Origin of the sequence: Streptomyces sp. NPDC088354 (assembly GCF_044753585.1) — a bacterium.
Taxonomy (GTDB): Bacteria; Actinomycetota; Actinomycetes; order Streptomycetales; family Streptomycetaceae; genus Actinacidiphila.
Map to the genome: position 1 here is coordinate 1 of NZ_JBIVNJ010000048.1, position 45,973 is coordinate 45,973.

The following is a 45,973-nucleotide window of genomic DNA, read 5'->3' on the forward strand; positions in this document are numbered from 1 at the left end:
CCACCCCCCAGATCATGCGGACTACAGGGGGGAACAGTCATGCCGTCCCAGAGGCCGGGCACCCCATTGCGGGGCTGATCAACAAGGTAATGGGGACTCCGGTCACTTCGCTTTGCCGACCTTTTACAATACGATACGGTCCCGTATCGAAATTCAGGTCTAGCGTGGAACCATGTCCGCCGACGTGCCGCAGATCCGGCCCCTCAGCGTCCCGGAGGCGGTCCATCGCCGCCGCTGGGCCATCCTCAGCGTCCTGTTGCTCAGCCTCCTCGTGGTGGTGCTGGACAACTCGATCCTCAACGTGGCGATGAAGACGATCGCCGAGCCCGCCCCCACCGGCCTGGGTGCCACCCAGAGCCAGCTGGAATGGGCGATCAACTCCTACACCCTGGTCTTCGCCGGCCTGCTCTTCACCGCCGGCCTGCTCGGCGACCGGCTCGGCCGCAAGAAGGTGCTGCTCTTCGGCATGGTCGTGTTCGGCATCGGATCGGTGCTGTCGGCCTTCGCCGGCTCCTCCGGGGAGCTGATCGGCTTCCGCGCCGTCATGGGCTTCGGCGGCGCCTTCGTCATGCCGGCCACCCTCGCCATCATCATCAACGTCTTCGAACGCGAGGAGCAGCCCAAGGCGATCGGTATATGGACCGGCGCCGTCGGCCTGGCCATCGCGATCGGCCCGGTCACCGGCGGCCTGCTGCTGCAGCACTTCTGGTGGGGCTCGGTCTTCCTGGTCAACGTGCCGATCATCCTGGTCGCGCTGGTGGCGATGGTGCTGCTCGTCCCCGACTCCCGCGACCCGCGGCCGGGCCGGCTCGACCCGATCGGCGTGCTGCTGTCCATCGTCGGCCTCGTGCTGCTGGTGTACGGCATCATCAAGGGCGGCCAACTGGCCGACTTCGGCGCCCCGGAGGCCTGGACGACCATCGTCGGCGGTCTGCTGATCCTCGGCGCGTTCGTCTGGTTCGAGGCGCGCAGCACACACCCCGCCTTCGACGTGGCGTACTTCCGCAACCCGACCTTCTCGGCCTCGGTCTCCGCGATCGGCCTGGTCTTCTTCGCGCTCATGGGCGTGACGTTCTTCATGGTCTTCTACATGCAGAGCGTGCGCGGGTACAGCGCGCTGGAGTCCGGGCTGCTGCTGCTCCCGCTGGCCGTCGCCCAGCTGATCTTCGCGCCGCGGGCCCGGCTCGTCGTCGACCGCATCGGCGCCCGGGCCACCTGCGGCGCCGGCCTCGGGCTGATCGCGCTGTCCTTCCTCGGCTTCCAGCTGCTGGACGGGGACAGCCCGATCTGGATCCTGGAGCTGCTGTTCTTCCTGATGGGCACGGCCATGGCGCACGTCATGCCGCCCGCCACGGTCGCGATCATGTCCTCGCTGCCGCGCGAGAAGGCGGGCTCGGGCTCCGCCGTCAACAACACCTTCCGGCAGGTCGGCGGCGCCCTCGGCGTGGCAGTCCTCGGCTCCGTGATGTCCACGGTCTACCGTGACGGCATCAAGGACCATCTGACCGGCCTCCCCGCCGGTGTACAGCACCAGGCCGGCGAGTCCATCGAGGCCACCCGTGCCGTCGCCGAGCACATGGGCCCCGCGGGCAAGGCGCTCATCGGCCCCGCCACCGACGCGTTCATCCACGCCATCCACGTCACCGCCTGGGCCTCGACCGCCGTCGCCCTGCTCGGGATGGTCGTCGTGCTGCTCTTCCTGCCGCGCAAGAACGCGGGGACGCGCCCCGCGGGCGGCGAGGAGCGTGAGGCCCGTCCGGTCGAGGTAGGCCGATGACGGTGCCGGTGCCGGTACCTGCGACGCCCGCGCGGGAGCACTCCGAGGCCGGACGGCCCCGGTGCCCGCGCGGGCGTCCGCGCAGCGCCGAGGCCGACTCGGCGATCGTCGAGGCCGTGCTCCGGCTCATCGAGGAGGGCGCCACCATCGGCGGGCTGTCCATGGAGGGCATCGCCCGCGCCGCGGGCGTCGGCAAGTCCACCGTCTACCGGCGCTGGCCCGGCAAGGACGCCCTCATGCTCGACGTCCTGCGGTCCCTGGACGAGACCGCGCCCGAGCTGGCCGGGGTCTCGGTCCGGGACGACCTGGTGACCTGTGTGGAGTTCATACGGCGCCGCGCCCTGGTGAAGCGGTCGTCCGCGCTCATGCGCAACGTCCTCGCCCAGTTCCAGAACGTTCCCGAGCTGTGGGCGGCCTACCACGACACGGTCATCGTCACCCGCCGCCGGCAGGTCGCCGAGGTCCTGGCCCGCGGTATCCGCGAGGGCGAACTCCGCGACGACATCGACCTGGAACTCCTCAGCGACCTCTTCGTCGGCCCTATGCTCTCGCGCGTGATGCTGCGCCCCGAGGCGTCGCTGCCGGACGGACTGTCCGAGCAGATCGTGGACTCGGTGCTGCGCGGCGTGCGGGCGGTGCGCTGAAGGGGGGCGTAACGGGCGGAATGTGCCCGTTGTGTCACAGGCGCCCACGTGCCGCCCCTCGCGGGAACCCGCCGCCCGGCGCGCCCCGTCCTTCACGTGTCGATCCCCTATGGTCGACTGAGCACTTCGCAAGACAGTGAGGACTTCCCTTATGGCGCAGGCGTACGACGCGGATGTGACCACCGAAGGCGGCGGGGAGCCGCGACGCGGGTCCGGCGCGGCGGGACGATTCCGGCGTTGGGTCAAGAAGTTCAGGGACGGCATGTGGCGGCGCGGCATCATCACCGCCGTACTGGCCGTCCTCACAGCTGTGGTGATGGGCTTTCACGGGGCGCTGCCCAACCGGATCGGCAACGTGGGCAGCCTGCTGGAGACCTTCCTTCCGTGGGTCGGGCTGGCGATCCCGGTACTGCTCGTGGTGGCTCTGCTCCGGCGCTCGGCGACCGCGCTGATCGCGCTCCTGCTGCCGGTGCTGGTCTGGGTCAACTTCTTCGGCGGTCTGCTGTCCGACAAGCACACCGGTGGCGGCGATCTGACCGTGCTCACGCACAACGTCAACGCCGACAACCCCGACCCCGCCGGCACCGCCCGCGACCTCATCGCCTCCGGCGCCGACGTGATCGCCCTGGAGGAGATCGCGGCCGGCCAGGCACCGTCGTACGAGAAGGGACTGAAGGGCACTTACCGCTATCACTCCGTGCAGGGCACGGTCGGGCTGTGGAGCAAGTACCCGCTCACCGGCGTGCGCCCGGTCGACATCGGGCTCGGCTGGGTCCGCGCCATGCGGGCCGCGATCACCACGCCGGACGGGAAGGCCGCGGTCTACGTCGCCCATCTGCCCTCGGTGCGCGTCAAGTTCAACGCGGGCTTCACGGCGGGGGAGCGGGACCACAGCGCCGACGACCTCGGCGAGGCCATCGCCGGCGAGAAGGTGCCCGACGTGATCCTCATGGGCGACCTCAACGGCACCATGAACGACCGCGCCCTCGCCAACATCACCTCGCAGATGCGCTCCACGCAGGGCGCCGCCGGCCACGGGTTCGGCTTCAGCTGGCCCGCCGACTTCCCGATGGCGCGGATCGACCAGATCCTCGTGAGGGGCGCGGAGCCCACCGACTCCTGGGTGCTGCCGCCGACCGACAGCGACCACCGGCCGGTCGCCGCCAAAGTGGCACTTTCGTAGCAAGAGGGCTTAACACGCCGTTCGTCTGTGGGTGACACCACGGGAAGAATGGTCGGGGAGAGTTTGTTCCGCAGATAAACTTATAGGGCTCCCCGCCCCCCACCTCCCCGGAAGGGTCGCTCATGCCTCTCGCCCTGCTCGCACTGGCGATCAGCGCATTCGGCATCGGTACGACGGAGTTCGTGATGATGGGCCTGCTGCCCAACGTCGCCGACGACCTGCACACCTCCATCCCGACCGCCGGCTACCTCGTCTCCGGCTATGCCCTCGGTGTCGTCATCGGCGCGCCCCTGCTGGCCGCCCTCACCACGCGCATGCCGCGCAAGGCCCTGCTCATCATGCTCATGGGCCTGTTCACGGTCGGCAACACCCTGTCCGCGCTCGCCCCCGGCTTCGGCTGGCTGCTGGCCGGACGCATCCTCGCCGGGCTGCCGCACGGAGCCTTCTTCGGCGCCGGCGCGGTCGTGGCGGCCGGCATGGTCGACCCGGCGCGCAGGGCCCGCGCGGTCTCGCTCATGATCGCCGGGCTCACCGTCGCCAACATCGTGGGCGTCCCCGCGGCCACGCTCATGGGCCAGCACCTGGGATGGCGGGCCACCTTCCTCACCGTCGGCGTGATCGGTCTCGTCGCCATGGCCAGCATCGCGCTCCTCGTCCCGCGCATGCCCGTGGCGCCGGGCGGCGGACTGCGGCACGAACTGTCGGCCTTCCGCAACGCACAGGTCTGGCTGGCGCTGGCCACCACGATCTTCGGCTTCGCCGCGGTCTTCACGGTCTACAGCTACGTCACGCCGCTGCTCACCGAGGTCGCCGGGTTCGGCGACGGCAGCGTCACGATCGTGCTGGCGCTCTTCGGCGTCGGCGCCACCATCGGCAACCTGCTCGGCGGGCGCCTCGCCGACCGGGCGCTGCGGCCCGCCCTGCTCGGCAGCCTCGCGGCGCTCGCGGTGGTCCTGCTGCTGTTCACGGTCACCTCGCACGCGCGGTGGAGCGCGGCGCTGAGCGTCGTCCTCCTCGGGATCGCCGCGTTCGCCGCGGGCTCGCCCCTGATGATGCTCGTCATGGACAAGGCCCGGCACGCCCCCGGGCTGGCCTCCGCCGCGAACCAGGCGGCGTTCAACCTGGCCAACGCGGGGGGTGCGTGGCTCGGCGGGTTCGTCATCGCGAGCGGGCTCGGCTACGTCGCGCCCGCGGTCGCGGGCGCGGGGCTCGCGGTGAGCGGAGTCGTGATAGCGGGGGCGGCGGTGCTGCTCGAGCGCCGTTCCGGGGGGTCCGCGTCGCGGGTGGTGGCGGCGGGGGCGGTGCGGGGGGCGCCCGAGCGCGTCGGCTAGCGCCGGGCTGTCCGGGTAGGTTTTTTCCCCGCCCTCCCGCCCGTGTGCCCTGTGAGGTCTGGGCGCCCCGGCGCGCGTTTTGTGGGGTGCCGGGTGCGGGGCCTCCGGGGCTGGGCATTCTGGACAGCACATTTAGGTGCCTCCGGCACCCTCAACTGATCACCCCGGGTCATGCACCCAAATATGCTCCACAGTCCAGAACGCCCACCCCTACGACCCCGCCCCCTCCGTTTCGTCATGCGCCTGATCCCCGGTGGGGGGTAGTGGCGGCACCGTGCCCGGGGCCGCCCGTTGGCGCAGCGCCGTCCGAGGGGGCCAGCCCTCTCGCGGCAAGCCGAAGGGGCGGAGTCAGGCAACCACAATCACCCGGACCGCCCCCACCCCCCTCCGGCGCGGTCCGCGGGGCCAGCGCTCGCGCGGCAGGCCGCCGGGGCAGAGTCAGGCAACCGCGGTCACCCGGACCGCCCCCACCCCCCTCCGGCGCGGTCCGAGGGGGCCAGCGCTCGCGCGGCAGGCCGCCGGGGCAGAGTGAGGCGACCGGGGTCACCCGGACCGCCCCCACCCCCTCCGGCGCGGTCCGCGGGGCCAGCGCTCGCGCGGCAGGCCGCCGGGGCGGAGTCAGGCAACCGCGGTCACCCGAACCGCCCCCACACCCCCACCGGGGATCAGGCGCATATGGAGACGGAGGGGGCGGGGTCGGAGGGGTGGATGTTCTGGACGGTGCGGGATATTTGTGCGCGCCATCCGGGCAGGGACGGGATGAGCAGGTGCTGGAAACGCGCGTAAATATCCCAGTCCAGGACGTGCAGCCCCGGAGGCCCCGCACCCGGCCCACCCCGTACGCGCGTCGGGGCGCCCAGACTTCACGGGGCACACGGGCGGGCGGGCGGGGAACAAGCCTCCCCGGTCCGGACGCGAAGCGTCAGGCGTGTTCGCGCCAGCGATTCGTGATCGGAAGCCGCCGGTCCTTCCCGAACCCCTTCGCCGAGATCTTCGTCCCCGGCGGATACTGCCGCCGCTTGTACTCCGCCGTGTCCACCATCCGCAGCACCTTCGAGACGAGCTCCGCGTCGAACCCGGCGGCGACGATCGCGTCGCGCCCCTGGTCCTGGTCGACGTACATCGCCAGCATCCGGTCCAGCACGTCGTAGTCCGGCAGGGAGTCCGTGTCGACCTGACCGGGCCGCAGTTCCGCGCTCGGCGGCTTGGTGAGGGAGTTCTCCGGGATCGGCGGGGTCTGGCCGCGCTCGCCTGCCGCCTCGTTCCGCCAGCGTGCGAGGCGGAAGACGGTGGTCTTGTAGACGTCCTTGATCGGCCCGTACGCGCCGACGGAGTCGCCGTACAGGGTGGAGTAGCCCACCGCGAGCTCGCTCTTGTTGCCCGGGGCGAGGACGATGTGCCCCTCCTGGTTGGAGATGGCCATGAGCATCGTGCCGCGGAGCCGGGACTGCAGGTTCTCCTCGGCGAGGCCGGTGAGCCCGAGGGCGCCCATGTAGGCGTCGAACATCGGGGCGATGGGGACGGTGCGGAAGTTGAGCCCGGTGCGCCGGGCGAGCTCGGCGGCGTCGTCCTTGGAGTGGTCCGAGGAGTACCGCGACGGCATGGAGACGCCGTACACGTTGGCCGCCCCGACCGCGTCGCAGGCGATGGCCGCGACGAGGGCCGAGTCGATGCCGCCGGACAGCCCGATGAGCACCGAGCGGAAGCCGTTCTTGGCGACGTAGGCACGCAGGCCGACCACGAGCGCGGTGTAGATCTCCTCGTCGTCGCCGAGCCGGGGCGCCTCCTCGCCGCGGACCTCCGGCTCGTAGGCCGGGAGCGGCTCGGCGGAGAGCGTGACGTGCTCGATCTCCAGACCGTCGTCCGCGATGCCGCCCGGCACCTTGGCGGGGTCGGCGGCCGGCAGGTCGAGGTCGAGCAGGACGCAGCCCTCCTCGAACTGCGGGGCGCGCCCGATCACGTCGCCCTCGGCGGAGACGACGATCGAGTCGCCGTCGAAGACCAGCTCGTCCTGGCCGCCGATCATCGCGCCGTAGGCGAGGGTGCAGCCGGCCTCCTGGGCCCGCTTGCGCACCAGCTCCAGCCGGGTGTCGTCCTTGGCGACCTCGTACGGGGAGGCGTTGATCGCGACCAGCAGACCGGCCCCCGCGGTGCGGGCGGCGGGCACACGGCCGCCGTCCTGCCAGAGGTCCTCGCAGATGGCGAGGGCGACGTCGACCCCGTGCACCCGGATCACCGGCAGGGTGTCACCGGGCACGAAGTAGCGGAACTCGTCGAAGACGCCGTAGTTGGGGAGGTGGTGCTTGGCGAACTTCAGCACGACCTTCCCGCCGTGCAGCACGGCGCCCGCGTTGCGGGGCGAGCCGGCCGGCTGGCCGTAACGCGGCTGGGCCTTCTCACTGCGGTCGAGGTAGCCGACGATCACCGGCAGGTCCCCGAAGCCCTCCGCGGCCAGGCGGGCCGCGAGCTGCTCCAGGGCGGTCCGGCTGGCTTCGACGAAGGAGGAGCGCAGCACGAGATCCTCGACGGGGTACCCGGTCAGCACCATCTCGGGGAACGCCACGAGGTGGGCTCCCTGTTCGGCGGCGTGCCGGGTCCAGCGCACCACCGACTCCGCGTTGCCGGCGAGGTCGCCCACGGTGGAGTCGATCTGATTCAGAGCGAGGCGTAGTTGAGGCACGGCGCCCAGTGTAATCGTCAGACCGACGCGATGTCCGGCTGCGCGCTGTGTGGCGCGGCCCACGTCTTGTCGTTCCGACTGTCGGAGCGGCGCGACGGATGCGTAATCTGGTCGAAACCGCGGCGGGTGATACTGGCGTGCCCCGCCATGCCTATTGGCTGTGGTGCACAGGTGGTATGACCTGCAAGGATGTAGCTATGGACAAGCAGCAGGAGTTCGTTCTCCGCACCCTTGAGGAGCGGGACATCCGCTTTGTGCGGCTTTGGTTCACGGACGTGCTGGGCTATCTGAAGTCCGTGGCGGTCGCGCCGGCCGAGCTGGAGCAGGCCTTCGACGAGGGCATCGGCTTCGACGGCTCGGCGATCGAGGGCTTCGCCCGGGTGTACGAGTCCGACATGATCGCCAAGCCGGACCCCGGCAGCTTCCAGATCCTGCCCTGGCGCGCCGAGGCGCCCGGCACCGCCCGGATGTTCTGCGACATCCTCATGCCGGACGGCTCCCCGTCGTACGCGGACCCGCGCTTCGTCCTCAAGCGGTCCCTGGCCAAGGCCTCCGACCTGGGGTTCACCTTCTACACGCACCCCGAGATCGAGTTCTTCCTGCTGAGGAACCTGCCGCTGGACGGCACCGTCCCGGTCCCGGCCGACAACTCCGGCTACTTCGACCACACGCCGCAGAACGTGGGCCAGGACTTCCGCCGGCAGGCGATCACGATGCTGGAGTCGATGGGCATCTCGGTGGAGTTCTCCCACCACGAGGGCGCCCCCGGCCAGCAGGAGATCGACCTGCGCTACGCGGACGCGCTGTCCACCGCCGACAACATCATGACCTTCCGGCTGGTCATGAAGCAGGTCGCGCTGGAGCAGGGCGTGAACGCCACCTTCATGCCCAAGCCCTTCAGCCAGCACCCCGGCTCCGGCATGCACACCCACCTGTCCCTCTTCGAGGGCGACCGCAACGCCTTCCACGAGTCCGGCGCCGAGTACCAGCTCTCCAAGGTCGGCCGCTCCTTCATCGCCGGGCTGCTGAAGTACGCCGGCGAGATCTCCGCGGTCACCAACCAGTGGGTCAACTCCTACAAGCGCATCTGGGGCGGCGCCAACCGTCCCGCGGGCGCCGGCGGCGAGGCCCCCTCGTACATCTGCTGGGGCCACAACAACCGCTCCGCGCTGATCCGCGTCCCGATGTACAAGCCCGGCAAGACCGGCTCCACCCGCGTCGAGGTCCGCTCCCTCGACTCAGGCGCCAACCCCTACCTCGCCTACGCCGTACTCCTCGCGGCCGGCCTCAAGGGCATCGAGCAGGGCGCCGAGCTCCCCCCGGGTGCCGACGACGACGTCTGGGCCCTGTCCGACGCCGAGCGCCGCGCTCTCGGCATCGAGCCCCTGCCGCAGAACCTCGGCGAGGCCATCCACCTCATGGAGCGCAGCGAACTGGTCGCCGAGACGCTCGGCGAGCACGTCTTCGACTTCTTCCTCCGCAACAAGAAGCAGGAGTGGGAGGAGTACCGCTCCGAGGTCACGGCGTTCGAGCTCCGCAAGAACCTCCCGAACCTCTAGCCCGTCCGGTCCGGGCCGACGGCGTGAAGCCGCCGGCCCGGCGCCGCGTCGCGCACCCTGGGCCGTACCGTGCTGGAGTGGCCACGTCCGAAGAGGAGTCTCATGGCCGGACGCAGTACGAGCCGCTCCCCGACCGGTGCGCTCACCTACGCCGCTGTCGGGGCGACGCGCCCCGCGCAGGAGCCGTGGTCGCCGGAGGGCGCGGGCCTGCGCCCCTTTTCCCGCACCGTCGTCATCGGCCACGGGGACGCGGACTGGCGCGCCGCGGCGGACGCCGTGCTGCGCTGGGGCGTCAAGCGGCGCAGCGGCTTCACCGTGACGGGCTGTGACGGCGCCGGTGAGCGGGTCGCCGCGGGAGCCGAGTACTGGATCACCGCGGGCCTCGGCCCGTTCGCCGTGCGGGAGCCCGTGCGGGTGGTGGCGGTGGTGGACGCACCTGAGCGATGCGGCTTCGCCTACGGGACGCTGCCCGGGCACCCCGTCTCCGGCGAGGAGGCCTTCGTGGTCCACCGCTCCCCGGACGGCGCGGTCTCACTGACGATCCGCTCCCTGACCCGCGCCGCTCCGCACGGTCCGTGGCGGGTCCTGTTCCCGGTGCTGCTCCTGGCGCAGCGGTTCTTCCGGCGGCGTTACCTACGGGCCCTGACGGCGTGCACCTGAAGGGGGCTACGCGTCACCCTCGGACGTCCAGCAGTCGCTCGTGCTGGCGGCGCGCGACGGCCTCGGGCACCGCCACCGGATCGCCCTCACCCTGCGGCAGCAGGAACTGCGACAAGGTGCCGCCGGTGCGGACGACGGACTCCACATTGCCCTTGCCACCGGGCGCGGACGCGTTCGTGATCAGGTAGGACACCGCCTCGTCGCCGGCCTCGACGGGTGCCACGTCCTTGACCGTGAAACCGTACTCCCAGCCCGCGGCGGACCTGGCCCTGAAGCCGCCGCACTCGGGCACCGCCTCCTTGAGCTCCGCCACCCAGGCCCGCGCCTCGGCCTCGGTGTGGCTGCTCAGCGCCAGGCTCCCCGACGTCGTCCCGCCGGCGCCGCGCACGCCGTCCAGCGTCTCCCACACCAGCGCCTTTCGCGCGTGGCGCGGACGCGCACTCATCATGTCGGCCAGCGGCTGGCACCTGGGCGGCGACGCGGTCACCACATCGTCCGGGTCGAACAGCGGCATCCCCGGCCCGACGTCGGCACTGAGCCCCGGAACGTCCGAGTCCCGGAGCAGGGCCCTCGTCAGCTCTCCCTTGCCCAGCGACCTGTCTTCGGTTGCCTTCGCCGCCCCCGGACGGCTGCCGCAGCCGGCGCACATCGCCGCGACGGCCACGAGGACAGCACAACGCATCAGACTCCGCACAGCAGGTCCCCCCACCAACCCCGGGGGCATGCCCCCCGTACCCCGATCTCGGCGGTGACCCTGGCAGCCGGCCGGTGCGACCAGGCTCTGCCGCTTCGGAATGGCGGAGTCACCCGCCCGGCTGGGCGGCCAGGAACACGGCCGCCACCGAAGGGCGGACCGCGTACGTCGCGCCGATGCTGCCCTCCGGAGCCTGCCACCAGTGGAAGGGAAGGCGCCGCCCGCTGTTGCCGTGTGCCTTGCTCATCCCGGACAGCACACCCGCCACGTGGTGCGCGGGGTTGCCCTCGTTCGGCCCGCCCATGACCTCGTCCACCAATTCCGTGCAGTGGATGCTCCGCCCGGGGTTGCGCAGCAGGTACTGGAACACCCGCAGGGTCTGTGCGGGGAGTTCGGCCAGGAACACCGCGGCGCGCTCCAGGTCCTCCGGGCCCCATTCCGGGGCGCCGTAGTGCCCCTCCTCACCGGAGTGCTGCGCCCACCGCGCGTCGGTCTCGATCAGGAACAGTGTCACGTCGGCCCCCCAGGCTGGTGATCGGCCCCGCCATTCTGCCCGGCACGAGCACATCGCGAGCACGCATTGGCACGGCTGTGTTCCCACCGGACCGGGTCACGAGGCCCGCGGGGGCTGGATCCAGCCGACGGAGCGTTCGACGGCGCGCTTCCAGCTGTCGTACTCGGTCTCCCGCCGCGCGGGCTCCATCGCGGGCAGCCACTGGGCGGCGCGGTGCCAGTTGCGGCGCAGGACCTTCAGGTCCGGCCAGTAACCGGCGGCCAGGCCGGCGGCGTAGGCGGCGCCGAGGGAGACGGTCTCGGCGACCATGGGGCGGACGACGGGGACGTCGAGCACGTCGGCGAGGAACTGCATGAGGAGGTTGTCGGCCGTCATGCCGCCGTCGACCTTGAGCTCCTTCAGGGCGATCGAGGAGTCGGCGTTCATCGCGTCGACGACCTCGCGGGTCTGCCAGCCCGTGGCCTCCAGGACGGCGCGGGCCAGGTGGCCCTTGGTGATGTACGAGGTGAGGCCGACGATGACCCCGCGGGCGTCGCTGCGCCAGTGCGGGGCGAACAGCCCGGAGAAGGCGGGGACGATGTAGCAGCCGCCGTTGTCCTCGACCGTGCGCGCCAGGGTCTCGATCTCCGGGGCGCTGTTGATCAGGCCGAGCCGGTCGCGGAACCACTGGACGAGGGAGCCGGTGACGGCGATCGGGCCCTCCAGCGCGTACACCGCGGGCTGCCCGTCGATCTTGTACGCGATGGTGGTGATCAGCCCGTGCGTCGAGCGCACGAGGCGGTCGCCGGTGTTGAGCAGCAGGAAGCTGCCGGTGCCGTAGGTGCACTTCGCCTCGCCGGGGGAGAAGCAGGTCTGCCCGAACAGCGCGGCCTGCTGGTCGCCGAGGGCGGCGGCGAGACGGACTCCGGGGAGCACGACCTTGGCCTCCCCGTAGACCTCGGCCGAGGCGCGGATCTCCGGGAGCATCGCGCGGGGCACGCCGAAGAAGTCCAGCAGCTCGTCGTCCCAGGCCAGCGAGCGGATGCTCATCAGCATGGTGCGGCTGGCGTTGGTGACGTCGGTGATGTGCAGACCGCCGTCGGGTCCGCCGGTGAGGTTCCACAGCAGCCAGGTCTCCATGGTGCCGAAGAGCACGTCGCCGTCCGCGGCGCGTTCCCGCAGGCCCGGGGAGTTCTCGAAGCTCCAGCGAAGGCGGGGCGCGGAGAAGTAGGTGGAGGGCGGCAGGCCGCAGCGTTCCATGAAGAACTCCGAGCCCGGCTCCAGCGACAGCTCGTCGACCTGGCGCGCGGTGCGGGTGTCCTGCCAGACGATGGCCCGCCCCAGGGGGGTGCCGGTGGCGCGGTCCCACAGCACGGTGGTCTCCCGCTGGTTCGCGATCCCGATGGCGGCGACCTCCTCGGGGGTGATGTCCGCCTCGGACAGGGCCTGCGGCACGATGCGCTGGAGGTTGCGCCAGATCTCCAGGGCGTCGTGCTCCACCCATCCCGGCTTGGGGAAGTGCTGCTGGTGCTCGCGCTGTGCGACCGACACCAGGCGCCCGCGGTGGTCGAACAGGATGCATCGGGTGGAGGTGGTGCCCTGGTCGATGGACAACACATACCGTTCAACCATGTCGGGGGCCTGCCTTCCGATGCGTTCGGGGCCAGCTGCGGGACCTGCTACCAGCGGGCCGCTCCCAGGTCTCTGGAGATCGCCCGGGCCGCCTCCCGGAGCAGGGTGACCATGGCCGGTTGCGGCCGGCCCTTGGAGTCGCAGATCCGCTCGACGGGCCCGGCGACGCCGATCGCGCCCACGACCAGCCCGCCGTGGCCGCGGATGGGCGCGGCCACGCCCGCCTCGCCCATCGACATCTCCTGCACCTCCGCGCCCCAGCCCTGCTCGCGGACCTCGGCGAGGGCGCGGCCCAGCTCCTCGGGGTCGGTCAGGGTGTGCCGGGTGTACGCCTCCAGCCCGGCGGCGACCGCCGCGTCCACGTGGCTGGCCCCGAACGCCAGCAGCACCTTGCCCAGGGCGGAGGCGTGCAGCGGCAGCAGCGCCCCCACGTCGAGGGTCTGCAGACTGTCGTCTGGCCGGAAGACGTGGTGGACGATGAGCACCTGGCCTTCCAGGGGGGTGCCCAGCCGTACCGTCTCGCCGCTGCGCGCGGCCAGGGCGTCGGCCCAGTTGATGGAGCGCGAGCGCAGGTCGTTGACGTCCAGGTAGCTGCTGCCCAGGTGCAGGAGGGCGGCGCCGAGCTGGTACTTCCCGGTCGACGGGTCCTGCTCGACGAAGTCGACGTGCTGGAGGGTGCGCAGAATTCCGTGGGCGGTGCCCTTCGCCAGACCCAGCGAGGCCGCCACCTCGCCGAGACCCAGCCGGCGGGAGCCCCCGGCCAGCAGGCGCAGGATTGCCGCCGCCCGTTCGATGGACTGGAGCGGGCCGGCCATGTATCGATCGTAGCCCGGCTGTTGCGGCTCGGCAGCGGACGCGGTCCCCGGGCCCCTCCGGCAGGGGGAATGCGGCGTTCGGTAATGCCGACCCGGTTTCATTGCCCTTCACCCGGTCTGTCAATAGCGTTCGCAGGACGTCCGGGTGCCCGCCCGGCGGGGCTCCTCGGAGGGAGGACACATGACGGCGGAGCCGAACACGATGCCGCAGCGTGAGGACGTGCACGTCGCCCCGCTGTCCCACATCCCCGGCGCCCTGTCCGTCGTCCGCCGGCGGGTCCGCGCGGTCCTGGCCGACTGGAACCTCTGCCCGGAGCTGACCGAGGACGTGCTCCTGGTGATCTCCGAGCTGACCACCAACGCGATCGTGCACGCCCTGGGGCCCGCGACCCTGCGGGTGTCGTGGGTCGCGCTGGACGGCCTGAGCGCTCTGCACATCGAGGTGACCGACTCCGGGCCGGCCAACCCCTGCGGGCCGCCCGGCGGCATCGACCCCGACGAGCACGGCCGGGGGCTCGGCATCGTCAAGGCCCTGTCCGCCCGCTACGGCATGCGCACCGACCGTGACGGAGTCACCCGCTGGGCCGACCTCCCCGTGCGGGTGGCCGCCGCCTGAACCCCGCCGGCCCCGCCGGTCACTGCCCGAGATAGGCCGGTGCCAGCGCGGCCGTCGCCATCCGCCGCGCCTTCCCGGTGCCGTCGGCCGGCACCGTCCACAGGTCGGCGCCGAAGTCGCCCGCGAGGGCGTAGACGATCGTGCGGTCGTCCCGCCAGACGACCTGGTCGTCGACGCTGCGGTCCTCCGCGAGCGGCCGCTCCCGCATCGTGGCGAGGTCCAGGACGTACAGCCGCCACGGGGCGTCGGGGGACAGGCCCGCCACGCGCTTCTTGAAGACCAGACGGGTGCCGTCGGGGGACAGCGAGGGGCACTCGACGTTGCTGCGCAGGGTCCGCACCGAAGCTGCGGCGACGTCGCCGCGCACGAGGTAGGTGCGGCCCGCGGTGCCCAAGGTGGCGTAGAAGTGCCCGTCGTCGGCGAAGGTCACGCCCCAGAAGTTGACGTCGGCCGCGTGGTAGGGCCTGCCGTCCTTGGTGATCGTGAAGTCCTCGAGGTTCCCCCGCAGGTCCCAGGTGCGCGTGTCGAGGACGGAGGTGCGGGTGGAGAAGTTGGTGCCGGCGTACGAGTCGCCGCCGACGAAGACCGTCCAGGCGACCATGCGGCCGCTGGGGGAGACCCGGGCCCGGGTGGGGATGCCGGCCAGCGGGTAGCTGCGGAGCTCCTTCAGGTGCGCGTCGAGCACGACCGCACGGTAGGTGTCCTGGACGGTGCCGTGCACGGACTGCAGGCAGATGCCGGTGCCGGCGGCGGCGTAGAAGCGCAGGCACTTGATGCCGGAGGCGGTGCGGGCCCCGTCGGGACGGTCGGCGGGCACGGTCGCCAGCTCGTCGCGGTGCGGGCCCCAGGCCATGTTCCGGAAGACCATGCGGGGCGCGTCCGGGGCGAGGGAGACGCTGCCCTCGGTGACGGCAGGACCGCCCGCCTGGGGGCGGTCCTTCTCGGCGGCCCGGTCCGCGGCGTGCAGCACCGCCGCCGCGGCGACGGCGGCGAGGACCGCCACGGCGGCCAGCAGCACGAGCAGGCGGTTCCGGGGGCTGAGGGGGGCGGTGTCCATGCGGTCCATGCGCAGCCTTTCTGCGGGGTCAGGAGGCCGATCCCGGTCGTGTCGGTCGTGCGGGGCGCAGCCACACCGCGCAGGCCGCGCAGACCGCCAGTGCCGCGGTGGCGGTGGTCAGGGCCGTACGGTCGCCCCAGGCGGTCCAGGCGGCGCCGAAGGCCAGGGACGCGGCGAAACGGGCCGCGGCCTGCCCGGTCTGGATGAGGGCGAGCCCGGCGCCGCGCAGCTCGGCGGGCACCGCGGTGGAGGCGGCGGCCATCAGGACGCCGTCCGTGGCGGCGTAGAAGGCGCCGTGCAGCAGCAGGACGAGGTAGGCGGGCCCGTGCGCGAGCAGCAGGGCGTACGCGCCGAGCAGCGCCGCGTGCCCGGCGAGGAACATCCGCCAGCGCCCCAGGCGGTCGGCGAGCCGGCCCAGCGGGATCGCGAGCAGCAGGAAGGCGGCCGCGGTGCCCAGCGGCATCAGCGCGAACCACCGGTCGGGCACCCCCAGGCGGTGCTGCAGCAGCAGGTAGACGAAGGAGTCGCTGACGGTCGACAGCCCCAGCAGGGTGGCGCAGATCGTCAGGCGCCGCACGTCCGGGCGCCGCAGCAGCGCGACCGAGGCGCGCAGCGAGGGCTGCGCCGCCGGGGCCGCGGGCACCGGCGGATCCTCGGGGCCCGCCGCCGGCCGCGGCCGGCCGCCCGGGACGAAGAGCAGCAGCACGAGCACGCCCAGCGCGGCCACACAGAAGCTGACGGTGAAGACGGCGTCGTAGCCGTCGGCCGCCTGCCGCAGGATGAGGAAGGCGACCAGGGGGCCCAGCAGCGCCCCGGCCGTGTCCATGGCGCGGTGCACGCCGAAGGCCCGCCCGCGCGCCTCGGGCGCGGAGGAGAGCGAGATCAGCGCGTCGCGCGGCGCCGTGCGCAGGCCCTTGCCCGTGCGGTCGACGGCCAGCACCGCGCCGATCAGCGGCAGGCTGTGGACCAGCAGCAGGGCCGGCTTGCACACCGCCGACAGCCCGTATCCGAAGGCCGCGACGGCCTTGTGGCGGCCGCCGCCGCGGTCGGCGAGGTGGCCGCCGACCAGCCGCACCAGCGCGCTGAAGCCGTTGTAGACGCCGTCGAGCAGGCCGAAGCCGAGCGGTGAGAGGCCGAGCCCGGCGACCAGGTAGAGCGGCAGGACGGCGGTGACCATCTCCGACGAGACGTCGGTGATGAGGCTGACCGTGCCCAGGACGAGGACCGTGGGGGCGACGGCGGCCGCGACCCGAGGCCCGGGACGTTTCGCGTCCCGGGCCTCGTCGCCGGCGGCGCCGCGGCTGTCCGCGACGTACACGCTCAGCTCGCCCAGATACCGGTGATGTCGGAGGCCGAGGCGGCGTTGCCCGCGTGCGTGGTGAGACCGGCCAGGTCCTCCAGCGTGCGCAGCACGTTGTAGTGGTTGTAGGTCGTCGCCGAGGACGAACCGGCCTTGACCGGCTGGCCGTACAGGACCGTCGGGATGCGGTTGCCCGCCAGGCGGTTGTCCTCGTCGAAGGTGACGACGAGCACGCTGTTGTGGGTCTTGGCCCAGGTGGCGTAGGCGCCCAGCTTGTTCTTCAGCCAGGTGTCGCCGGTGGAGACCGAGCAGTCGTGCATGTCGCTGCACAGGTTGGGCGTGACGAAGGAGACCTTCGGCAGCGTGGTGAAGTCCGTCGGGAACTGCGCGAAGGTCTTCGCCGTCGACGTCGGGACGTTCTTGAAGGCGAACCACGGGTTGTGCTTGCGCGCGTAGTCGCCGCTGCTGCAGGTGGTCGAACCCTGGCTCGGCAGCGTCTCGTTGTAGCTGGCCCAGCTCTTGCCCGCGGCGATCAGCTCCGAGGCGAGGTTGGCGGCCGAGCTGAAGCCCGGGGTGTAGCAGCTGTCGTCGGTGACGCCCTGGTTGCCGCCCGAGAAGATCTGCAGGTAGTTGGGCTGGCTCGGGTGCGTGACGCCGTACGACTGCGTGAGGCCGGCGCCGCCGGCCTTCAGCGTGTTGTTGAGGTACGGGGCGCTGGAGCTGCCGATGACCTGGCTGTAGGCGTGGTTCTCCATCATGACCACGACCACGTGGTCGGGGTTGGGCACATTGCCCGCGGCGTGGGCGGTCTCGGAGCCGCCGAGCGCGGCCCACAGGCCGAGCGAGGCGGCGGCGAGGCCGCAGGCGGATGCGACAGCGGTGACAGTGCGACGGGGACGGGACAGGGACCAGCCGGACACGACGGACCTCCGGGGCGGGGGACAGGGAGTGGCGCCGCGCCAGGTTAGGAGGAGGCCGCGGAAGCCGGAAGCGCTCCTCAGGTGAAGGTACGTGGAACGCTGCGTGGTACCGGGGAACGTCAGGTCAAGCGCAGGCAAAGAGCCCGGGGGACGCGCAACTCGCGTCCCCCGGGCTCCCGCTGCCGATGCGTCACATCACGTCACATCAGGTCACTTCACGTAGGTGATGCCGTCCGTGGTGATGGCCGGGCGGCCCGAGGTGCCCACCACGACGATCTTCAGGGTGTGCTTGGCGCTCGTGCTCCAGGACGTGGACCAGATGGTCTGCCGGTACAGCGTGCTGGAGGACTTCAACTCCACGGTGGCCTTCTTGACGCCGTCCACGTAGACGTACGCCTGCCCGGAGGTCGAGGCCCGCGAGACCACCCAGCCCACCGAGCGTCCGGTGAACGTCCAGGTGAGGCCGGCGTTCTTGGACGAGGAGGTGAGCGACTTGCCGCCGAGGTAGCTGGTGGAGCTCTTCGTGGACCACGATCCGGTCCTGACCGCCGAGGTCTCCTGGATGATCGCGGCGGTGCGGCTGACCGAGGCGGTGCTGTAGTTGCCGGCGAGGTCGGTGGCCCGCAGGTTGTACGTGACGGCGCTGCCGGCCTTGCCCGCGGTGCTCCAACTCGTCGTCGTGGGACCGAAGGTGGCGGCGGACGGCGTGGTCGCCGAGGAGCTCTTGAGGACCGTGTTGTCCGCGGCCTTCCAGGTCACGGTGACCGGCACGGAGGTGCTGGACACCGTGGCGTTGCGGATTCTCACCGCGGGGGCGGTGGTGAAGGTCGGCTTGGTGGTGTCGCCGGTCACCGCGAGCGAGGCGGACACCGACGTCTTGTTGTTGATGTGCACCGCGCGAACCGCCACCGTGTGGTTGCCGGTCGGCACCGTGATCGCGGCCGAGGTGGCCGTGTGGGTGGTCGTGGCCTTCACGACGCCGTCGACCAGCACCTCGAAGCGCTTGACGAGCACGGCCGGCGTGGTGGTCTTCCAGGTCACCGTCATGGCGCCCTTGGTGTAGTACCTGGAGCCGGACTTGGTGGCGCCGGTCGGCGTGCCGAGCGTGGGCGTCGCGACGGGGCCGGCCGCGTAGGAGCGGATCGTGGGCAGCTTGTCGTACAGGTTCTGGCCCGGGCAGGCGGTGGCGAAGCCGTCACGGTGCCCGGAGATCGCGTTGAAGGTGTACTTGGTGCCCAGCTTGAAGGGCGGGCTGTCGCTCGCGCCCTCCGTCAGGGTCTGCGTCTTGCTGCCCGGGTTGGGGTTGATCTTGTACTGGCCGAGCTTCCACGCGGCGAGCGCCGCGACCGAACCCAGCATCTGCGAGGTGATGGGCGTGGCGGCCTTGCCGTCGATGACCTGGTACGTGCCGAGCACCGCGATGCCGAAGCTGCGGGTGTTGAAGCCGTAGGTGTGCGCGCCGATGACGGGCAGGTCGATGCCGCCGTAGCGGCCCTCGAAGATCGTGCCGCACTTGTCGACCAGGGCGTTGTAGCCGATGTCGCGCCAGCCCTCGGCCTGCACGTGGTACGCGTAGATCGACCGCACGATGCTCGCCGAGGCGGAGCAGTCGTAGCTGACGGCGGTGTCGGTGTGGTGGACGAAGACCGCGGTGACGTCCGTGGCGTAGTCCGGGTCGCCGGCCTCACGGATCTTCTCGTCGGCGCCCCAGCCGGCCCGGGAGACGATCGCGGGCTTCGCCACGGTGGACGCCGGAGCGGCCGGCCGGGTCGAGGTGGGGCTGGGGCTGGTGCTCTTGGTCGGCGTGGCCGTCGGGGAGGCCTTCGTCGGCGTCGGGCTCGCGGACGTCGTGGCGGTGGCCGGCGGCGTGGTGGTCTGCGAGGCCGGTGCCGAGGTCGGCGCGGACGGGCTCTCGGTGGTGCCGGAGGTGGCGGAGGGGTCCGGCGTGGTGCCGGTCGCGGTGTCCGTCGCCGTGGGCTCGCCGGGGGTGGTGCTGGGGGACTCCTCGCCGTCGGCGGCGTCCTCCGCGAAGGCCGCGGGGGCCATCGCCAGGCCGGAGCCGCTTGCGGAGCCGCCGTGCGAGGCGTCGCCCACGAGCTCCAGGCGCATGCCGTCGGGCAGCCGGCCGGACTCGCCGCTCGCGGAGACGACCTTCAGCTGCACGCCGTCGGAGGGCCCCACGTACAGCGGTGCGGAACCGCCGCGCATGTGCTGCTCGGCGCCCGGGTCCGGCGCGTCGTCGTTGTGCGGGTCGACCGTGTTCCAGCCGGACCACTGGCCGGTGGCCACCGACCGGGTGCGGACCTGCACGGTGCCTTCCAGCACGCTGCGCGGATCGTCCCACGTCAGCCCGACCAGCCCGAAGGTGTCGGTGGAGCGCTGCGGCACGGTGCGCTCGCCGCCCTGGCCCTCCAGCTTCACCGAGCGGACGACGGTGGGCACGGGCTTTCCGGCCCCCGCCGCGGCGGTGCCTTCCGGTCCCTGTGCGACGGTCACGGCCGTCACCGCTCCCGCGCCGCCGAGCACGACCGCTCCGATCGCGAGCCAGGCGCGTCCGCGCAGCCGCGGTAGTCCCGGCAGTCGTCGCGACCCCGCGGATCTCCTGCTTCCCTTTGGCATTCCGTTGCCCCGCCCCTGATGACCGATCGACCGGCTGGTTGTACGTTCAAATGACCAACGCTTTTTATCAGACGGCCCTTTGGCCCCTCGCGCCGCGGTCGGGGTCCGCGGGAAAGCGCCCATACCGTTGCTTATCGGAGCCGGAACGGGCCGGATACCCTCTGAAGTGCGGAGCGGCGCGGCCGAGGGCCCGGACGCCGCGACGCCGGGAGACGGCGGAAGGTGGTCGGAGTGCTGGAAGGGCGACGGGACACCAGGTTCGGGCGGCTGCTCAAACGCGGCTTCGCCGACGCCGTGGCCGCCGAGAGCATGCTGGGCGGCGAGGAACTGGTGTCCGTCGGCAACGACCCGGTGCTTCTGGACGCCCTGGGCGCCACCGCGGACCCGGACCAGGCGCTGACCGGCCTGGTGCGGCTGGTGGAGGCCCTGGACGCGGGCGAGCGCCGCACCCTGCTCGACACGATCACCGCCGCCAAGCCGCTGCGCGACCGGCTGCTCGGGGTGCTGGGCGCCTCCGAGGCGCTGGCCGACCACCTGACCCGGCACCCGCGCGACTGGCACGCCCTGGTGACCTACGAGCACGCGGATCTGCACCCGGGGACGACGGACTTCGAGCGCGGCCTGCGCAGCGCCGCCGACCCGGACGCGCTGCGGGCCGCCTACCGGCGCTGCCTGCTGGGCATCGCCGCCCGGGACGTGTGCGGCACCAGCGACCTCGTGCAGACCGCCGCCGAGCTGGCCGACCTGGCGACCGCCACACTGCGCGTCGCGCTCGCCATGGCCGAGGCGGAGGCCCCCGGTGACGCCGCGCAGTGCCGGCTCGCGGTGATCGCCATGGGCAAGTGCGGCGGCCACGAGCTCAACTACATCTCCGACGTGGACGTCATCTTCGTCGCCGAGGCCCGCGGCGAGACCGACGGCCTGGAGGACGAGGCCAAGGCGGTCCAGGCGGCCACGCGGCTGGCCTCGCGCATGATGCGGATCTGCTCCGACACCACCGCCGAGGGCAGCATCTGGCAGGTCGACGCCAACCTGCGCCCCGAGGGCCGGCGCGGCCCCCTGGTGCGGACGCTCTCCAGCCACGTGGCGTACTACAAGCGGTGGGCGAAGACCTGGGAGTTCCAGGCGCTGCTCAAGGCCCGCCCGGTCGCCGGCGACCCGGCGCTCGGCCAGGAGTACGTCGAGGCCCTGTCGCCGATGGTGTGGCAGGCCGCGGAACGCGACCACTTCGTGCCCGACGTGCAGGAGATGCGGCGCCGGGTCGTGGAGAACATCCCCGTCGCGCACGTGGACCGCGAGCTCAAGCTGGGCCCCGGCGGCCTGCGGGACGTGGAGTTCGCCGTGCAGCTGCTGCAGCTCGTGCACGGCCGCACCGACCCCGCGCTGCGCAGCGGCACCACCTTGACCGCGCTCGCCCAGCTCGCCGCGGGCGGCTACGTGGGGCGCGCGGACGCGGCGGCGCTCGACGCCTCGTACCGCTTCCTGCGCACGATGGAGCACCGCATCCAGCTGCAGAAGCTGCGCCGTACCCACCTCGTGCCCGAGGACGAGGCGGACCTGCGCCGGCTCGGCCGCTCCCTGGGCTTCCGCGCCGACTCCGTCGCCGAGCTGTACCGCGAGTGGAAGCGGCACGCCCGGGAGGTGCGCCGCCTGCACGAGAAGCTCTTCTACCGGCCGCTGCTGGACGCCGTGGCCCAGCTGGCGCCGGGCGAGGTCGGCCTCACCCCGGACGCGGCCAAGCAGCGCCTGGAGGCGCTCGGCTACGCCGACCCCGCCGCCGCGCTGCGCCACCTGGAGGCGCTGGCCTCCGGCGTCAGCCGCAAGGCCGCCATCCAGCGCACGCTGCTGCCGGTGCTGCTGGGCTGGTTCGCCGACTCCGCCGACCCGGACGCGGGCCTGCTGAACTTCCGCAAGGTCAGCGACGCGCTGGGCCGGACCCCCTGGTACCTGCGGCTGCTGCGCGACGAGGGCGCCGCCGCGGAGAACCTCGCCCGGGTGCTCTCCTCCGGGCGCCTCGCCCCCGACCTGCTGATGCGCGCCCCCGAGGCGGTCGCCCTCCTCGCGGACGACGAGGGCCTGCAGCCGCGTTCACGCGCCGCGCTCGACCAGGAGGTGCTGGCGGCGGTCCATCGCGCCGGCTCCGCCGAGCAGGCCGTGGCCGCCGTGCGCGGCGTCCGGCGCCGCGAGCTGTTCCGTACCGCCGCGGCCGATGTGATCGGGGTCCACCGGGACGCGCCCGACGCCGTGGGCGCCGCCCTCACCGACGTCAACGCCGCCGCTGTCGCAGGGGCCTTGCAGGCCGCCGTCAACGCCGTCGAGGCGGCGGACGGCGAGCCGCTGCCGACCCGCTTCACCGTCATCGGCATGGGCCGCTTCGGCGGTCACGAGCTCGGCTACGGCTCTGACGCCGACGTCCTGTTCGTCCACCAGCCCTACGAGGGGGTGGAGGAGCACCACGCCTCCCGCGTGGCCGTGAAGGTCGCCAACGAGCTGAGGCGGCTGCTGCAGATCCCGACCACCGATCCGCCGCTCCTCATCGACGCCGACCTGCGCCCGGAGGGCAAGAGCGGGCCCCTGGTGCGCACGCTGGCCTCGTACGCCGCCTACTACCGGCGCTGGTCGCTGGCCTGGGAGAGCCACGCCCTGCTACGGGCCGAACACGTCGCGGGGGACGAGGAACTGGGCGCGCGCTTCATGGCGCTCGCGGACCCGCTGCGCTACCCGGCCGGGGGCCTGACGGAGGAGGCGGTCCGGGAGATCCGCCGTCTCAAGGCCCGTATGGAGTCCGAGCGCCTGCCGCGCGGCGCCGATCCGACGACCCACGCCAAGCTGGGGCGGGGCGGGCTCAGCGACGTCGAGTGGACCGTGCAGCTCTTCCAGCTCCAGCACGGCGCGCGGATCCCGGGCCTGCGGACCACGCGTACCCGGCCCGCGCTCGCAGCGGCGGCGGAGGCGGGCCTGCTCGGCGCGGAGGACGCCGAAGTCCTGGACGCCGCCTGGGTCCTGGCCGGCCGGGTCCGCAACGCCGTGATGCTCGTCCGGGCCCGCCCCGGCGACACCTTCCCCGGCGACGGCAGGGAACTCGCCGCGGTCGGTCGCCACCTCGGGTACGAACCCGGGCACGTGGGGGACATGGTGGAGGACTACCGCCGCACGACCCGCCGCGCGCGTGCGGTGGTCGAGCGGCTCTTCTACGACGCCTGAGACGCCGGGGCGGGGCGGCGCGACCGCCCCGCCCCGCGACGACCGGTCCTACGCCGTGGCGACCCGCACGTGGCGCGGGAGCCGGTAGGCCAGCCCCCCGTAGACCGCCCAGGAGGCGGCGAAGCCGACCGCGAGGCAGGCGGTGCCGCCGGCCGCGTCCAGCCAGAAGTGGTTGGCGGTGGAGACGATCACCAGCAGCGTCGTGACGGGGTAGAGCACCCCCAGCACCCGGACCCAGGTGTGCCGGGCCAGCATCGCCACGGTGATGCCGCACCACAGCGACCAGCCGATGTGCATCGAGGGCATGGCCGCGTACTGGTTGGACACATGGGCGAGGTCGCCGGAGGCCATGGAGCCCCATGTGTGGTGGATCCGCACCGTGTCGATGAACCCGCCGCCCATCAGGCGCGGCGGCGCCAGCGGGAAGAAGTAGTACCCCAGCAGTGCGATGCCGGTCGTCACGAACAGCACCAGCCGGGTCGGCGCGTAGCGCCCGGGGTGCCGGCGGAAGAGCCAGACGAGCACCGACAGGGTTACCACGAAGTGCAGCGTGGCGTAGTAATAGTTCATCCCGACGATGAGCCACGTTACCGAGTTCACGGCATGGTTGATCGCGTGCTCGAAGGCGAGGCCGAAGGACTGCTCCAGGTCCCACACCCGGTCCGCGTTGCGCATGGCCGCAGTCTTCTGCTCGGGCACGGCGTTGCGCACGAGTGAGTAGATCCAGTAGCTGACGGCGATCAGCAGGATCTCGAACCACAGCCGTGGTCGGTGCGGTGACAGCCGTCCGTTGCCCGTCGTCGCTCCATCGGCGTCACGGGAATCGATGGAGCGCGGCGGGTCGGCCGTTGCGATACGGCGTGCCATGGTCTTCGCGGTCGATTCCCCCATGGGGCGATAGTCTGCCATGCCGGGGTAGGCCGTCCGATCAGCCCCCGGTCGGATTCTGTGCATCCCTTGTACGCCTCCAGGCCGACTGCTGTACCGGTACGGCTGCCCCGGCTTGGGGACCTGATGCCGTCGAGCCGCGTACGACCAGTTCAGGCAGGAAGACGAACTCGCTGTGCGGCGCCGGGGTGCCCCCGACTTCCTCCAGCAGCGCGCGCACCGCGGCCTGGCCCATCGCCGTGACCGGCTGGCGGATCGTGGTGAGCGGCGGATCGGTGAACGCGATGAGCGGGGAGTCGTCGAACCCGACGACGGAGACGTCGCCCGGCACGGACAGACCGTGCTGCCGGGCGGCCCGGATGGCGCCGAGCGCCATCATGTCCGAGGCGCACACCACGGCGGTGCAGCCGGCCTCGATCAGCCCCGAGGCGGCCGCCTGGCCGCCCTCCAACGTGAACAGGGAGTGCTGGATACGGTCCTCGGTCTCCCGCGCCGGTATGCCGAGCACCTGGTCCATGCTGCGCAGGAAGCCCTCGATCTTGCGCTGCACGGGGACGAAACGCTTGGGGCCGACCGCCAGGCCGATCCGCTCGTGCCCGAGCGACGCCAGATGCGTGACGGCCAGCCGCATCGCGCCCCGGTCGTCGGGGGACACGAAGGGGGCCTTGATCTTGTCGGAGAAGCCGTTGATGAGCACGAAGGGCACGCCCTGGCCGTGCAGTCGGTCGTAGCGCTCCATGTCGGCGGTGGAGTCGGCGTGCAGGCCGGAGACGAAGATGATCCCGGCGACGCCGCGCTCGACCAGCATCTCGACCAGTTCGTCCTCGGTGGAGCCGCCGGGTGTCTGGGTGGCCAGCACGGGCGTGTACCCCTGGCGGGTCAGCGCCTGCCCGATGATCTGCGCGAAGGCCGGGAAGATGGGGTTCTCCAGCTCGGGCGTGATGAGTCCGACCAGGCCGGCGCTGCGCTGGCGCAGCCGGACGGGCCGTTCGTAGCCGAGCAGATCGAGTGCGGCCAGCACGGACTGGCGGGTTGCCGCGGAGACTCCGGGCTTGCCGTTCAGAACACGGCTGACCGTCGCTTCGCTCACCCCCGCCTGGGCTGCGATGTCGGCAAGCCTTGCGGTCACAGGATTGGACTGTACCGGTCGCATCTCAGATCGCCCACCAGATGCACGAATGGGCCGGAAGACGGATGTTTCCGCCGGTGGGCGTCGCGGGCTCGCTGGAGAGCACGAGCCGTCCGGGAACAGGCAGTTCGACGGGTGTGGAGCGGGTGTTCACGGTGCACGCCAGGCCGGGCCGGGCGAGGGCCAGCACCCCCTCGGGGGCGTCCAGCCACCGCATCGGGCCGTCGCCGAGGCCGGGCAGTTCGCGGCGCAGCCGCAGGGCCGCGCGGTACAGCTCCAGGGTGGAGGCGGGGTCGCCGGTCTGGGCCTCGACGCTCAGCCCCGCCCAGGAGGCCGGCTGCGGCAGCCAGCTGCCCCCGCTGCCGAAGCCGTACGAGCTGCCCCCGGCCGTCCACGGGATCGGCACCCGGCAGCCGTCGCGCAGACCGTCCTGGCCGTTGGCGCGGAAGAAGGAGGGGTCCTGGCGGACATCGTCGGGCAGGTCGGTGACCTCGGGCAGGCCGAGCTCCTCGCCCTGGTAGACGTAGACCGAGCCGGGCAGCGCCAGCATCAGCATCGCCGCGGCGCGCGCACGGCGCAGCCCGGTGGCGCCGCCGCCGTAGCGGGTGACGTGGCGGACCACGTCGTGGTTGGACAGCACCCAGGTGGTGGGGGCGCCGACGGAGACGGTGGCGGCCAGCGACTCGTCGATCACCGCGCGCATGGCGGCGGCGTCCCAGTCGCAGCGCAGAAAGTGGAAGTTGAAGGCCTGGTGCAGCTCGTCGGGGCGCACGTACAGCGCCATCCGTTCCGGGGTGGGGGCCCAGGCCTCGGCGACGCCGATGCGCTGCCCCGGGTAGCCGTCGAGCAGCCGCCGCCATGAGCGGTGGATCTCGTGCACCCCGTCCTGGTCGAAGAACGGCAGCACCTGGGAGCCGATCATCGTGACCTGCTCCTGGTGCCCGATGTCGGGCAGGCCGGGGGCCTTGACCATGCCGTGGGCGACGTCGATGCGGAAGCCGTCGACGCCGAGGTCGAGCCAGAAGCGCAGGATCCGGTCGAACTCCTCCCGCACCTCGGGGTGGTCCCAGTCGAGGTCGGGCTGCTCGGGCGCGAACAGGTGCAGGTACCAGTCCCCGTCGGGGACGCGGGTCCAGGCCGGCCCGCCGAAGACCGACTCCCAGTCGTTGGGCGGCAGTTCGCCGTTCACGCCCTTGCCCGGGCGGAAGTGGTAGCGCTCGCGGTCCGGACCCCCGTGCCGGTCCGCGAGCGCGGCCCGGAACCACGCGTGCCGGTCGGAGGTGTGGTTCGGGACGATGTCCACGATCACCCTCAGACCCAGCTCGTGCGCGGTCCGGACGAGGTCGTCGGCGTCCGCGAGGGAGCCGAAGAGGGGGTCCACGGTCCGGTAGTCGGCGACGTCGTAGCCGCCGTCGGCCTGGGGGGAGGCGTAGAACGGGGTCAGCCAGACGGCGTCGGCCCCCAGCTCCGCCAGATAGGGCAGCCGCGCCCGGACGCCGGGCAGGTCGCCCACCCCGTCGCCGTCGCCGTCCGCGAAGGAGCGCACGTACACCTGGTAGATGACGGCGCTGCGCCACCAGTCGGGATGCGCGTCCTCGGGCCGGTCCGCGGCCGCGGGGGCCTCGCCGTGGACGACGGGTGCGAGCTCTTGGGTCATGTCGGTCCCTCGTGAGTCGGCGCCGGTCCCTGCCGATGATTCCCATCCAGCGCCCCGATCGGCAATACCTTTCAGAAATTTGCGGAAGATGGCGTAACGCCTTCCAGGCAGCCGGCGCTCCCACGGCACGTCTCCTCCCGGCAACTGCGAGGACACACGCGCGTAACGATCGGAAGATCTTGCAAGTCTTTGCAGCAAGGTCTTTCGGGGAGCTTTCATCCCTGTTACGTTCCTCGACAGCCCGGCGGCCGCAAAGGTGCAGTCGGCAGGGGGGTCGCGGAGACGCGCCCCGCAGTATCACGGGCTTTCATCCTGGAGGAGATCACATGCGGCGTGGCATAGCGGCCACCGCGCTGGTTGCGGCGCTCGGGCTCGCGGCAACGGCTTGCGGCGGCGACGGCGGCAGTGACAAGGCCGACGGCCCCGTCACCATCACCTGGTGGGACACCTCGAACGCCACCAATGAGGCGCCGACCTACAAGGCCCTGGTCGCGGACTTCGAGAAGGCGAACCCGACCATCAAGGTCAAGTACGTCAACGTCCCCTTCGACGCGGCGCAGAACAAGTTCGACACCGCGGCCGGCAGCAAGGGCGCCCCCGACGTGCTCCGCTCCGAGGTCGGCTGGACGCCCGCGTTCGCCAAGAAGAGCTTCTTCCTGCCGCTGGACGGCACCGAGGCCCTCGCCGACCAGGACAAGTTCCAGGCGTCCCTGCTCAAGCAGGCCCAGTTCGACGGCAAGACCTACGGTGTCCCCTTCACCACCGACACCCTGGCGCTGGTCTACAACAAGAAGCTCTTCCAGCAGGCCGGTGTCGCCGACGCCCCCAAGACCTGGGACGACCTGAAGGCCGCCGCCAAGACCATCAAGGCGAAGACCGGTGCCGACGGCTTCTGGCTGAACACCGCGTCCTACTACGCCCAGCCGTTCCTGTACGGCGAGGGCACCGACATGGTCGACACCTCCGCCAAGAAGATCACCATCAGCGGTGCGGCCGCCGTCAAGGGCCTCACCACGTGGCAGAGCATGTTCTCCGGCGCCGGGCTGCACAAGGCCGACACCACCGCGGACGCCTACGCCCACATCCAGGACGCCTTCGTCAACGGCAAGGTCGCCGCGATCATCCAGGGTCCCTGGGAGATCACCAACTTCTACAAGGGCTCCGCGTTCGCCGACAAGGACAACCTCGGCATCGCCCCCGTCCCGGCCGGCTCCGCCGGTTCGGCCGGCGCCCCCACCGGTGGCCACAACCTCGCCGTCTACGCCGGCTCGGACAAGGCCCACCAGGCGGCCTCGCTGAAGTTCGTGAAGTTCATGACCTCGGCGAAGAGCCAGACCACCATCGCCCTGAAGAACTCCACGCTGCCCACCCGCTCGGACGCGTACACCGCCGAGGTGACCGCCGACCCGGGCGTCAAGGGCTTCCAGGCGGTCCTGTCCTCCGCCCAGCCGCGCCCCGAGCTGCCCGAGTACAGCTCCCTGTGGGGCCCGTTCGGCGACGAGCTGACCAAGGTCGCCGGCGGCAAGGAGCCGCTGGACAAGGGCCTGGACAACGCGGCCGTCGCGATGGCCAAGCTGCTGCCCGACTACAGCAAGTGATCCCCGCGGCCGCCGGCCCCGCCCCCGAACCGGGCGGGCCGGCGGCCACCGGCTGTTCCACCCCGGAAGACGCCCCGCAAGTCACCCCGGAAGACACCCCGTAGAGAAGGCCCCAACGATGACAGTCGCCGTCGAGGGCGCGGTGCAGAAGTCCCGCGATACGCGTGGATCACGCCCCGGTCCGATCGAGCGCCTCAAGCGCTCCTACCAGAAGCACTGGTACGCGTACGCGATGATCGCCCCGGTGGTCGTCGTGCTCGGCGTCCTGGTGGGCTACCCGCTCGCCCAGGGCCTGTACCTCACGCTCACCGACGCCAACAGCCTGAACTCGGCCCGCACCATCGGCGTCAACCACATCGACGCCACCTACCAGTTCATCGGCCTGCACAACTACGCCGACATCCTCTGGGGCCCGACCTCCTACGACCGCTTCTGGTCGCACTTCATCTGGACGGTGATCTGGACCGCGGTCTGCGTCGCCCTCCACTACGGCCTGGGCCTGGGGCTCGCGCTGCTGCTCAACCAGAAGCTGCGCGGCCGCACCTTCTACCGCATGATGCTGATCCTGCCGTGGGCGGTGCCGACCTTCGTCACCGTCTTCTCCTGGCGGATCATGCTCAGCGACTCCGGGGTGGTGAACTCCGTCCTGGGGGGTCTCCATCTGCCGCAGCCGCAGTGGCTGGAGGACTCCACCTTCCAGCAGATCGCCGCGATCGGTGTCAACACCTGGGTGGGCGTGCCCTTCATGATGGTCTCGCTCCTCGGCGGCCTGCAGTCGATCCCCTCGGAGCTGTACGAGGCCGCCGAGATGGACGGCGCGAACGCCTGGCAGCGCTTCCGCAACGTCACCCTGCCCGGCCTGCGCTCGGTCAGCAGCACCGTCGTGCTGCTCGGCATCATCTGGACGTTCAACCAGTTCGCCATCATCTACCTGCTCTTCGGCAGCGGCGCACCGGACGCGCAGATCCTCGTGACCTGGGCCTACCAACTCGGGTTCGGCCAGCAGCCGCGCGACTACGCGCAGTCCGCCGCCTACGGCGTGCTCCTGCTGTCGATCCTGATCGTCTTCACCACCTTCTACCGCCGCTGGCTGGCCCGCCATGACCAGCTCGCCGCCTGAGGGGATCAGCAGCATGAGCACCACGACCCAGACCACGATCCCGGGCTCCGGCCCCGCCGGCGATCCCCACGCCGCCGCGTCCGAGAAGGAGCGCCCGGGCCGGTACCGCCGCGGCCGGCGCAGCCGCACCGCGTCGGTGCTGTCGCACGGCGTGCTGATCGCCGCCAGCGTCGTCGCCCTCTTCCCGATCGGCTGGCTGGTCTTCCTCTCGCTCGGGCCGGACAAGGACGACTACCTGCACCCGGGCCGGATCCTGGACAAGGCCGGCTTCTCCAACTACTCCTTCGTCCTGGAGCACACGGGCTTCCTGACCTGGTTCGGGAACACCCTGATCGTCGCCGGGTCCACCTGCGTCATCGGCGTGCTGATCGCGGCCACCACCGGCTACGCCGTCTCCCGCATGCGCTTCCCGGGCTACAAGAAGTTCATGTGGGCGCTGCTGGTCACCCAGATGTTCCCGGTCGCCGTGCTCATGGTCCCGATGTACGTGATCCTCTCGGACCTGGGCCTGATCGACACCTACGGCGGCCTGATCCTCATCTACTGCTCCACCGCCGTGCCGTACTGCGCGTGGATGCTCAAGGGCTACTTCGACACGATCCCCTTCGAGATCGACGAGGCCGGCCGCGTCGACGGACTCAGCCCCTTCGGCACCTTCTGGCGGCTGGTGCTGCCACTGGCCCGGCCCGGCCTGGCGGTGGCCGCCTTCTACACCTGCCTCACCGCCTGGGGCGAGGTCGCCTTCGCGACCACCTTCATGCTCGACGACGGCAAGTACACCCTCGCCGTGGGCCTGAGCAGCTTCGTCAGCGAGCACGACGCGCAGTGGAACTACATGGCCGCCACCGCGGTGCTCATCGCCATCCCCGTCAGCTTCGTCTTCTACCTCGTGCAGAAGCACCTGGTCACCGGCCTCACGGCCGGCGCGGCCAAGTCCTGACCGCACGACCCGGGGCACCCGGCCCGACGGCCGGTTGCCCCGGCCCTGCCTCCATCGCCGTACCGCGACTCCAATCCTCCAAGGGATCACCATGACCCAGTACCTGGCGGACTCCACCCGTCACCCCCACGCCTCCGACCAGCCCGTGGCCGCCACGGACTGGTGGAGAGACGCGGTCATCTACCAGGTCTACCCCCGGAGTTTCGCCGACGGGAACGGCGACGGCATGGGCGACATCCCCGGTGTCCGCGAGCGCCTCCCCTATCTGCGCGACCTCGGGGTGGACGCCGTCTGGCTGAGCCCCTTCTACGCGTCCCCGCAGGCCGACGCCGGTTACGACGTGGCCGACTACCGGGCCATCGACCCGATGTTCGGCACCCTGCACGACGCCGACGGCCTGATCCGCGACGCCCACCGGCTGGGCCTGCGGATCATCGTCGACCTCGTCCCCAACCACTCCTCCGACCAGCACGAGTGGTTCAAGCAGGCGTTGCGCGAGGGCCCCGGCTCCCCGCTGCGGGCGCGCTACCACTTCCGCCCCGGCAAGGGCGAGAACGGCGAACTGCCGCCCAACGACTGGGAGTCCATCTTCGGCGGACCGGCCTGGACCCGCGCGGCCGACGGGGAGTGGTTCCTGCACCTGTTCGCGCCCGAGCAGCCGGACTTCAACTGGGAGCACCCGGCGGTCCAGGACGAGTTCCGCTCGATCCTGCGGTTCTGGCTCGACATGGGCGTCGACGGCTTCCGCATCGACGTCGCACACGGTCTGGTGAAGGCCGACGGCCTGCCCGACATCGGCGCCCACGAGCAGCTCAAGCTGCTTGGCAACGATGTCCTGCCCTTCTTCGACCAGGACGGCGTCCACGACGTGTACCGCTCGTGGCGGCGCATCCTCGACGAGTACCAGGGCGAGCGCATCGCCGTCGCCGAGGCCTGGACGCCCACCGTGGAGCGCACCGCCCACTACGTCCGCTCCGACGAACTGCACCAGGCCTTCAACTTCCAGTACCTGGGCACCAAGTGGGACGCCCGGGAGCTGCGCGAGGTCATCGACCGCTCGCTGGACGCCATGCGTCCCGTTGCCGCGCCCACCACCTGGGTGCTGTCCAACCACGACGTCGTCCGCCACGCCACCCGGCTGTCCGCCGACGAGAAGAGCTACGACGTACGCCGCGCCCGCGCCGCCTCCCTGCTGATGCTGGCGCTGCCCGGCTCCGCGTACGTCTACCAGGGCGAGGAACTCGGCCTGCCCGAGGTCACCGACCTGCCGGACGAGGCCCGCCAGGACCCGGCGTTCTTCCGCGCCGCCGGCCAGGACGGCTTCCGCGACGGCTGCCGGGTGCCGATCCCGTGGACGGCGGAGGGCAGCTCGTACGGCTTCGGCAGCGGGGGCAGCTGGCTGCCGCAGCCGGCCTCCTGGGCGGGGCTGAGCGTCGAGGCCCAGACCGGCGACCCCGCCTCCACCCTGGAGCTGTACCGCGCGGCCCTGCGGCTGCGCCGCGAACTGCCCGGCCTCGGCGCGGGGGAGTCGGTGCACTGGCAGGACGCCCCGGAGGGCGTGCTGGTCTTCCGCCGCCCCGGCTTCGCGTGCACCGTCAACACCACCGGCGCCCCGGTGACCCTGCCGGCGCCCGGCGCGGTGCTGCTGAGCAGCGCTCCCGTCGAGGTCACGGCGGACGGGGTGGTCCTCCCGTCCGACACGACCGTCTGGTGGGCCGTTTGACGTGCGCCGCGGTCGCATAGGGTCGGGGACTGTGAACACCACGGCCCGCCTCGCCGACATCGCGGCCCAGGCGGGGGTCAGCGAGGCCACCGCCAGCCGCGTGCTCAACGGGAAGGCGGGGGTCGCCCCCGCCACCCGGCAGAGGGTGCTGGCCGCACTGGACGTGCTCGGTTACGAGCGCCCGGTGCGGCTGCGCCGGCGCAGCGCCGGCCAGATCGGTCTGATCACCCCCGAGCTCAACAACCCGATCTTCCCCGCCTTCGCCCAGGTCATCGAGCAGAACCTGACCGGCTACGGCTACACCGCGGTGCTGTGCACCCAGCACCCCGGCGGCTCCACCGAGGACGAACTGGTGGAGGCGCTGGTGGAGCGAGGGGTGCGCGGCATCGTCTTCCTGTCGGGCCTGCACGCCGACGTCACCGCCGACCCCGAGCGCTACGCCCGGCTCCTCGGGCAGGGCGTGCCCTATGTGCTGGTCAACGGCTACAACCCGGCGATCGCCGGGCCGTACATCTCGCCGGACGAGCGCGCCTCGGCGCGTATCGCCGTCCAGCACCTGGTGGAGCTCGGCCACCAGCGGATCGGCCTGGCCGTCGGGCCCAACCGCTATGTGCCGGTGCACCGCAAGGTCGACGGCTTCGTCGAGGCGCTCGGTGACTTCCTGGGCCTCGGCGAGGAGGCGGCGGCTGGCTGCGTGCAGCACACGCTGTTCTCCGTCGAGGGCGGCCACGCGGCCGCCGGCGCGCTGCTGGACCGGGGCTGCACGGGCATCGTGTGCGGCAGCGACCTGATGGCGCTGGGGGCCGTGCGGGCGGCGCGGGAGCGGGGGCTGACGGTCCCCGGGGACGTCTCGGTGGTCGGTTACGACGACTCACCGCTGATCGCCTTCACCGATCCGCCGCTGACCACGGTCCGGCAGCCGGTCGAGGCGATGGGCGCGGCCGCCGTGAACGCGCTGCTGGAGGAGATCGGCGGCAATCCGGTGCAGCGTTCGGAGTTCGTCTTCCAGACGGAGCTCGTCGTGCGCGGTTCCACCGGCCAGGCACCCGGCGGCGGCCGGCGCTCCTGACCGAGGGCGCCCGCACGGGGTTCCGCCGCGGCGCGCCGAGGTGTGCGCCGGGGCGGACCCCGGGACCCGCCCCGGGCGGGGCGCGGCGGGGTGGCTCGTCGGCCCCGGGATCCGCCTCCGTCGATGTCTCCGGTCCAGCCGGCCGGGCGCGTGGGGCCGCCGTCAGGGGCGGACCCCCGGCCGGCCGGACCGGGATGAGGAGGAACGTAACAGCGCCTCACGCCGGGATGGAAGGCCCCTGCTGAAACTTTCTGCAAGATTCTGCAGGTAGGGGTGGTGGAGGGCGGTGGAGGGCGGTAGGGAGCGGTGGGGGAGGCGGGGCGGTGGGCCGACGGGGTCAGGGGGCGATGCCCACGCCCGGCAGCCGGCCGAGCACCCGCTCCCGCGCGGCGGACAGGGCCGGCCAGTGCAGGCCCCCGGGTCGCGGGCGGACGCGGGAGGCGTACGGGCGCGGGGTGTAGTCGGGGGCGAAGAAGCACCCGGTGCCGTAGACGGCGTCGAACGCCGGGCAGGAGGCCGCGACCGACGCCGGGGTGGGCTTGCGGCCGGTGCGCACCCAGTCCGCCAGGGCGTCGACGGCGGCGGCGTACTCCGCCGTGCTCAGTTCGCTGTGCTCGGTCTCCCGGGTGAAGGTCTGCGCCAGCAGGCGACCGCGGTGGGCACCCTCCAGGGAGGCCCGGTAGGCCGCCTCGTGCTCGACGAACGCCGTGGGGTCGTCGATGGCGTGCATCGTGAGCACCGGGACGGAGACCGCGCCGGTGACGTCGCTGTCGAAGGACAGGTCGCGCGTGGCCGCGGGGTCCGCGGAGAAGCGCTCCACGCCCGCGTTGAGGGCCGCGTCGTCGTGCGATCCGGTGTAGCGCACGGAGGCGTTGCCGAACGGATTGCGGCCGCCCAGCCGGTTGACCACGATGTCGCGGAAGGTGAAGGTCGCGAAGCGCAGGTGCGACTCCAGCGTGCGCTCGGGGATCCGCGTCACCGCGAGGATGTCGTCCAGGTTCCGCTGCTGCAGGGGCGTGCGCTCCTGCGGCGGTGACGCGAAACCGGTGCACTCCTGCAGCCTGGAGCGCAGGCCCGCGCTCGTCATCGTCGAACCCTCGCGCAGTCCCGTCCACAGCGGGTACGGGGGTTCGGTCGGCCGCGGGTGGTTCTGGCAGTAGTACTGGTAGACCACGCGCAGGTCCACCCGGTAGTCGTAGCCGCGCGAACCGCCGCCCAGGACACCGCTGGTCAGCAGCGCGCCGTCGTACGGAGCGTGCCGGCCCGTGCCGTAGATCTCGGCGACCTTGGCCGCCACGTCGCCTCCCCAGGACTGGCCGTGGACGAAGGTCCGGCGCGGGGTGCCGAAGCGGCCGACGAACAGCCGCCGCACGTTCTCGGTGTCCGCGGCGGCCATCCGCGTGCCGTAGCCGCCGCGGCGGTACGACGAACCCGCCCAGGCGTACCCCTCCTCGACCATCACCGACCAGCGCTCCAGGTCGCCGGTGCTGCGCTCGGGGTCGGAGCCGTCGCCGAGGTCGGGGCCGCCGTGGGCGTGCACGACCAGCGAGCCGTTCCAGTCGTGCGGGACGGCCATCGCGTAGAAGGCGCCGTTCGCGTCCTGGCCCCGGTAGCAGGTGGCCTCCGCGGCGAGGCTCGCCGGGCACGGCGCGGGGGAGGGCCCGTCGGCCGCGACGGCCGGGACGGGGCCGGCCGCGCCGGCGGCGAGGAGTCCGGCGACGGCGGCGACGCGGCCCCGCGCGGACCGGCTCCGTGCCGACGGCACCGGCACCGGCACCGCGGAGCGTGTGCGGCGAGAGAAGTGTCCGAGCATCTCCTCGTCTCCCTTCGGTCTTCCCGCGCACCGTTGCGCGGCGCACCGATGGTCGATGACCGCAGGTCGGGGGTCCAGGGACTCCGGGTTTGCGTTCATAGAGTTCGGTGACGCGCCGTCAGGACCGGTGTCGAGAGGGGCTGTCCGGGGACGGAACCCGCCCCGGTGCGACCGCATTGGAAATCCTTGCGACATCTTGCTGTAAGACCCGCGCAAGGGGTACGGTCCCGCTCACGGTCCGGCACTGCCGCCGGGCCACGGCTCATGGCGCGTGGGCTCCCCGAGGTACACCCGTCCGCACACGGATTCCGCAAGGAGAACCCCCGTGGCCCAGCCCACCGGGCTGCCCGCGTCCGCCGCGCGTTCACGCGCGCGCAGACGCGGAGCCGCAGCCGTCGCGGTGGCGGCCCTCGCCGCCGCCCTCGCCGTCCCCGCCTCGGCCCCCGCGGCCTCGGCCGCCGCCCCGCCCGCCCCGCCGTCCGACGCCGTGCTGGCCGCACAGCCGGCCCGCCACGACCTGACGCGGGAGCAGTTCTACTTCGTCCTGCCGGATCGTTTCGCCAACGGTGACTCCTCCAACGACAGGGGCGGCCTGACCGGCACCCGGCTCAGCACCGGCTACGACCCCACCGACAAGGGCTTCTACCAGGGCGGCGACCTCAAGGGGCTCACCAAGCGGCTCGACTACATCAAGGGCCTCGGCACCACCGCGATATGGATGGCGCCGATCTTCAAGAACCGGCCCGTGCAGGGCACGGGCGATCAGGCGTCGGCCGGCTACCACGGCTACTGGATCACCGACTTCACCCAGGTCGACCCGCACTTCGGCACCAACGCCGACCTCACGTCGCTGATCTCCAAGGCCCACGCCAAGGGCATGAAGGTCTTCTTCGACGTCATCACCAACCACACCGCCGACGTCGTGGACTACGACGAGAAGTCCTACGGCTACCTCTCCAAGGGCGCGTTCCCGTACCTGACCAAGGACGGCGTGCCCTTCGACGACAGCGACTACGCGAAGGGCGGCCACGGCTTCCCCGCCGTCGACCGCGACTCCTTCCCCCGCACCCCCGTCGTCACCGCGAACAGCAAGGTCCCCGCCTGGCTCGACGACCCGGCGATGTACCACAACCGGGGCGACTCCACCTTCGCCGGCGAGAGCGCCGACCAGGGCGACTTCTCCGGCCTGGACGACCTGTGGACCGAGCGTCCCGAGGTCGTGAAGGGGATGGAGGAGATCTACCAGAGGTGGGTCCGCGACTTCGCCGTCGACGGCTTCCGCATCGACACCGTCAAGCACGTCGACCTGCCCTTCTGGACCCAGTGGGCCACGGCGCTGGACGCGTACGCCGCGCAGCACGGGCGCAAGGACTTCTTCATGTTCGGCGAGGTCTACTCCGCCGACACCGCCATCACCTCCCCGTACGTCACGCAGGGCCGCCTGGACTCGACGCTGGACTTCCCCTTCCAGGACGCCGCCCGCCAGTACGCCTCCCAGGGCGGCTCCGCGGCCCGGCTCGGCTCGGTCTTCGGCGACGACTACCGCTACACCACCGACAAGGCCAACGCCTACGAGCAGGTCACCTTCCTCGGCAACCACGACATGGGCCGCATCGGCACGTTCCTGAAGCAGGACAACCCGAAGGCCGACGACGCCGAACTCGTCCGGCGCGACCGGCTCGCCAACGAGCTGATGTTCCTCTCGCGCGGCAACCCCGTCGTCTACTACGGCGACGAGCAGGGCTTCACCGGCGCGGGCGGTGACAAGGACGCCCGCCAGACGATGTTCGCCTCCAAGGTCGCCGACTACCTCGACGACGACGAACTGGGCACCGACCGCACCCACGCGAGCGACGCCTACGACACCGGCGCCCCCCTCTACCGGGCGATCGCGAAGCTGGCCGCGCTCCGCAAGGCCCACCCCGCCCTGGCCGACGGCGTCCAGACCGAGCGCTACGCGGCCGACGGTGCCGGGATCTACGCCTTCTCCCGCACCGACGCGAAGACCCGGACCGAGTACGTCGTGGCCGTGAACAACGCCACCGAGGCACGCACCGCCGACGTCCCCACCGGCTCCGCGAACACCGCCTTCACCGCCCTGTACGGCACCGAGGGCTCCGTCACCAGCGGTGGCGACCGGAAGATCGGTGTCACCGTCCCGGCGCTGTCCACCGTGGTCTACCAGGCGAGCAGGCCGCTCGGCGCCCCCGCCGCCGCCAGGCCCGCCCTCACCCTGAAGGCCCCCGCCGCGGGCGCCACCGGCACCGTCGAGCTCTCCGCCGATGTCGACGGCGGGCAGCTGAACCGGGTCGTCTTCGCCGCACAGACCGGAAACGGGCCGTGGAAGGTGCTGGGTTCGGCCGACCACGCGCCGTACAAGGTCACCCAGACGGTCGGCGACGACGTGACGCCCGGCACCGCGCTGCGGTACAAGGCCGTCGTGATCGATTCCGCCGGCCGGACCGCCGCCGCCACCGCCGACACCACCAGCGGCACTCCGGCCCCGCCGCAGCCCCCGGTGGCGAGCAGCCGCGACTACGCGGTCGTCCACTACAAGCGGTCCGACAACAACTACGCCGACTGGCGCCTGTACGCCTGGGGCGACATCGCCGACGGCGAGGGCACCACCTGGCCCGCCGGCCACGACTTCATCGGCCGCGACGCCTACGGCGCCTTCGCCTATGTGAAGCTCAAGCCGGGCGCGTCCAGCGTCGGTTACCTCGTCATCGACAAGGACGGCACCAAGGACGTCGCCGCCGACCGCTTCATCGACGTCACCAAGAACGGTGAGATCTGGGTCGAGCAGGGCAAGGAGGCCGTCGCCACCCAGGCCCCCTCCGGCACCGAGCCGGGGCAGGACCGTTCCAAGGCCGTCCTCCACTACCACCGTGCCGACGGCGATTACACCGGCTGGGGCCTGCACACCTGGACCGGCGCCGCGAACCCGACCGACTGGACCGCCCCGCTGCAGCCGGTGCGGACCGACGCCTACGGCGCGGTCTTCGAGGTGCCGCTCGCCGCGGGTGCCACGTCGCTCAGCTACATCCTCCACAAGGGCGACACCAAGGACCTGCCCGCCGACCAGTCGCTCGACCTCGCCACCTACGGACACGAGGTGTGGCTCCTGAACGGCACCGAGAAATACCTGCTGCCCACCACCACGGGCTCCTCCGCCGACCTCGACCTGTCCTCGGCCAAGGCCCAGTGGATCGACGCCGACACCGTCGCCTGGAAGACCGGCGACACCGCCGCGAGTCACCAGTTGGTCTACGCCCCGGACGGCGGCCTGGCGGTCGAGGACGGCGCTCTGACCGGCGAGGGCCACTGGCTCCGTCTCGAGCGCGTCCCGGGTGGTCTGACCGACGCCCAGAAGGCCCGCTTCCCCCACCTGAAGGACTACGCGGCCTTCAGTATCGACCCGCGCGACCGCGACCGGGTCCGCACGGCGCTCACCGGGCAGATCATCGCAACCCAGCACCTCGCCGATGGAGCCCTGCTGTCGGCCACCGGCGTCCAGATCCAGGGCGTCCTGGACGACCTGTACGCCGCGAAGGCGACCAAGGCCGCGCTCGGCCCGGTCTTCTCCCACGGCAGGCCCACCCTCTCCGTATGGGCCCCGACCGCGCAGTCCGTCACCCTGGACCTGGCCGGACGCACCCTCCCGATGCGGCGCGACGCGGCCACCGGCGTCTGGAGCGTGACCGGTGAGCGGAGCTGGACCGGCAAGCCGTACCGCTACGCCGTGAAGGTCTGGGCGCCCAGCGTGCAGAAGGTCGTCACCAACACCGTCACCGACCCCTACTCGGTCGCCCTGACCGCCGACTCCGAGCAGAGCCTCGTCGTGGACCTCGACGACAAGGCGCTCGCCCCGGGCGGCTGGTCGCACCTGGCCAAGCCCAAGGCGGTCGGCCTGAACAACGCCCAGATCCAGGAACTCCACATCCGGGACTTCTCCGCCGAGGACGCCACCGTCCCCGCCGCGGACCGGGGCAAGTACACCGCCTTCACCGACACCGGCTCCGCCGGCATGACCCATCTGCGGGCGCTGGCGAAGTCCGGTGTCTCCTACGTCCACCTGCTGCCGGCCTTCGACTTCGCCACGGTCGCGGAGAAGAGCGCCGACCAGGCCACCGTCGACTGCGACCTGGGCGCCTACCCGGCCGACTCCGACAAGCAGCAGGAGTGCGTGGCCGCGGTCGCCGCGAAGGACGCCTACAACTGGGGCTACGACCCGTTCCACTACACCGTCCCCGAGGGGTCCTACGCCACCGACCCGGACGGCACGAAGCGCACCGTCGAGTTCCGGAAGATGGTGCAGAGCCTCAACACCTCCGGCCTGCGCGTTGTGATGGACGTGGTCTACAACCACACCGCCGCGAGCGGCCAGGACGACACGTCCGTCCTCGACCGGATCGTGCCCGGCTACTACCAGCGCCTGCTGGACGACGGCACCGTCGCCAACTCCACCTGCTGCTCCAACACCGCGACCGAGAACGCGATGATGGGCAAGCTCGTCGTCGACTCGATCGTCACCTGGGCCAAGGAGTACAAGGTCGACGGCTTCCGCTTCGACCTGATGGGCCACCACCCCAAGGCCAACATCCTCGCCGTCCGCAAGGCGCTGGACGCGCTGACCCCCGCGAAGGACGGCGTCGACGGCAAGAAGATCATCCTCTACGGCGAGGGCTGGAACTTCGGCGAGGTCGCCGACGACGCCCGCTTCGTGCAGGCCACCCAGAAGAACATGGCCGGCACCGGCGTCGCCACCTTCTCCGACCGGGCCCGCGACGCGGTCCGCGGCGGCGGCCCCTTCGACTCCGACCCCGGCGTCCAGGGCTTCGCCTCCGGCCTGTTCACCGACCCCAACGGCTCCGCGGCCAACGGCACCGAGGCCGAGCAGAAGGCCCGCCTGCTGCACTACCAGGACCTCATCAAGGTCGGCCTCACCGGCAACCTGAAGTCCTTCTCCTTCACCGACAGCGGGGGCAAGGAGGTCACCGGCGCCGAGGTCGACTACAACGGCTCGCCCGCCGGCTACGCGGACGCGCCGGGCGACGCCCTCGCCTACGTGGACGCCCACGACAACGAGGCACTCTTCGACGCCCTCGCCTACAAGCTGCCGAAGGGCACCTCGCCCGCCGACCGGGCCCGGATGCAGGTGCTGGCCGAGGCCGTCCCGGTCCTCTCCCAGGGGCCGGCGCTCTACCAGGCGGGCTCGGACCTGCTGCGCTCCAAGTCCCTGGACCGCAACTCCTACGACTCCGGCGACTGGTTCAACGCCGTCCACTGGGACTGCCGCGCGGGCAACGGCTTCGGCCGCGGCCTGCCCCCGAAGGCCGACAACGAGTCCAAGTGGCCGTACGCCGAGCCCCTGCTGACCGCGCCCACCCTCACGGTCGGCTGCCCGGAGATCACCGCGGCCTCGGACGCCTACCAGGACCTGCTGCGCATCCGCTCGACCGAACCCGCCTTCGGGCTCGGCACGGCCGCGCAGGTGCGGGACCGGCTCTCCTTCCCGTTGTCCGGCAGGGGCGAGACCCCGGGTGTCATCACCATGAGGCTCGGCGACCTGGTCGTGGTCCTCAACGCCACCCCGCGCGCCCAGGAGCAGCGGGTCGCCGCCCTCGCCGGTACGGGCTACGTACTGCACCCGGTCCAGGCCGCGGGGTCCGACCCCGTGGTCAAGCGGTCCGCCTACGACGCCGCCTCAGGCACCTTCACGGTCCCGGCGCGGACCGTCGCGGTGTACGTCCGCCGGTAGCGCGACGCTCCGTCACCGCCCGGTCGGCGCGCCCCTGCCAGGGGGTGCCCCGGCCGGGCGGTGCTGCGTACGGGCGAACTCCGCGTCCATCCGCGTGAATGCCGGGCATGTCGTCCCGGCATCGTGATCTCCGAGGGGTACGTATCGGGCGGCTCCGGTGACACTCCGTAAACAACGTGGTCCCCGGAAGCCCCACCGTGTCACCGCGGCCGCCCGCCCATGCAACGGCGTGCCGCGGACCACCCTTGGGAGGATTCCTTGAAGCGTCGCCGTCGAATATCGCTTTCCACCGTCTCCGCCCTGCTCGTGCTGCTCGGCAGCACGCTGGCCGGAGCGGGCGGGTCGGCGCAGGCCGACGAACGAGGGCCGGCAGCCGTCGCCCCGACCGTCGTGCCCGGTGCCCCGGCGGATCACGGGCCGGGCGCGAAGCCGAAGTCGCCCCTGGTCGGCGACCCGAAGAACCCCCGCGCCTGTCTCGGGATCGCCTTCACCGACCCCGCGTTCTTCTGCGGCGACCCCCGGCTCGGCCCGAGGTTCCTGCCGAAGAAGGGTGTCCTGGGCGCGATTCTCGCCGACTACCGACGCCTCGGCGGCCAGACCGCGAACGGGTTCATCGCGACCTGGTGGAATCCCAACACGGGCGGCTTCATCTTCCCGCCGAACGACGGCTACCGGTCCGGTGTGACGCCGTTCAGTGTGAGCCTGACCTTCACCGTCGGGCAGAGGATCGACCGCTTCGGCGGCGAGGGCGGCAGGTTCCTGGCGCCGGCCGGTACCCCGTACTTCCAGCGTTCCCTCACGCCGCAGAGCCTCAACACCATTGAGAGCGACTACCCCTTCAACTACCACGTGTACAAGGTCCTGAAGCCCTTCACGGTCCAGGCGGGCTTCATCGAGCCCTGGTTCGGGCAGCCGGGCAACGGCGTCCAGTACGTGCTGCCGCCGGGCGACAGCGTGGGCGCCCACGTGGTCAACGGCGACCTGGCGCGCCTGAACTGACGAGGTCCCGATGAACCGACGTGAGCTGTGCGAGGCGCTCGCCGCCGCGGGCGTGGCCGACGGGTTGTACGAGATCCCCGGCGTCCACGAGAATACCCCGTGCCCCGTGGACTTCAGGTACCTCCGGCAGGAGGGCGACGCCTGGGTCGTGGGCAACCACGAGCGGGGTGTGGACGACCCGCACGGGCGTTTCGGTACCGAGGACGCGGCCTGCCGCTTCCTCTACGACCGGCTCACGAACCGCGGGCCCGGCCCGGGCCCCGGCAGCGAGGAGGAGATGGCGGCGATCCTGCGGGACCGGGAGGAGATCCGGCGGGCGGCCGACGCGGCCTACGACCGGGCCCGCCGCGCACAGCCCTGACCCGCGATCCTGCCGCCCCCGGCGGCGGAGCGGCCCGCCCCGGACCTCCGGGCGGGCCGCTCCGCTTCTGACGCTCTGCTTCTGACGTTCTACAGCTTCTTCTCCAGCAGCGTCACCGGGTACGGGCTGCCCTTGCCGCCCTGTTTGCGGGGCTGCTCGCCGACGACCGTGTAGCCGGCCGTCACGTACCAGTCGCGCAGCCGGGCGTTGCCGGTTACGCAGTCCAGGCGGGCCCAACCGCGCCCCGTGGCGGCGATGCGGCGTTCGGCCTCGGCGAGCATGGCCCGGCCCGCGCCGCGCGGGGCCGTCGCGCGGTCCACCATCAGCCGGTGCACATAGCCGGCGTCCGGCGGCCGCACGCCCCAGGCGGGCTCGTCCGTCCACCACAGCTCCCAGCCGCCGACGACCCGGCCGCCGTTCCTCTCGGCGAGCCACACCTCGCCCTCGGCCATGCGGGCCCGGAAGTGGTCCTCGCCCATCTCACCGGGCTTCCACTGGTCGATGCCCTGCTCCTGCATCCAGCGCGCGGCGCCGTCCCGGAGGCGTACGAGGAGGGGGGCGTCGGAGTGCTCCGCGAGCCGGAAGCCGAGGTCGTTCATGCCGCCATTGTCGTCGACCCGGCACCGGCCCTCGCCGGGCGGGCCCACCGGGCACAAGGCGGAGCGTGCCGGGCGCGCGGCGTCACGGGAACCTGCGCCGGAGGCCGCGGCGCCTGCGCGGGCGGGACGGCCGGACGCGATCCACCTCGAACCACGTCGAACCACGCGGTCACGGGCCGGGGCACGACGGCCGGGGCCGCCGGACCGGTGGCGGGGCGGCCACCGGGCCGACGGCCCCGAGAGGTCAGCGCAGCGTGGTGATCCCGGTGCCCGAGTCGAGCACCGCCGACAGCTCGGCCCGTGCGCCCTGCTCGGCCCGCACCGCCATCGTCGGGCCCTCGGCGGAACCGCTCACGCCGCCGGTGGCCTCGATCCGGGCGACGTCGGGGCTGCCGGCCGCCAGCAGGTACCAGTGCCCGGCCGTGGACTTCCACAGCACCCCGGCCAGCACCTGGGGCACCGACCTGCCGCACGCCCCGGTGTCCTTCGTGCTCTGGCCCACCGGCGCCCCCGGGCTCGCCGGCTCGGCGACCGGCGGCAGGAACAGCGCCAGCGTCCGGCCGTTCGTGCCCGTCCAGGTGTCGGCACGGGTGCACACCCAGGCAGCCCGGCCGTTGTCCTCGGGCAGCGGCTGTTCGGCGTACTGCCAGGCGTTGACCGTACGGACCCCCATGCCCCGCATGGAGCCGAGGTGGCAGGCCGTGCGCGCCCAGCTCGCCAGGGCGTCCTTGCCGGCGGCCTCGGCCGGCGCGGCGCTGTCCGGCGCCTGGTACGTCAGGTGCACCGGCACGAGGTCGCCCAGGTCGGTGAGGAGGAACGGCTTGCCCGTGCCCACGCCCTTCGCCGGCTGGAACTCCAGCGCCGGCCAGGAGGTGCCGCACGGCCCGTTCGCGCCGGCCGGGGAAGTGTCGCTCCCGGCGCCCGGCATCCGCACGGGGTCGGTCACCCCGTCCGCCGTCCGTCCCAGCTTCTGGGCGGGCCGGCCCGGCCCGAGCAGATCGCGGGACGCCGACCCGGTCACCCACGGGGCGGTCAGGAAGCGTGTGTTGCCGTCGATCCTGCCGAGCACCACGGCGGCGGTCGACGCGTCCGCGCCGTCCACCCGCGTGAAGTCCAGGGCCGCGCCGCCCTTGCCGTCGCGGGGCTCCGCGTAGCGCACGAGCCGCAGGCCGTCGTACATCAGCACCACGCCGGCGGCGTCCACGTCGCCCGCGTACAGCAGTTGCGGGGGCTGCGCGGGCAGGCTCTCGGTGGTGCCCTTGGTGGCCGAGACCGCCACCCGCTCGCCGGGGTGGGCCCACACCTGGAGCGCCCGGCCCAGCAGCCCCGCGTCCCCGGCGCGGCCGCCGCGGGCCGGCCAGACGGTGAAGTCCACCCGGGAGGCACGCTTCCACGCGGTGTCGTCCACCCGGACCAGTTGCGCCGGGTCCAGGAATCCCGCGCCGTACGCGTTCGGCGGGCCGCCCGCCGAATACGGCTCCGGTCCGCCGCCCAGCACGGCCACCAGGACCGCCGTGACCGCCACCGCAGCGGCCGCGATCAGCCCGGCCCGGCCGTGCTGCCGCCTGCGCAGCAGATCCGTCGGCCGGGCCTGCACCGTGCACGGGTCGAACCCGCCCGCGCCGAGCAGCCCGTACGGGACCGCCTCCGCGGACTTGAGCGCGGCCCGCGGGTCGGGCGCGTCGGCGGCGGCGAGCAGTTTGCGCACCTCGCGGCCGTCGGAGCGGCGCAGGTTCTCCAGTTCCAGCAGCGCGTACGCCGCCCGGGCCGGGGCGTCGAGCCCGGCCAGCGCCCGGTCCAGGGCCGCCTCGTCCGTCCCGCCCGCCTTCGGGTGCAGCCGCAGGCCCCAGACGTGCGGCGGCAGGACACCCGTCGCCGCCTTCCGCAGCCAGCCGCGGGCACCCTCCTCCTGCTCGAACGCCAGCGCCGCGCACAGCACTTCCTGCCGCATCAGCGCGTACGACCGGTCCACCGGGCCGCGCGGCCCGGGCACCCCGAGCGAGGCCGGGTCCGGCTCGCTCGCCGACCTCGGCAGGGCGCGCTGCACCAGGGTGTGCGCGTTCATCACCCGGCGGTGCCTGCCGAGCCCGGCGGGCAGGATCAGATACGCGAGCCGGACCAGATGCGGGTAGTTCTCGACGAGCGCGGCCTCGGCCTCCTCGACGTCCACGATCACGGGAGCGCCGCGCCGGGTCCGGGTGGCGGTCGCTTGTTGAGAAGTCACGTTCCGTAGAACGAGTGAAGCCCGGGGAGGTCACCCCGCCGCACCCGGGTCGGACCCGTCATGGCGGGGAATCACCATGGGCCGCACGGGATGTGACGATGCGTGAGGTCCCGGGCGGCGCCGCGCCGAGCGCGACGTCCGGAACCCGCCGGACCGCCCGGGCTTTCGCGGCGAGGCTGGGGGGCATGACCACGACGTACACCGCCCCTTTCCGTGTCCGCGCCCTCGACCCCGCCGTCCTGGAGCGGCTGCGCCTCACCGACGACGCGGGGCTGACGCCCGAGCCCGCGGTGGACGCCGAGGGCGGCGCCCCGCTGCGCTGCTGCCTGCGCCGCAGCCGCCCCGGCGAGCGCGTGTCCCTCGTCGCGTACGCCCCGTTGCGCCGGTGGGCGGCCGCGACCGGCGCCCGGCCCGGTCCGTACGACGAGACGGGCCCCGTCTTCGTGCACGCCCGCGCGCAGGACTGCCCGGGGCCGCCCGAAGGCGCCGGGTACGCCCCGGCGCTCGGTCTGCACGGCGAGCGGCGGGTGCTGCGCTCGTACGACGCCGGGGGCCGCATCCTGGGCGGCCGCCTGGTGCGGCTCAGCGCGGAGGAGGCCGCGGCGGGCGCGGCCGAGGCCGTGCTCGCCACCCGCTTCAAGGACCCGAGGGTCGCGCTGGTGCACGTACGGGCCGTGGAGTACGGCTGCTTCCTCTACGAGGCCGTGCGCGTCCGGTGAGGCAGCGGCACGCGCCGAGGGCGCCCGTCGTCGTGACGGGCGCCCTCGGCGCGCGGAAGCGGTGGGTGCCGGACCCTGCTCAGACGAGGCCGGCCTTCTCCAGGGCGGTGCAGCAGGTGTCGACGATGAGGCGGGTGACGGTGTAGGGGTCGACGTTGGCGTTGGGGCGCCGGTCCTCGATGTAGCCCT

The 45,973-nt window shown here is 72.3% G+C and carries 32 protein-coding genes and 1 pseudogene; 17 read left to right on the forward strand and 16 right to left on the reverse strand.

Features of this window, described 5'->3' with window-relative positions:
* Positions 1–172: 172 nt before the first annotated feature.
* From ACIP98_RS37230 to ACIP98_RS37245, 4 genes are all read left to right on the forward strand, one after another.
* Positions 173–1,777, forward strand: a complete 1,605-nt coding sequence (locus ACIP98_RS37230; protein ID WP_319662214.1) for an MFS transporter — start codon at positions 173–175, stop codon at positions 1,775–1,777.
* A complete protein-coding gene (locus ACIP98_RS37235; RefSeq protein ID WP_401980663.1) occupies positions 1,774–2,421 on the forward strand; it encodes a TetR/AcrR family transcriptional regulator in 648 nt (215 codons plus the stop codon). Before ACIP98_RS37230 ends, ACIP98_RS37235 begins: the two co-directional genes overlap by 4 nt.
* A gap of 262 nt (positions 2,422–2,683) precedes the next feature.
* Positions 2,684–3,604 (forward strand): endonuclease/exonuclease/phosphatase family protein, encoded by a 921-nt coding sequence (locus ACIP98_RS37240; RefSeq protein ID WP_401980704.1) that lies wholly within the window; start codon positions 2,684–2,686, stop codon positions 3,602–3,604.
* Between the two features lie 122 nt (positions 3,605–3,726).
* The gene (locus ACIP98_RS37245) at positions 3,727–4,935 is read left to right on the forward strand and encodes an MFS transporter (RefSeq protein WP_319662211.1); all 1,209 of its coding nucleotides are present in this window, start codon (positions 3,727–3,729) and stop codon (positions 4,933–4,935) included.
* Positions 4,936–5,857: 922 nt separating this feature from the next.
* Here the strand turns inward: ACIP98_RS37245 and ACIP98_RS37250 are convergent.
* Positions 5,858–7,615, reverse strand: coding sequence for an NAD+ synthase (locus ACIP98_RS37250; RefSeq protein ID WP_401980665.1), 1,758 nt, complete (start codon positions 7,613–7,615; stop codon positions 5,858–5,860).
* 197 nt (positions 7,616–7,812) lie between these two features.
* Between ACIP98_RS37250 and ACIP98_RS37255 the strand changes: the two genes are divergently transcribed.
* The gene (locus ACIP98_RS37255; RefSeq protein WP_319662209.1) at positions 7,813–9,174 is read left to right on the forward strand and encodes a glutamine synthetase family protein; all 1,362 of its coding nucleotides are present in this window, start codon (positions 7,813–7,815) and stop codon (positions 9,172–9,174) included.
* Between the two features lie 102 nt (positions 9,175–9,276).
* Positions 9,277–9,834 carry a DUF1990 family protein gene (locus ACIP98_RS37260; RefSeq protein ID WP_401980667.1) on the forward strand — a complete coding sequence of 186 codons (558 nt, stop codon included), beginning with the start codon at positions 9,277–9,279 and terminating at the stop codon, positions 9,832–9,834.
* A gap of 13 nt (positions 9,835–9,847) precedes the next feature.
* Here ACIP98_RS37260 and ACIP98_RS37265 read toward each other — a convergent pair whose 3' ends face one another.
* The 4 genes from ACIP98_RS37265 to ACIP98_RS37280 form a co-directional block, all read right to left on the reverse strand.
* Positions 9,848–10,516 carry a hypothetical protein gene (locus tag ACIP98_RS37265; RefSeq protein ID WP_319662207.1) on the reverse strand — a complete coding sequence of 223 codons (669 nt, stop codon included), beginning with the start codon at positions 10,514–10,516 and terminating at the stop codon, positions 9,848–9,850.
* A 121-nt stretch (positions 10,517–10,637) separates the two neighbouring features.
* A complete protein-coding gene (locus tag ACIP98_RS37270) occupies positions 10,638–11,042 on the reverse strand; it encodes a DUF6416 domain-containing protein (RefSeq protein WP_401980670.1) in 405 nt (134 codons plus the stop codon).
* 96 nt (positions 11,043–11,138) lie between these two features.
* Complete coding sequence (glpK, locus tag ACIP98_RS37275) at positions 11,139–12,653, reverse strand: glycerol kinase GlpK (RefSeq protein ID WP_319662205.1); 1,515 nt, start codon at positions 12,651–12,653, stop codon at positions 11,139–11,141.
* A gap of 47 nt (positions 12,654–12,700) precedes the next feature.
* Entirely contained in the window at positions 12,701–13,468 is a 768-nt protein-coding gene (locus tag ACIP98_RS37280; protein ID WP_319662204.1) for an IclR family transcriptional regulator, read from the reverse strand.
* A 181-nt stretch (positions 13,469–13,649) separates the two neighbouring features.
* On the opposite strand from ACIP98_RS37280, the gene ACIP98_RS37285 reads away from it, so the two are divergent.
* Positions 13,650–14,084 carry an ATP-binding protein gene (locus ACIP98_RS37285; RefSeq protein WP_319662203.1) on the forward strand — a complete coding sequence of 145 codons (435 nt, stop codon included), beginning with the start codon at positions 13,650–13,652 and terminating at the stop codon, positions 14,082–14,084.
* Positions 14,085–14,103: 19 nt separating this feature from the next.
* On the opposite strand, the gene ACIP98_RS37290 is transcribed toward ACIP98_RS37285, so the two are convergent.
* The 4 genes from ACIP98_RS37290 to ACIP98_RS37305 all read right to left on the reverse strand — a co-directional run bounded on the left by ACIP98_RS37290 (position 14,104) and on the right by ACIP98_RS37305 (position 19,857).
* On the reverse strand, positions 14,104–15,141 hold the full coding sequence (locus tag ACIP98_RS37290; protein WP_401980674.1) for a TolB family protein: 1,038 nt from the start codon (positions 15,139–15,141) through the stop codon (positions 14,104–14,106).
* Positions 15,142–15,169: 28 nt separating this feature from the next.
* Positions 15,170–16,459, reverse strand: coding sequence for an MFS transporter (locus ACIP98_RS37295; protein WP_401980676.1), 1,290 nt, complete (start codon positions 16,457–16,459; stop codon positions 15,170–15,172).
* Positions 16,460–16,461: 2 nt separating this feature from the next.
* On the reverse strand, positions 16,462–17,361 hold the full coding sequence (locus ACIP98_RS37300; protein WP_401980678.1) for an alkaline phosphatase family protein: 900 nt from the start codon (positions 17,359–17,361) through the stop codon (positions 16,462–16,464).
* Between the two features lie 210 nt (positions 17,362–17,571).
* A complete protein-coding gene (locus tag ACIP98_RS37305; RefSeq protein WP_401980681.1) occupies positions 17,572–19,857 on the reverse strand; it encodes an N-acetylmuramoyl-L-alanine amidase in 2,286 nt (761 codons plus the stop codon).
* A 354-nt stretch (positions 19,858–20,211) separates the two neighbouring features.
* On the opposite strand from ACIP98_RS37305, the gene ACIP98_RS37310 reads away from it, so the two are divergent.
* A complete protein-coding gene (locus ACIP98_RS37310) occupies positions 20,212–23,184 on the forward strand; it encodes a bifunctional [glutamine synthetase] adenylyltransferase/[glutamine synthetase]-adenylyl-L-tyrosine phosphorylase (RefSeq protein ID WP_319662199.1) in 2,973 nt (990 codons plus the stop codon).
* 48 nt (positions 23,185–23,232) lie between these two features.
* Here the strand turns inward: ACIP98_RS37310 and ACIP98_RS37315 are convergent, their stop codons facing one another.
* From ACIP98_RS37315 to ACIP98_RS37325, 3 genes are read right to left on the reverse strand one after another with little or no spacing between them, the layout of a single operon-like run.
* Positions 23,233–24,075, reverse strand: coding sequence for a phosphatase PAP2 family protein (locus ACIP98_RS37315; protein ID WP_401980684.1), 843 nt, complete (start codon positions 24,073–24,075; stop codon positions 23,233–23,235).
* Positions 24,076–24,112: 37 nt separating this feature from the next.
* Positions 24,113–25,201: a LacI family DNA-binding transcriptional regulator gene (locus tag ACIP98_RS37320; protein WP_319662197.1), complete on the reverse strand. Its 1,089-nt coding sequence runs from the start codon at positions 25,199–25,201 to the stop codon at positions 24,113–24,115.
* 25 nt (positions 25,202–25,226) lie between these two features.
* A complete protein-coding gene (locus ACIP98_RS37325) occupies positions 25,227–26,858 on the reverse strand; it encodes a glycoside hydrolase family 13 protein (RefSeq protein WP_401980687.1) in 1,632 nt (543 codons plus the stop codon).
* Positions 26,859–27,184: 326 nt separating this feature from the next.
* Here ACIP98_RS37325 and ACIP98_RS37330 point away from each other — a divergent pair, with 326 nt between their 5' ends.
* The 5 genes from ACIP98_RS37330 to ACIP98_RS37350 all read left to right on the forward strand — a co-directional run bounded on the left by ACIP98_RS37330 (position 27,185) and on the right by ACIP98_RS37350 (position 33,308).
* On the forward strand, positions 27,185–28,456 hold the full coding sequence (locus ACIP98_RS37330; protein WP_319662195.1) for an extracellular solute-binding protein: 1,272 nt from the start codon (positions 27,185–27,187) through the stop codon (positions 28,454–28,456).
* A 118-nt stretch (positions 28,457–28,574) separates the two neighbouring features.
* On the forward strand, positions 28,575–29,576 hold the full coding sequence (locus ACIP98_RS37335) for a sugar ABC transporter permease (RefSeq protein ID WP_319662194.1): 1,002 nt from the start codon (positions 28,575–28,577) through the stop codon (positions 29,574–29,576).
* Between the two features lie 13 nt (positions 29,577–29,589).
* Entirely contained in the window at positions 29,590–30,516 is a 927-nt protein-coding gene (locus ACIP98_RS37340; RefSeq protein ID WP_319662193.1) for a carbohydrate ABC transporter permease, read from the forward strand.
* Positions 30,517–30,607: 91 nt separating this feature from the next.
* Positions 30,608–32,239, forward strand: coding sequence for a glycoside hydrolase family 13 protein (locus ACIP98_RS37345; protein ID WP_319662192.1), 1,632 nt, complete (start codon positions 30,608–30,610; stop codon positions 32,237–32,239).
* Positions 32,240–32,270: 31 nt separating this feature from the next.
* Positions 32,271–33,308, forward strand: coding sequence for a LacI family DNA-binding transcriptional regulator (locus ACIP98_RS37350; protein WP_319662190.1), 1,038 nt, complete (start codon positions 32,271–32,273; stop codon positions 33,306–33,308).
* Positions 33,309–33,645: 337 nt separating this feature from the next.
* Here the strand turns inward: ACIP98_RS37350 and ACIP98_RS37355 are convergent, their stop codons facing one another.
* Complete coding sequence (locus tag ACIP98_RS37355) at positions 33,646–35,121, reverse strand: hypothetical protein (RefSeq protein WP_401980690.1); 1,476 nt, start codon at positions 35,119–35,121, stop codon at positions 33,646–33,648.
* 325 nt (positions 35,122–35,446) lie between these two features.
* Here ACIP98_RS37355 and pulA point away from each other — a divergent pair, with 325 nt between their 5' ends.
* From pulA to ACIP98_RS37370, 3 genes are all read left to right on the forward strand, one after another.
* Positions 35,447–40,882, forward strand: a complete 5,436-nt coding sequence (pulA, locus tag ACIP98_RS37360) for a pullulanase-type alpha-1,6-glucosidase (RefSeq protein WP_401980693.1) — start codon at positions 35,447–35,449, stop codon at positions 40,880–40,882.
* A 258-nt stretch (positions 40,883–41,140) separates the two neighbouring features.
* Complete coding sequence (locus ACIP98_RS37365) at positions 41,141–41,881, forward strand: TNT domain-containing protein (RefSeq protein WP_319662188.1); 741 nt, start codon at positions 41,141–41,143, stop codon at positions 41,879–41,881.
* Between the two features lie 10 nt (positions 41,882–41,891).
* Positions 41,892–42,242: a hypothetical protein gene (locus tag ACIP98_RS37370; protein WP_401980696.1), complete on the forward strand. Its 351-nt coding sequence runs from the start codon at positions 41,892–41,894 to the stop codon at positions 42,240–42,242.
* 89 nt (positions 42,243–42,331) lie between these two features.
* Here ACIP98_RS37370 and ACIP98_RS37375 read toward each other — a convergent pair whose 3' ends face one another.
* Complete coding sequence (locus ACIP98_RS37375) at positions 42,332–42,841, reverse strand: GNAT family N-acetyltransferase (protein WP_401980698.1); 510 nt, start codon at positions 42,839–42,841, stop codon at positions 42,332–42,334.
* Positions 42,842–43,085: 244 nt separating this feature from the next.
* Positions 43,086–45,065, reverse strand: coding sequence for a hypothetical protein (locus ACIP98_RS37380; RefSeq protein ID WP_401980701.1), 1,980 nt, complete (start codon positions 45,063–45,065; stop codon positions 43,086–43,088).
* Between the two features lie 185 nt (positions 45,066–45,250).
* Here ACIP98_RS37380 and ACIP98_RS37385 point away from each other — a divergent pair, with 185 nt between their 5' ends.
* Positions 45,251–45,784: a DUF1203 domain-containing protein gene (locus tag ACIP98_RS37385; protein WP_319662183.1), complete on the forward strand. Its 534-nt coding sequence runs from the start codon at positions 45,251–45,253 to the stop codon at positions 45,782–45,784.
* A 79-nt stretch (positions 45,785–45,863) separates the two neighbouring features.
* On the opposite strand, the pseudogene ACIP98_RS37390 reads toward ACIP98_RS37385, so the two are convergent.
* Positions 45,864–45,973: pseudogene (locus ACIP98_RS37390) on the reverse strand (glutamine synthetase); the annotation flags it as partial.

Excerpts from the sequence above, each read along its gene's own strand:
- ACIP98_RS37230 (WP_319662214.1), top strand. The coding sequence starts at position 173 with ATGTCCGCCGACGTGCCGCAGATCCGGCCCCTCAGCGTCCCGGAGGCG.
- ACIP98_RS37235 (WP_401980663.1), top strand. The coding sequence starts at position 1,774 with ATGACGGTGCCGGTGCCGGTACCTGCGACGCCCGCGCGGGAGCACTCC.
- ACIP98_RS37240 (WP_401980704.1), top strand. The coding sequence starts at position 2,684 with ATGTGGCGGCGCGGCATCATCACCGCCGTACTGGCCGTCCTCACAGCT.
- ACIP98_RS37245 (WP_319662211.1), top strand. The coding sequence starts at position 3,727 with ATGCCTCTCGCCCTGCTCGCACTGGCGATCAGCGCATTCGGCATCGGT.
- ACIP98_RS37255 (WP_319662209.1), top strand. The coding sequence starts at position 7,813 with ATGGACAAGCAGCAGGAGTTCGTTCTCCGCACCCTTGAGGAGCGGGAC.
- ACIP98_RS37260 (WP_401980667.1), top strand. The coding sequence starts at position 9,277 with ATGGCCGGACGCAGTACGAGCCGCTCCCCGACCGGTGCGCTCACCTAC.
- ACIP98_RS37265 (WP_319662207.1), bottom strand. The coding sequence starts at position 10,516 with ATGCGTTGTGCTGTCCTCGTGGCCGTCGCGGCGATGTGCGCCGGCTGC.
- glpK (WP_319662205.1), bottom strand. The coding sequence starts at position 12,653 with ATGGTTGAACGGTATGTGTTGTCCATCGACCAGGGCACCACCTCCACC.
- ACIP98_RS37280 (WP_319662204.1), bottom strand. The coding sequence starts at position 13,468 with ATGGCCGGCCCGCTCCAGTCCATCGAACGGGCGGCGGCAATCCTGCGC.
- ACIP98_RS37285 (WP_319662203.1), top strand. The coding sequence starts at position 13,650 with ATGACGGCGGAGCCGAACACGATGCCGCAGCGTGAGGACGTGCACGTC.
- ACIP98_RS37290 (WP_401980674.1), bottom strand. The coding sequence starts at position 15,141 with ATGGACACCGCCCCCCTCAGCCCCCGGAACCGCCTGCTCGTGCTGCTG.
- ACIP98_RS37315 (WP_401980684.1), bottom strand. The coding sequence starts at position 24,075 with ATGGGGGAATCGACCGCGAAGACCATGGCACGCCGTATCGCAACGGCC.
- ACIP98_RS37325 (WP_401980687.1), bottom strand. The coding sequence starts at position 26,858 with ATGACCCAAGAGCTCGCACCCGTCGTCCACGGCGAGGCCCCCGCGGCC.
- ACIP98_RS37330 (WP_319662195.1), top strand. The coding sequence starts at position 27,185 with ATGCGGCGTGGCATAGCGGCCACCGCGCTGGTTGCGGCGCTCGGGCTC.
- ACIP98_RS37335 (WP_319662194.1), top strand. The coding sequence starts at position 28,575 with ATGACAGTCGCCGTCGAGGGCGCGGTGCAGAAGTCCCGCGATACGCGT.
- ACIP98_RS37340 (WP_319662193.1), top strand. The coding sequence starts at position 29,590 with ATGAGCACCACGACCCAGACCACGATCCCGGGCTCCGGCCCCGCCGGC.
- ACIP98_RS37345 (WP_319662192.1), top strand. The coding sequence starts at position 30,608 with ATGACCCAGTACCTGGCGGACTCCACCCGTCACCCCCACGCCTCCGAC.
- ACIP98_RS37355 (WP_401980690.1), bottom strand. The coding sequence starts at position 35,121 with ATGCTCGGACACTTCTCTCGCCGCACACGCTCCGCGGTGCCGGTGCCG.
- ACIP98_RS37370 (WP_401980696.1), top strand. The coding sequence starts at position 41,892 with ATGAACCGACGTGAGCTGTGCGAGGCGCTCGCCGCCGCGGGCGTGGCC.
- ACIP98_RS37375 (WP_401980698.1), bottom strand. The coding sequence starts at position 42,841 with ATGAACGACCTCGGCTTCCGGCTCGCGGAGCACTCCGACGCCCCCCTC.
- ACIP98_RS37385 (WP_319662183.1), top strand. The coding sequence starts at position 45,251 with ATGACCACGACGTACACCGCCCCTTTCCGTGTCCGCGCCCTCGACCCC.